The sequence below is a fragment of the Stutzerimonas stutzeri genome (assembly GCF_024448935.1).
GTDB lineage: Bacteria > Pseudomonadota > Gammaproteobacteria > Pseudomonadales > Pseudomonadaceae > Stutzerimonas > Stutzerimonas stutzeri_AO.
The window spans coordinates 1-56830 of record NZ_JAMOIE010000005.1 but is presented as its reverse complement, the minus strand read 5'-3'; the positions used below and the strand labels follow the sequence as shown (position 1 = coordinate 56830).

At 60.2% G+C, this 56830-nt stretch carries 52 protein-coding genes and 2 pseudogenes (1 of these 54 cut by a window edge); 35 read left to right on the top strand and 19 right to left on the bottom strand.

Annotated elements, in window-relative coordinates; translation table 11 throughout:
• Nucleotides 1-30 carry the final stretch of a SelT/SelW/SelH family protein gene (locus tag NA637_RS02580; RefSeq protein WP_256070904.1) on the top strand. 258 nt of this gene lie to the left of the window's left edge, so only the last 30 of its 288 coding nucleotides appear in the window; the start codon falls outside the window, past its left edge; its stop codon occupies nucleotides 28-30.
• On the opposite strand, the pseudogene NA637_RS02575 reads toward NA637_RS02580, so the two are convergent.
• A pseudogene (locus NA637_RS02575) lies at nucleotides 23-386 on the bottom strand (IS5/IS1182 family transposase); the annotation flags it as partial. The gene NA637_RS02580 and the pseudogene NA637_RS02575 overlap by 8 nt on opposite strands.
• 105 nt (nucleotides 387-491) lie before the next feature.
• Entirely contained in the window at nucleotides 492-1763 is a 1272-nt protein-coding gene (gene gltA, locus NA637_RS02570; protein ID WP_256070903.1) for a citrate synthase, read from the bottom strand.
• Nucleotides 1764-2111: 348 nt separating this feature from the next.
• Here gltA and sdhC point away from each other — a divergent pair, with 348 nt between their 5' ends.
• From sdhC to NA637_RS02485, 17 genes and pseudogenes are all read left to right on the top strand, one after another.
• Nucleotides 2112-2498, top strand: a complete 387-nt coding sequence (gene sdhC, locus NA637_RS02565; RefSeq protein ID WP_256070902.1) for a succinate dehydrogenase, cytochrome b556 subunit — start codon at nucleotides 2112-2114, stop codon at nucleotides 2496-2498.
• On the top strand, nucleotides 2492-2860 hold the full coding sequence (gene sdhD, locus NA637_RS02560) for a succinate dehydrogenase, hydrophobic membrane anchor protein (RefSeq protein WP_256070900.1): 369 nt from the start codon (nucleotides 2492-2494) through the stop codon (nucleotides 2858-2860). The genes sdhC and sdhD overlap by 7 nt, the downstream gene beginning before the upstream one ends.
• A gap of 3 nt (nucleotides 2861-2863) precedes the next feature.
• Nucleotides 2864-4636, top strand: a complete 1773-nt coding sequence (gene sdhA / locus NA637_RS02555; protein ID WP_256070899.1) for a succinate dehydrogenase flavoprotein subunit — start codon at nucleotides 2864-2866, stop codon at nucleotides 4634-4636.
• A gap of 10 nt (nucleotides 4637-4646) precedes the next feature.
• On the top strand, nucleotides 4647-5351 hold the full coding sequence (locus tag NA637_RS02550; RefSeq protein WP_127839542.1) for a succinate dehydrogenase iron-sulfur subunit: 705 nt from the start codon (nucleotides 4647-4649) through the stop codon (nucleotides 5349-5351).
• A 293-nt stretch (nucleotides 5352-5644) separates the two neighbouring features.
• Entirely contained in the window at nucleotides 5645-8476 is a 2832-nt protein-coding gene (locus tag NA637_RS02545; protein WP_256070898.1) for a 2-oxoglutarate dehydrogenase E1 component, read from the top strand.
• 68 nt (nucleotides 8477-8544) lie between these two features.
• On the top strand, nucleotides 8545-9789 hold the full coding sequence (odhB, locus tag NA637_RS02540; protein ID WP_256070896.1) for a 2-oxoglutarate dehydrogenase complex dihydrolipoyllysine-residue succinyltransferase: 1245 nt from the start codon (nucleotides 8545-8547) through the stop codon (nucleotides 9787-9789).
• A 105-nt stretch (nucleotides 9790-9894) separates the two neighbouring features.
• Entirely contained in the window at nucleotides 9895-11331 is a 1437-nt protein-coding gene (gene lpdA, locus NA637_RS02535) for a dihydrolipoyl dehydrogenase (protein WP_256070894.1), read from the top strand.
• 176 nt (nucleotides 11332-11507) lie between these two features.
• Complete coding sequence (sucC, locus tag NA637_RS02530; RefSeq protein ID WP_256070892.1) at nucleotides 11508-12674, top strand: ADP-forming succinate--CoA ligase subunit beta; 1167 nt, start codon at nucleotides 11508-11510, stop codon at nucleotides 12672-12674.
• Nucleotides 12674-13561: a succinate--CoA ligase subunit alpha gene (gene sucD, locus NA637_RS02525; RefSeq protein ID WP_256070890.1), complete on the top strand. Its 888-nt coding sequence runs from the start codon at nucleotides 12674-12676 to the stop codon at nucleotides 13559-13561. The genes sucC and sucD overlap by 1 nt, the downstream gene beginning before the upstream one ends.
• 272 nt (nucleotides 13562-13833) lie before the next feature.
• Nucleotides 13834-15144 (top strand): branched-chain amino acid transport system II carrier protein, encoded by a 1311-nt coding sequence (gene brnQ / locus NA637_RS02520; RefSeq protein ID WP_256070888.1) that lies wholly within the window; start codon nucleotides 13834-13836, stop codon nucleotides 15142-15144.
• A gap of 94 nt (nucleotides 15145-15238) precedes the next feature.
• The gene (locus NA637_RS02515) at nucleotides 15239-15964 is read left to right on the top strand and encodes a DUF599 domain-containing protein (RefSeq protein ID WP_256070886.1); all 726 of its coding nucleotides are present in this window, start codon (nucleotides 15239-15241) and stop codon (nucleotides 15962-15964) included.
• Nucleotides 15965-16018: 54 nt separating this feature from the next.
• Nucleotides 16019-16477 carry a PaaI family thioesterase gene (locus NA637_RS02510; RefSeq protein WP_256070884.1) on the top strand — a complete coding sequence of 153 codons (459 nt, stop codon included), beginning with the start codon at nucleotides 16019-16021 and terminating at the stop codon, nucleotides 16475-16477.
• Nucleotides 16474-16920, top strand: coding sequence for a PaaI family thioesterase (locus tag NA637_RS02505; RefSeq protein WP_256070882.1), 447 nt, complete (start codon nucleotides 16474-16476; stop codon nucleotides 16918-16920). Before NA637_RS02510 ends, NA637_RS02505 begins: the two co-directional genes overlap by 4 nt.
• 43 nt (nucleotides 16921-16963) lie before the next feature.
• Nucleotides 16964-18214, top strand: a complete 1251-nt coding sequence (locus NA637_RS02500; RefSeq protein WP_256070880.1) for an MFS transporter — start codon at nucleotides 16964-16966, stop codon at nucleotides 18212-18214.
• 144 nt (nucleotides 18215-18358) lie between these two features.
• Nucleotides 18359-20266 (top strand): molecular chaperone HtpG, encoded by a 1908-nt coding sequence (gene htpG, locus NA637_RS02495; RefSeq protein ID WP_256070878.1) that lies wholly within the window; start codon nucleotides 18359-18361, stop codon nucleotides 20264-20266.
• A gap of 183 nt (nucleotides 20267-20449) precedes the next feature.
• Nucleotides 20450-21472, top strand: a complete 1023-nt coding sequence (locus tag NA637_RS02490; protein WP_256070945.1) for an amidohydrolase family protein — start codon at nucleotides 20450-20452, stop codon at nucleotides 21470-21472.
• 25 nt (nucleotides 21473-21497) lie between these two features.
• Nucleotides 21498-21906, top strand: a pseudogene (locus NA637_RS02485) (serine/threonine transporter SstT); the annotation flags it as partial.
• Here NA637_RS02485 and fabB read toward each other — a convergent pair.
• Both fabB and fabA read right to left on the bottom strand, forming a co-directional pair.
• The gene (gene fabB, locus NA637_RS02480) at nucleotides 21888-23105 is read right to left on the bottom strand and encodes a beta-ketoacyl-ACP synthase I (protein ID WP_256070876.1); all 1218 of its coding nucleotides are present in this window, start codon (nucleotides 23103-23105) and stop codon (nucleotides 21888-21890) included. The pseudogene NA637_RS02485 and the gene fabB sit on opposite strands and share 19 nt — an antisense overlap.
• 11 nt (nucleotides 23106-23116) lie before the next feature.
• Complete coding sequence (gene fabA / locus NA637_RS02475) at nucleotides 23117-23632, bottom strand: 3-hydroxyacyl-[acyl-carrier-protein] dehydratase FabA (RefSeq protein WP_256070874.1); 516 nt, start codon at nucleotides 23630-23632, stop codon at nucleotides 23117-23119.
• Between the two features lie 423 nt (nucleotides 23633-24055).
• On the opposite strand from fabA, the gene NA637_RS02470 reads away from it, so the two are divergent.
• From NA637_RS02470 to NA637_RS02435, 8 genes are all read left to right on the top strand, one after another.
• Nucleotides 24056-25078, top strand: coding sequence for an NAD(P)H-dependent glycerol-3-phosphate dehydrogenase (locus tag NA637_RS02470; RefSeq protein ID WP_256070872.1), 1023 nt, complete (start codon nucleotides 24056-24058; stop codon nucleotides 25076-25078).
• Between the two features lie 19 nt (nucleotides 25079-25097).
• On the top strand, nucleotides 25098-25436 hold the full coding sequence (locus NA637_RS02465; protein ID WP_256070870.1) for a DUF4389 domain-containing protein: 339 nt from the start codon (nucleotides 25098-25100) through the stop codon (nucleotides 25434-25436).
• The gene (gene sixA, locus NA637_RS02460; protein WP_256070869.1) at nucleotides 25433-25891 is read left to right on the top strand and encodes a phosphohistidine phosphatase SixA; all 459 of its coding nucleotides are present in this window, start codon (nucleotides 25433-25435) and stop codon (nucleotides 25889-25891) included. Before NA637_RS02465 ends, sixA begins: the two co-directional genes overlap by 4 nt.
• 78 nt (nucleotides 25892-25969) lie before the next feature.
• Nucleotides 25970-26425: a hotdog fold thioesterase gene (locus tag NA637_RS02455; RefSeq protein ID WP_256070868.1), complete on the top strand. Its 456-nt coding sequence runs from the start codon at nucleotides 25970-25972 to the stop codon at nucleotides 26423-26425.
• A gap of 107 nt (nucleotides 26426-26532) precedes the next feature.
• Nucleotides 26533-27339 (top strand): alpha/beta fold hydrolase, encoded by an 807-nt coding sequence (locus NA637_RS02450; RefSeq protein WP_256070867.1) that lies wholly within the window; start codon nucleotides 26533-26535, stop codon nucleotides 27337-27339.
• Nucleotides 27336-28193: an alpha/beta hydrolase gene (locus NA637_RS02445; RefSeq protein ID WP_256070866.1), complete on the top strand. Its 858-nt coding sequence runs from the start codon at nucleotides 27336-27338 to the stop codon at nucleotides 28191-28193. The genes NA637_RS02450 and NA637_RS02445 overlap by 4 nt, the downstream gene beginning before the upstream one ends.
• A gap of 178 nt (nucleotides 28194-28371) precedes the next feature.
• Nucleotides 28372-29175, top strand: a complete 804-nt coding sequence (locus NA637_RS02440; RefSeq protein ID WP_256070865.1) for a DUF4892 domain-containing protein — start codon at nucleotides 28372-28374, stop codon at nucleotides 29173-29175.
• Between the two features lie 81 nt (nucleotides 29176-29256).
• Entirely contained in the window at nucleotides 29257-30351 is a 1095-nt protein-coding gene (locus tag NA637_RS02435; RefSeq protein ID WP_256070863.1) for an AI-2E family transporter, read from the top strand.
• A gap of 29 nt (nucleotides 30352-30380) precedes the next feature.
• Here the strand turns inward: NA637_RS02435 and NA637_RS02430 are convergent, their stop codons facing one another.
• Nucleotides 30381-31367 carry a patatin-like phospholipase family protein gene (locus tag NA637_RS02430; protein WP_256070862.1) on the bottom strand — a complete coding sequence of 329 codons (987 nt, stop codon included), beginning with the start codon at nucleotides 31365-31367 and terminating at the stop codon, nucleotides 30381-30383.
• Between the two features lie 194 nt (nucleotides 31368-31561).
• Here NA637_RS02430 and selD point away from each other — a divergent pair, with 194 nt between their 5' ends.
• From selD to NA637_RS02415, 3 genes are read left to right on the top strand one after another with little or no spacing between them, the layout of a single operon-like run.
• Entirely contained in the window at nucleotides 31562-32596 is a 1035-nt protein-coding gene (gene selD, locus NA637_RS02425) for a selenide, water dikinase SelD (protein ID WP_256070861.1), read from the top strand.
• Nucleotides 32596-33702, top strand: a complete 1107-nt coding sequence (mnmH, locus tag NA637_RS02420) for a tRNA 2-selenouridine(34) synthase MnmH (RefSeq protein WP_256070860.1) — start codon at nucleotides 32596-32598, stop codon at nucleotides 33700-33702. Before selD ends, mnmH begins: the two co-directional genes overlap by 1 nt.
• Before the next feature lie 27 nt (nucleotides 33703-33729).
• The gene (locus NA637_RS02415; protein WP_256070859.1) at nucleotides 33730-34008 is read left to right on the top strand and encodes a hypothetical protein; all 279 of its coding nucleotides are present in this window, start codon (nucleotides 33730-33732) and stop codon (nucleotides 34006-34008) included.
• A 148-nt stretch (nucleotides 34009-34156) separates the two neighbouring features.
• On the opposite strand, the gene NA637_RS02410 is transcribed toward NA637_RS02415, so the two are convergent.
• A complete protein-coding gene (locus NA637_RS02410) occupies nucleotides 34157-36847 on the bottom strand; it encodes a cation-transporting P-type ATPase (RefSeq protein WP_256070858.1) in 2691 nt (896 codons plus the stop codon).
• 167 nt (nucleotides 36848-37014) lie between these two features.
• Here NA637_RS02410 and NA637_RS02405 point away from each other — a divergent pair, with 167 nt between their 5' ends.
• The 4 genes from NA637_RS02405 to NA637_RS02390 all read left to right on the top strand — a co-directional run bounded on the left by NA637_RS02405 (nucleotide 37015) and on the right by NA637_RS02390 (nucleotide 41840).
• Entirely contained in the window at nucleotides 37015-37932 is a 918-nt protein-coding gene (locus NA637_RS02405; protein ID WP_256070857.1) for an AAA family ATPase, read from the top strand.
• Between the two features lie 31 nt (nucleotides 37933-37963).
• Nucleotides 37964-38926 carry a DUF58 domain-containing protein gene (locus tag NA637_RS02400; RefSeq protein ID WP_256070856.1) on the top strand — a complete coding sequence of 321 codons (963 nt, stop codon included), beginning with the start codon at nucleotides 37964-37966 and terminating at the stop codon, nucleotides 38924-38926.
• On the top strand, nucleotides 38923-40944 hold the full coding sequence (locus NA637_RS02395) for a transglutaminase TgpA family protein (RefSeq protein WP_272888892.1): 2022 nt from the start codon (nucleotides 38923-38925) through the stop codon (nucleotides 40942-40944). Before NA637_RS02400 ends, NA637_RS02395 begins: the two co-directional genes overlap by 4 nt.
• Before the next feature lie 98 nt (nucleotides 40945-41042).
• Nucleotides 41043-41840: an acyl-CoA thioesterase gene (locus NA637_RS02390; protein WP_256070855.1), complete on the top strand. Its 798-nt coding sequence runs from the start codon at nucleotides 41043-41045 to the stop codon at nucleotides 41838-41840.
• Between the two features lie 65 nt (nucleotides 41841-41905).
• Here the strand turns inward: NA637_RS02390 and NA637_RS02385 are convergent, their stop codons facing one another.
• Together NA637_RS02385 and NA637_RS02380 are read right to left on the bottom strand one after the other, a co-directional pair.
• Nucleotides 41906-43378, bottom strand: a complete 1473-nt coding sequence (locus NA637_RS02385) for a methyl-accepting chemotaxis protein (protein ID WP_256070853.1) — start codon at nucleotides 43376-43378, stop codon at nucleotides 41906-41908.
• Nucleotides 43379-43488: 110 nt separating this feature from the next.
• Nucleotides 43489-44301: a TatD family hydrolase gene (locus NA637_RS02380; RefSeq protein WP_256070852.1), complete on the bottom strand. Its 813-nt coding sequence runs from the start codon at nucleotides 44299-44301 to the stop codon at nucleotides 43489-43491.
• 174 nt (nucleotides 44302-44475) lie between these two features.
• On the opposite strand from NA637_RS02380, the gene NA637_RS02375 reads away from it, so the two are divergent.
• A complete protein-coding gene (locus NA637_RS02375; RefSeq protein WP_256070851.1) occupies nucleotides 44476-45888 on the top strand; it encodes a transglycosylase SLT domain-containing protein in 1413 nt (470 codons plus the stop codon).
• A 180-nt stretch (nucleotides 45889-46068) separates the two neighbouring features.
• Here the strand turns inward: NA637_RS02375 and NA637_RS02370 are convergent, their stop codons facing one another.
• From NA637_RS02370 to hemN, 3 genes are all read right to left on the bottom strand, one after another.
• Entirely contained in the window at nucleotides 46069-46617 is a 549-nt protein-coding gene (locus NA637_RS02370; RefSeq protein ID WP_256070850.1) for an adenine phosphoribosyltransferase, read from the bottom strand.
• Nucleotides 46618-46627: 10 nt separating this feature from the next.
• Complete coding sequence (gene fnr, locus NA637_RS02365; protein WP_256070849.1) at nucleotides 46628-47362, bottom strand: fumarate/nitrate reduction transcriptional regulator Fnr; 735 nt, start codon at nucleotides 47360-47362, stop codon at nucleotides 46628-46630.
• Nucleotides 47363-47468: 106 nt separating this feature from the next.
• Nucleotides 47469-48866: an oxygen-independent coproporphyrinogen III oxidase gene (hemN, locus tag NA637_RS02360; protein WP_256070848.1), complete on the bottom strand. Its 1398-nt coding sequence runs from the start codon at nucleotides 48864-48866 to the stop codon at nucleotides 47469-47471.
• A gap of 193 nt (nucleotides 48867-49059) precedes the next feature.
• Here hemN and nadE point away from each other — a divergent pair, with 193 nt between their 5' ends.
• Nucleotides 49060-49887 (top strand): ammonia-dependent NAD(+) synthetase, encoded by an 828-nt coding sequence (gene nadE, locus NA637_RS02355; protein WP_256070847.1) that lies wholly within the window; start codon nucleotides 49060-49062, stop codon nucleotides 49885-49887.
• Nucleotides 49888-49946: 59 nt separating this feature from the next.
• Here the strand turns inward: nadE and NA637_RS02350 are convergent, their stop codons facing one another.
• The 8 genes from NA637_RS02350 to NA637_RS02315 all read right to left on the bottom strand — a co-directional run.
• Entirely contained in the window at nucleotides 49947-50681 is a 735-nt protein-coding gene (locus NA637_RS02350) for a sulfite exporter TauE/SafE family protein (RefSeq protein ID WP_256070846.1), read from the bottom strand.
• A complete protein-coding gene (gene ccoS, locus NA637_RS02345; RefSeq protein WP_256070844.1) occupies nucleotides 50674-50883 on the bottom strand; it encodes a cbb3-type cytochrome oxidase assembly protein CcoS in 210 nt (69 codons plus the stop codon). The genes NA637_RS02350 and ccoS overlap by 8 nt, the downstream gene beginning before the upstream one ends.
• 88 nt (nucleotides 50884-50971) lie before the next feature.
• Complete coding sequence (locus NA637_RS02340; RefSeq protein ID WP_256070843.1) at nucleotides 50972-53401, bottom strand: heavy metal translocating P-type ATPase; 2430 nt, start codon at nucleotides 53399-53401, stop codon at nucleotides 50972-50974.
• A gap of 7 nt (nucleotides 53402-53408) precedes the next feature.
• On the bottom strand, nucleotides 53409-53912 hold the full coding sequence (locus NA637_RS02335) for a FixH family protein (RefSeq protein WP_256070841.1): 504 nt from the start codon (nucleotides 53910-53912) through the stop codon (nucleotides 53409-53411).
• Nucleotides 53913-53923: 11 nt separating this feature from the next.
• Nucleotides 53924-55336, bottom strand: coding sequence for a cytochrome c oxidase accessory protein CcoG (gene ccoG / locus NA637_RS02330; RefSeq protein WP_256070839.1), 1413 nt, complete (start codon nucleotides 55334-55336; stop codon nucleotides 53924-53926).
• 137 nt (nucleotides 55337-55473) lie between these two features.
• Nucleotides 55474-56391 carry a cytochrome-c oxidase, cbb3-type subunit III gene (ccoP, locus tag NA637_RS02325; RefSeq protein ID WP_256070837.1) on the bottom strand — a complete coding sequence of 306 codons (918 nt, stop codon included), beginning with the start codon at nucleotides 56389-56391 and terminating at the stop codon, nucleotides 55474-55476.
• Nucleotides 56392-56574, bottom strand: coding sequence for a cbb3-type cytochrome oxidase subunit 3 (locus NA637_RS02320; RefSeq protein WP_256070836.1), 183 nt, complete (start codon nucleotides 56572-56574; stop codon nucleotides 56392-56394). It abuts the gene before it with no gap.
• A 6-nt stretch (nucleotides 56575-56580) separates the two neighbouring features.
• A partial coding sequence (locus tag NA637_RS02315) for a cbb3-type cytochrome c oxidase subunit II (RefSeq protein WP_256070835.1) occupies nucleotides 56581-56830 on the bottom strand: 250 nt, incomplete at its 5' end.

The window sequence follows — 56830 nt, the reverse complement described above, 5'->3', positions numbered from 1 at the left end:
AAGCTGGGGCATAACGACCGGCCGGCATGATGCGCGAGTCTTCATCGGTCAGCTTGATCGGGTCTTTGGCCATCGGCCTCGCAACGGGTGGCTTGGGGGCTTTGCCACGGGGTTTCTTACTGGCGAAGCGCGCCCTGGCACAGGCTTTGATCTTGCTCTTCGCCTCGGCCATTGGCCGCCAGGCGGGGTTCACGACGGGCGATTTTCTCTGGCAGATCGATGCCATCCGGTACGCTTGATTGATCCGCCTGCTCAGGCAAAGCGAATAGCGCCTGCACCTCGTCGTGCTTGAGCTGATTCTCGAGTTGCTCGATATGCCCATGGGACAGTGCGCGATGGCGCGAGGCGCTGGCGTGGATCTTGGTGCCATCGAGGCTGATCGTGCCTCGCGTGTCCAGAAATAAAAAACGCCCGGTGCAGTGCACTGGGCGTCGAGGTGGCTACCCTGAAAAGTGGTAGGTCTATTTCAGGGTAGGGCGGTTCGCACTGCCTCAGCGATTCAGGTCCCGTTGCGGGTGGCCGGTGTACAGCTGGCGCGGACGACCGATCTTCTGACCCATCGCAATCATCTCTTTCCAGTGCGAGATCCAGCCGACAGTACGTGCAAGCGCGAAGATCACGGTGAACATGCTGGTTGGAATGCCGATTGCCTTGAGAATGATGCCGGAATAGAAGTCAACGTTCGGGTAAAGATTGCGTTCGGCGAAGTAGGGATCGTTCAGTGCGATCTCTTCAAGTTTCATCGCCAGTTCAAGCTGCGGGTCGTTGATGCCGAGTTCGCCGAGTACTTCGTCGCAGGTCTGCTTCATGACCTTGGCGCGTGGGTCGAAGTTTTTGTAGACGCGGTGGCCGAAGCCCATCAGTTTGAACGGGTCGTTCTTGTCCTTGGCCTTGGCGAGGAAATTTTCGATGTTCGAAACGTCGCCGATCTCGTCCAGCATCGTCAGCACGGCTTCGTTCGCGCCGCCGTGCGCCGGCCCCCAGAGTGCCGCGATGCCGGCAGCGATACAGGCGAACGGGTTGGCGCCGGTCGAGCCGGCCAGGCGAACGGTGGACGTCGAGGCGTTTTGTTCGTGGTCCGCATGCAGAATGAAGATGCGATCCATGGCCTTGGCCAGTACCGGGCTGATCGGCTTCACTTCACATGGTGTGTTGAACATCATGTGCAGGAAGTTTTCCGCGTAGTTCAGGTCGTTGCGCGGGTACATCATCGGCTGACCCATGGAGTACTTGTAGACCATCGCGGCCAGCGTCGGCATCTTGGCGACCAGGCGCACGGCGGAGATTTCGCGGTGATGCGGGTCGTTGATGTCCAGGGAATCGTGGTAGAACGCGGAAAGCGCGCCGACGACACCGCACATGATCGCCATCGGGTGTGCGTCCCGGCGGAAACCGTTGAGGAAGGATTTCAGCTGTTCATGAACCATCGTGTGGTTCTTGACGGTGCTGATGAACTGCGCCTTCTCCTCTGCGGTGGGCAGTTCGCCGTTCAGCAGCAGGTAGCAGGTCTCCAGGTAATCCGACTTTTCAGCCAGCTGCTCGATTGGGTAGCCGCGATGAAGCAAAATTCCTTTGTCACCGTCGATATAGGTGATCTGGGATTCGCAAGAGGCGGTGGACATGAAGCCGGGGTCGAAGGTAAAGCGACCCGTGGAGGTCAAGCCTCGTACGTCGATTACGTCAGGCCCTACGGTGCCGGATAGAACAGGCAGTTCGATGGCGTCTGCGCCTTCGATGATCAACTGCGCTTTTTTGTCAGCCATGTATGGCCTCCTGTTTTATGCTTGGAATCATCATGGCCCCCCACGCAGGGCCCGCATCACTATAGTGAGATAAATCACAAAGTCAATTTGGGCGAGCGGCCAGTTGTAGAGGGCTTGGGGGTGAATTCGCAACACAGAAAAAGCTATTTACGCGAATTGCAAGCCGAGGCGCCATCCGCCTTTAGTGGCACTTCACCACATTGTCATTAGCGACCTATCTGTTTATACTCGGCGACCGACCGGCAGGGGCCTTACAGGCAGTTTCCTGTAGGTTGTCACTCGTGGGTGGCGGGTACCGCTGCGTGCTCTTCCCAACAACTTTGCCCTGCGGTTTCGGGGCTCTCAAGTGTGAAAAAAGCCGTGAAAAGCCAACGACCTGTAAATCTAGATCTTAGGACAATAAAACTCCCAATCACTGCTTACACCTCAATCCTTCACCGCATTTCTGGCGTGATCTTGTTTGTTGGTGTGGCCGTCCTGCTGCTTGCGCTTGATGTCTCTTTGTCTTCTGTCGAAGGCTTTGAAGAGGTGAAGGCGTATCTCGGTAGTCCGCTGGCGAAGCTGGTGGTCTGGGCTTTGCTCTCTGCGCTGCTGTATCACCTGGTGGCCGGTGTGCGCCATCTGGTCATGGATACCGGACATGGCGAAACGCTGGAAGGCGGGAAGCTGGGCTCGAAAATCGTTTTGGCCGTATCGGCGGTGCTGATCGTTCTGGCGGGAGTTTGGATATGGTAACCAATGTCACCAACTTTTCCCGTTCGGGTCTGTATGACTGGATGGCCCAGCGCGTTTCAGCGGTGGTCCTGGCGGCTTATTTTCTCTTTCTGATCGGATACCTCATGGCGAATCCGGGGTTGGATTACGCTCAGTGGCATGCGTTGTTCTCCGCTCAGTGGATGCGCATCTTCAGTCTCCTTGCACTCGTTGCCCTCAGTGTTCATGCATGGGTTGGTATGTGGACGATTTCCACTGACTACCTGACCAGCATGGCAATCGGTAAGTGGGCTACCGGCGTGCGTTTTCTCTTCCAGGCGGTGTGTGGCATAGCTATGTTCACCTTCTTCGTCTGGGGCGTGCAGATTCTTTGGGGTATCTGATCCATGGCTAGCATTCGTACTCTTTCTTATGACGCCATCATTATTGGTGGCGGTGGCGCGGGCATGCGCGCCGCGCTGCAGTTGGCCCAGGGTGGCCATAAAACCGCGGTGGTAACCAAGGTTTTCCCGACTCGCTCGCATACCGTATCCGCGCAAGGCGGCATCACCTGCGCGATCGCTTCGGCCGACCCGAACGATGACTGGCGCTGGCACATGTACGATACCGTCAAGGGCTCCGATTACATCGGTGACCAGGATGCTATCGAATATATGTGTTCCGTTGGCCCGGAAGCGGTTTTCGAGCTGGAACACATGGGCCTGCCGTTCTCCCGAACCGAGCAGGGTCGCATCTACCAGCGTCCGTTCGGCGGCCAGTCCAAGGACTATGGCAAAGGCGGGCAGGCTGCTCGCACCTGCGCGGCCGCCGATCGTACCGGTCATGCGCTGCTGCACACCCTCTATCAGGCCAACCTGAAGGCGGGCACGTCCTTTCTCAATGAATGGTATGGCGTGGATCTGGTGAAGAATCAGGATGGCGCCATCGTTGGCATCATCGCGATCTGCATCGAAGATGGCGAAACGGTCTATATCCGGTCCAAGGCTGTGGTCTTGGCCACCGGAGGTGCCGGGCGTATCTACGCATCGACCACTAACGCGCTGATCAACACCGGCGACGGTATTGGCATGGCGTTGCGCGCAGGTGTGCCGGTTCAGGATATTGAGATGTGGCAATTCCATCCGACCGGTATCGCTGGTGCCGGCGTGCTGGTAACCGAAGGTTGCCGTGGTGAAGGTGGATACCTGATCAACAAGCACGGCGAGCGCTTTATGGAGCGTTACGCGCCGAACGCGAAAGACCTGGCGGGTCGTGACGTGGTTGCTCGCTCCATGGTTAAAGAAATTCTGGCTGGTAATGGCTGTGGTCCGGATGGCGACCATGTGATGCTGAAGCTCGATCACCTCGGTGAGGACGTACTGCACAGCCGTCTACCGGGCATCTGCGAGCTGTCGAAAACCTTTGCGCATGTCGATCCTGTCACTGCTCCGGTGCCTGTGGTTCCGACCTGTCACTACATGATGGGTGGCGTCGCCACTAACATCCACGGCCAGGCAATGACCCAGGATGCCAATGGAAATGACAAGATCATTGAAGGGCTGTTCGCGGTAGGCGAAGTGGCGTGCGTATCGGTTCATGGCGCCAACCGTCTGGGTGGCAACTCTCTGCTTGACCTCGTTGTATTCGGTCGCGCGGCCGGTCTTCATCTAGAGAAGGCTCTGAAGGACGGGGTCGAGCACCGCGGTGCGACTGAGGCCGATCTGGACGTTGCGCTGAATCGTCTCGCCAGCTTGAACGAGCGGACCGAGGGGGAAGACGTCGCTTCGCTGCGTAAAGAGTTGCAAAACTGCATGCAGAACTACTTCGGTGTATTCCGTACCGGCGAGTACATGCAGAAGGGCATTGCCCAGCTTGCTGATCTCCGCCAGCGCATCGCCAGTGTGAAGATCTCTGACAAGAGCCAGGCCTTCAATACCGCCCGTATCGAAGCGCTGGAGCTGCAGAATCTGCTGGAAGTGGCTGAAGCAACGGCCATCGCTGCAGAAAACCGCAAAGAATCGCGCGGTGCGCATGCCCGCGAGGATTTCGAAGAGCGCGATGACGAAAACTGGCTGTGCCACACCCTGTACTTCCCGGGTGAGAAGCGCGTAGCCAAGCGTGCCGTGAACTTCTCTCCGAAGACTGTTCCGACTTTCGAACCCATGGTTCGGACTTACTGAGGTCGCCGATATGTTGCAAGTGAGCGTTTATCGCTATAACCCGGATAAAGACGCCAAGCCCTACATGCAGGACTTTCAGGTCAACACCGATGGTAAAGACCTGATGGTGCTGGACGTGCTCGCCCTCATCAAGGAACAGGACGAAGGCTTTTCTTATCGTCGTTCATGCCGTGAAGGGGTTTGCGGCTCCGACGGCATGAACCTGAACGGCAAGAACGGGCTGGCCTGCATCACACCGCTCTCGTCGGTAGTCAAGGGCAACAAGCTTGTGGTTCGTCCGCTACCTGGTTTGCCAGTTATTCGTGACTTGGCGGTGGATATGGGCATCTTCTATAAGCAGTACGAGAAGGTTCGCCCTTATTTGATGAACGATACACCGGCTCCGGCTATCGAACGTCTGCAGAGCCCGGAGGATCGGGAGAAGCTTGACGGTCTGTACGAGTGCATCCTGTGCGCTTGCTGCTCGACCAGCTGCCCGTCCTTCTGGTGGAACCCGGACAAGTTCCTCGGTCCAGCTGCGCTGCTGCAGGCCTACCGCTTCCTGGCCGACAGCCGCGACACCGAGACGGAGAGCCGTCTGAGTGCGCTGGACGATCCGTTCAGCGTGTTTCGCTGCCGGGGTATCATGAACTGCGTGAGTGTCTGCCCGAAAGGGTTGAACCCGACCAAGGCCATTGGCCATGTGAGGAACATGCTGCTGCAGAGCGCAACCTGATGCCCCGAGGCGTCTGCGGTTGGTTATTGACAGCAGTTGCAGATCCTTAATGCTTCACCGCGACACCTACGGCGCCAGAGTTCAAACTCGGCGCCGTAGTCTTAGTAGGAATCCCACCTCACAAAGCCGGGGTTCACTCTGAAAATTTGATGACCAGCAGGAGCATCCGGGGTGGTTCTCGGAAACTATCTGCGCGGTCCGTAGTGGCTTTACCTGGGTCGCTGCTTCAGAACTTGGGAAGTCATGCTGCGGTCTCCACGCTGGTGGTGTCTCCTTATTGAAGGTGACCAGACATGCAAGAAAGCGTAATGCAGCGCATGTGGGACAGTGCCCACCTATCCGGTGGTAACGCTGCCTATGTGGAAGAACTCTACGAGCTCTACCTGCACGATCCCAGCGCTGTGCCCGAAGAGTGGCGCACCTATTTCCAGAAGCTGCCGGTCAGCGGTGGCGCTGCGGCCGATGTATCGCATTCGACAATCCGCGATCACTTCGTATTGTTGGCCAAGAACCAGCGGCGTGCTCAGCCGGTTTCCGCAGGCAGCGTCAGCAGTGATCATGAAAAGAAGCAGGTCGATGTTCTGCGTCTGATCCATGCCTACCGGTTGCGTGGCCATCAGGCTGCCCAGCTCGATCCGCTGGGCTTGCAACAGCGCCCGGCTCCAGCTGATCTGGCGATCAATAACTATGGCCTGACCGACGCAGATCTGGATACGGTGTTCCGTACCGGCGACCTTGCCATTGGCAAAGATCAGGCCACCTTGCGTGAAATTCATCAAGCGTTGCAGGAGACCTATTGCCGGACTATCGGGGCTGAATTTGCCCACATCGTCGATTCAGACCAGCGCACCTGGTTTATCCAGCGGCTCGAAAGCGTTCGTGGACGTCCGTCCTTCTCGCCGGAAATCAAGAGCCACCTGCTTGAGCGCCTTACAGCTGCTGAAGGTCTCGAAAAGTACTTGGGCACCAAGTATCCGGGTACCAAGCGTTTTGGTCTGGAAGGTGGTGAGAGCCTTATTCCGTTGCTCGACGAAATTATCCAGCGGTCAGGCTCCTACGGCACCAAGGAGATCGTCATTGGCATGGCCCACCGCGGCCGTCTCAACGTATTGGTCAATACCTTCGGTAAAAATCCACGCGACCTCTTCGACGAGTTCGAAGGCAAGAAGGTCGAAGGGCTCAGCTCCGGCGATGTCAAGTATCACCAGGGCTTCTCCTCGAATGTCATGACTCCGGGTGGCGAAATACACCTGGCGATGGCGTTTAACCCGTCGCACCTTGAAATTGTGTCGCCGGTGGTTGAGGGCTCAGTTCGCGCTCGTCAGGATCGTCGGTGTGATGTGGTGGGTGACAAGGTACTGCCAGTCACCCTCCACGGTGACGCCGCTATTGCGGGGCAGGGCGTGGTTATGGAAACCTTCCAGATGTCCCAGACTCGTGCATATCGCACCGGTGGCACCATCCGGATCGTGATTAATAACCAGGTTGGCTTTACCACCAACAAGCAGGAGGACGCGCGCTCCACCGAATACGCGACCGATGTCGCAAAGATGATTCAGGCGCCGATCTTCCACGTCAACGCGGATGATCCTGAAGCGGTTCTGTTTGTCACCCAGCTGGCGGTCGACTACCGGATGCAGTTCAAGCGCGACATCGTGGTCGATCTGATCTGCTACCGCCGTCGTGGTCACAACGAAGCGGACGAGCCCAGCGGCACTCAGCCGCTGATGTATCAGAAGATCGCCAAGCAGCGCACCACTCGTGAGCTGTACGCCGATTCGCTGACCCAGTCGAAGGTACTGGAGGATGCGCAGGTCCAGGCGCAGATCGATGAATATCGAACTGCTCTGGACAACGGTCTGCATGTGGTCAAAAGCCTGGTCAAGGAGCCCAACAAGGAGCTTTTCGTTGATTGGCGGCCATATTTGGGCCATACCTGGACTGCTCGTTACGACACGCGTTTCGAGCTAAAAGCGCTGCAGGAATTGTCCGGCAAGATGCTGGCGGTGCCGGAAGGCTTCGTCGTTCAACGTCAAGTGGCGAAAATTCTTGAAGACCGCCAGAAGATGGGTGCCGGTGCGCTGGCGATCAACTGGGGTTATGCCGAAACACTGGCTTACGCGACCCTGTTGTTCGACGGGCATCCAGTTCGCATCAGTGGCCAGGACGTTGGCCGCGGGACCTTCTCGCACCGCCACGCGGTGTTGCACAACCAGAAGGATGGCAGCACTTACATTCCGCTACAGCATCTCTACGAAGGGCAGCCGCGCTTCGACCTGTACGACTCCTTCCTCTCGGAAGAGGCGGTACTGGCGTTCGAGTATGGCTATGCCACTACCATGCCTAATGCACTGGTAGTGTGGGAGGCGCAGTTCGGTGACTTTGCCAACGGTGCTCAGGTCGTCATTGACCAATTCATCACCAGTGGCGAGCACAAGTGGGGCCGTCTGTGCGGATTGACGATGCTGCTGCCGCACGGTTACGAAGGCCAGGGGCCGGAGCATTCGTCTGCGCGGCTGGAGCGTTACCTGCAGCTGTGCGCCGAGCACAACATTCAGGTATGCGTGCCGACAACTCCCGCTCAGGTCTATCACATGTTGCGTCGCCAGGCGATCCGCCCGCTGCGCAAGCCTCTGGTAGCGCTGACGCCGAAATCATTGCTGCGCCACAAGCTGGCAACATCGACGCTGGAAGACTTGACCCAAGGTTCGTTCCTGACCGTGATTCCGGAAATCGATCAGATCGATCCGAGCAAGGTCGAACGCGTTGTCATGTGCAGCGGCAAGGTTTATTACGATCTGCTGGATAAGCGTCGCAACGAAGGCCGTGAAGACATCGCCATTGTTCGCCTGGAGCAGCTGTATCCGTTCCCGGAAGATGATCTGGCTGAGGTGCTGGCGCCTTACCAGAACGTCAAGAGCATCGTCTGGTGTCAGGAAGAGCCGATGAACCAGGGTGCCTGGTATTGCAGCCAGCATCATATGCGTCGCGTTGCCGTCGCGCATAAGCAGGAGCTGTTTCTGCAATACGCCGGTCGTGAAGCCTCTGCAGCACCTGCGGTCGGTTATGCCTCCATGCACGCCGAACAGCAGGAAAAGCTGCTGCAGGACGCCTTCACCGTTTAATCATTGTTGCAAGAGGCCGCGGTATCCGCGGCCTCGATGTAAACACCGAATCAAATAGGACCCAGCTTATGGCTATCGAGATCAAAACCCCTCAATTTCCGGAATCGGTTGCTGATGGCACCGTTGCGACCTGGCACAAGCAACCGGGCGATGCGGTAAAGCGTGACGAACTGATTGTCGACATCGAGACCGACAAGGTCGTTATGGAAGTGCTGGCCGAAGCGGATGGCGTGCTGACCGAAATTGTCAAAAACGAAGGCGATACCGTGCTTAGCGGTGAGCTGCTTGGCAAGCTGGACGCTGGCGCTACGGCTGCAGCTGCTCCAGCTCCAGCTCCAACTGCTGCTCCTGCAGAAGCCGCCGCTCCGGCGGCCGCGCCAGCACCGGCGCCGGCACCTGCAGCGGGCGGAGAAGACGCGATCCTCGCGCCTGCCGCGCGCAAGCTGGCCGAAGAAAACGGCATCGATCCGAACAGCGTAAAGGGCACCGGTAAGGACGGGCGGGTAACCAAAGAAGATCTGGTTGCTGCCATCGAGGCCAAGAAGTCGGCTCCGGCAGCCGCCAAGCCCGCCCCCAGTGCAGCATCGGCACCTGTTTCTGCTGCTGGTGAGCGCACCGAGAAGCGCGTGCCGATGACGCGCCTTCGCGCCAAGGTTGCCGAGCGCCTGGTCGAAGCACAGTCGAACATGGCGATGCTGACCACCTTCAACGAAGTCGATATGACCGAAGTCATGGCGCTGCGCTCGAAGTACAAGGATCTGTTCGAAAAGACCCACAACGGCGTGCGTCTGGGCTTCATGTCCTTCTTCGTCAAGGCTTCCGTCGAGGCTCTGAAGCGCTTTCCCGCGGTCAACGCGTCGATCGACGGTACCGACATCGTTTACCACGGCTATCAGGACATCGGCGTCGCTGTCTCCAGTGACCGTGGTCTGGTCGTTCCGGTGCTGCGCAATGCAGAGCTGATGAACCTGGCCGAAGTTGAAAGCGGCATCGCCACTTTTGGCAAGAAGGCGCGTGATGGCAAGCTGTCGATTGATGAGATGACTGGGGGTACCTTCACCATCACCAACGGCGGCACCTTCGGTTCGATGATGTCGACCCCGATTGTCAACCCGCCGCAAGCCGCTATCCTGGGCATGCACAACATTCTGCAGCGTCCGATGGCCGTTAACGGCCAGGTGGTCATCCGACCGATGATGTATCTGGCGTTGTCCTACGACCATCGCCTTATCGATGGCAAGGAAGCGGTCAGCTTCCTGGTGACCATCAAGAACCTGCTGGAAGATCCGGCCCGTCTGCTGCTGGACATCTAACAAAGCAGCCGCAAGCTGCACGTCGCAAGCTGCAGGTGACTGCAGCTCCATTCGGCTAGTAGCTTGCGGCTTGTAGCTTGTGGCTTTGCTTAAAGAGGATTCGTAATGAGCCAGAAATTCGACGTCGTCGTGATCGGTGCCGGCCCCGGCGGTTATGTTGCCGCCATTCGTGCAGCGCAACTGGGTCTGAATACCGCCTGTATCGAAAAATATCAGGGCAAGGAAGGCAAGACCGCGCTTGGCGGAACCTGTCTGAACGTCGGTTGCATTCCGTCCAAGGCGCTGCTGGACAGCTCCTACAAATTCCATGAAGCCCGGGAGAGTTTCAAGGTTCACGGCATCAGCACTGGCGAAGTGGCCATGGACGTTCCGACCATGGTGGCCCGTAAGGACCAGATCGTTAAAAACCTGACTGGCGGTGTTGCCGGTCTCATGAAGGCAAACGGTGTGACCGTGTTCGAAGGTCACGGCAAACTCCTCAGTGGCAAGCAGGTCGAGGTCACTGGCCTGGATGGCAGCACGCAGGTGCTCGGTGCCGAGAATGTGATCCTCGCTTCCGGTTCCAAGCCGGTGGACATTCCGCCTGCTCCGGTCGATCAGAACATTATCGTCGACTCAACCGGTGCGCTGGACTTCCAGACCGTCCCGGCCAGGCTGGGCGTTATCGGCGCTGGTGTGATCGGTTTGGAGCTGGGTTCGGTATGGGCGCGCCTGGGCGCTGAAGTTACCGTGCTGGAAGCGATGGACAAGTTCCTACCGGCCGCTGACGAGCAGATCTCCAAGGAAGCGTTCAAGCTTCTAAGCAAGCAGGGCCTGAAGATTCTGCTGGGCGCCCGTGTGACCGGTTCCGAAGTGAAGGGCGACCAGGTCACCGTCAATTTCACCGATGCTGAAGGCGAGCAGCAGCAGACCTTCGACAACCTGATCGTTGCAGTCGGCCGCCGTCCGGTGACCACTGACCTGCTGGCTGCCGACGCCGGCGTCGACATGGACGAGCGTGGCTTCATTTTCGTCGACGATTACTGCGCCACCAGCGTTCCGGGCGTTTATGCCATTGGCGACGTGGTCCGTGGTGCGATGCTCGCCCACAAGGCGTCGGAAGAAGGTGTGATGGTTGCCGAGCGGATCGCGGGCCACAAATCGCAAATGAACTATGACCTGGTTCCGTCGGTCATTTATACCCATCCGGAAATCGCGTGGGTCGGCAAGTCCGAGCAGGCGCTGAAAGGCGAAGGCGTTGAAATCAACGTGGGCACCTTCCCGTTCGCCGCCAGTGGCCGTGCCATGGCCGCCAACGATACGGCGGGCCTGGTCAAGGTCATCGCTGACGCCAGGACTGACCGGGTATTGGGTGTGCATGTCATGGGTCCGGCGGCAGCCGAGCTGGTTCAGCAGGGCGCCATCGGCATGGAGTTTGGCACCAGCGCCGAAGATCTGGGCATGATGGTGTTCTCGCACCCGACCATGTCCGAAGCATTGCACGAAGCTGCGCTGGCGGTGAATGGTCATGCGATTCACATCGCCAACCGCAAGAAGCGCTAAGAGCCCAGCAACAAGCGGCGGCTCGCGCCGGGCTTTACAGGCCTGGCGCGGCCGCCGACTGCCTTCAAGCAAGGTATGACAGGTCTCTGAAAGGTGTTTTCGATAGTTTTCAGCGACTTGAGGCGACGCGGCATACATGCAACGTCTGATGCACATCAAACCGAACGGTAGCTAAGATGAATCTTCACGAATATCAGGGTAAGCAACTGTTTGCCGAATACGGATTGCCAGTTTCCCAAGGTTTTGCGATCGATAGCCCCAAAGAAGCGGCTGAAGCCTGTGATCATATTGGCGGTACCGAGTGGGTGGTTAAGGCTCAGGTACATGCGGGCGGTCGTGGCAAGGCGGGTGGCGTCAAGCTGGTCCGTAGCAAGGACGAAGCCCGCGCGTTCGCCGAGCAGTGGCTGGACAAGCGCCTGGTGACCTACCAGACCGACGCCAACGGACAACCGGTCAGCAAGATTCTCGTTGAAGCCTGCACTGACATCGATAAAGAACTGTACCTGGGCGCCGTGGTTGACCGTGCTACGCGTCGGGTCGTGTTCATGGCCTCCACCGAAGGTGGCGTGGACATCGAGAAGGTCGCTCACGAGACGCCGGAAAAGATCCTCAAGGCAACCATCGATCCGCTCGTCGGCGCGCAACCGTTCCAGGGTCGCGAGCTGGCTTTCCAGCTCGGCCTGAAGGGCGACCAGGTCAAGCAGTTCGTGCACATATTCGTAGGGCTGGCCAAGCTGTTCGTCGACTACGATCTGGCGCTGCTGGAAGTCAACCCGCTGGTCGTCAAGAAAGACGGCAACCTGCATTGCCTGGATGCCAAGCTGAACATCGATAGCAACGCGATCTATCGCCAGCCCAAACTGCGCGGTATGCAGGACCCCTCCCAAGATGACCCACGCGAAGCTCACGCAGCGAAGTGGGAGCTCAACTACGTTGCACTGGAAGGCAACATCGGCTGCATGGTCAATGGCGCGGGTCTGGCCATGGGCACCATGGATATCGTCAATCTGCACGGCGGCAAGCCTGCCAACTTCCTCGACGTCGGCGGCGGCGCTACCGAAGAGCGCGTGACCGAGGCGTTCAAAATCATCCTTTCCGATGAAAACGTCGCGGCTGTCCTGGTCAATATTTTCGGCGGCATCGTCCGTTGCGACATGATTGCCGAAGGCATTATCGGTGCGGTCAAGCAAGTCGGCGTCAAGGTACCTGTGGTCGTCCGTCTCGAAGGCAACAATGCTGAACTCGGCGCCAAAATGCTGGGTGAAAGTGGTCTGAACATCATCGGTGCGACGAGCCTGACCGATGCGGCCATTCAAGTCGTCAAAGCCGCGGAGGGCAAGTAATGAGCGTCCTGATCAATAAAGACACCAAGGTTATCTGCCAGGGTTTCACCGGTTCGCAAGGTACCTTCCACTCCGAGCAGGCCATCGAATACGGCACTAAAATGGTCGGTGGCGTGACGCCCGGCAAGGGCGGCGCAACCCATCTGGGCCTGCCGGTATTCAACACGGTTAAAGAAGCGGTCGAAGCGACTGGTGCGGATGCGTCAGTGATCTATGTTCCGGCACCGTTTTGCAAGGACTCCATTCTTGAAGCCGTGTTCGGCGGTATCAAGCTGATCGTCTGCATCACCGAGGGCATCCCAACTCTCGACATGCTGGAAGTGAAGATCAAGTGTGACGAAATGGGTGTTCGCCTGATTGGCCCGAACTGCCCGGGTGTGATCACCCCCGGCGAGTGCAAGATCGGTATCCAGCCGGGTCACATCCACATGCCCGGCAAGGTGGGCATCGTGTCGCGTTCGGGCACGCTGACCTACGAAGCGGTCAAGCAGACCACCGACGCTGGTTTCGGTCAGTCCACCTGCGTGGGTATCGGCGGCGATCCTATTCCCGGATCGACCTTCATCGACATCCTCAAGCTGTTCCAGGAGGACCCGCAGACCGAAGCGATCGTCATGATCGGTGAGATCGGCGGTTCCGCCGAAGAAGAGGCAGCTGCCTATATCAAGGCCAATGTCACCAAGCCGGTGGTCTCCTACATTGCAGGTGTGACGGCTCCGGCGGGCAAGCGCATGGGGCATGCCGGTGCAATCATTTCCGGCGGCAAGGGCACCGCGGACGAGAAGTTCGCTGCGCTGCAAGACGCTGGCGTGAAAACTGTTCGTTCGCTCGCCGATATCGGCAAGGCGCTGGCGGAAGTCACTGGCTGGGACGCCAAGCAGGCCTGATCCCTCCTTGTCCACCCGATGCCGGTCAGCTCGTCTGACTGGCATCTTCTTTCTGCAGGACGATAAACGGCGTTCTGGCTTGGTCCGAGCGAATATGCCTAGCGGTGTCCGTCTTCTCGCACCATCTCGTCCTGGGGGAGTACGACTCCTCGCCCTCGCTAGTCATTTCGATTAAGGTGCGTGCTTTTTTTCTGCGGCGCAGCATGAGCCGTATCCGGGAGGTCACGCTTGGAGCGTGTCGTGCCAGAACCTTCTGTAGTGGTAATAGTTCAATGACTCGACTGAAAGGCCTTGATCTGCTGGCCCTTGGCTTCATGACGTTCGCGCTGTTTCTCGGCGCAGGCAATATTATCTTCCCACCCAGTGTCGGGATGGCTGCAGGGCACTCGCTCTGGTTTGCTGCATTGGGGTTTCTGTTGACCGGCGTCGGGTTGCCTTTGTTGACTGTGGTCGCGCTGGCACGGGTTGGCGGCGGCATGGATCGCTTGACCGCCCCGCTGGGACGTGGTGCCGGCACGCTGCTGGCGGTAGCGGTGTACCTGGCCATTGGCCCGCTGTTCGCTACGCCTCGGACGGCAGTGGTTTCGTTTGAAATGGGCGTTGCGCCCTTTACCGGCAACGCAGCTATCCCCCTTTTCGTTTATACGGTGCTGTTTTTTTCGGCGACATTGTTCCTGGTGATAAATCCAGGTCAGTTGGTGAACCGGGTCGGCAAGTTCATCACGCCTGTATTACTGGCTGCGTTGCTGGTGCTGGGCGGCGCTGCGGTGTTCGCGCCGGCTGGCGACATCGGGACCACAGCCGAGAGCTACCGTAACGGCCCCCTGCTGAAAGGATTTCTGGAAGGCTATCTGACCATGGATACCTTGGGCGCGCTGGTATTCGGCATCGTGATCGCGACCGCGATCCGTGATCGTGGTGTATCCGAACCGGCACTGGTGACCCGCTACACGATGATTGCTGGTGCCATAGCCGCGCTTGGTCTGTCGCTGGTGTACCTCGCGCTGTTCTACCTGGGCGCAACGAGTCAGGGCATTGCCGGCGAGGCGCAAAACGGCGTGCAGATCCTCACGACTTACGTGCAAAGCGCTTTTGGTACTCCAGGCAGTCTGCTACTTGCGGTGGTGATTACGCTGGCCTGCCTGACGACCGCTGTCGGATTAACGACCGCCTGTGGCGAATTTTTCAGCGGCTTGATGCCCGTCGGCTATCGCACTGTCGCAGTGGTGTTCACGCTTTTCAGTCTGTTGGTGGCCAATCAGGGCCTGACCCAGCTGATCAGTGTGTCAGTGCCCGTGCTGGTCGGGCTCTACCCGCTGGCGATCATGCTGGTCGCACTGAGCCTGCTGGATCGCTGCTGGGTTTCGTCCAGCCGGGTTTTCATCCCGGTAATGGCCGTGACCCTGGTGTTCGGTGTTGTCGATGGGTTGTCGGCGGCGGGCTTCACCAACCTGGTTCCCGTGCTGTTTACCCGGCTCCCCTTGGCCGTGCAGAGCATGGGCTGGCTGGTTCCAGTGCTGGTGACTCTGGCGGTCGCGTCCGCCGTGGATCGGCTGCTGGGTCAACCTCGACTCGCATCATGATGCCGGTTGACTGGGGCGCAGGATTGGTTGTCGAGACGCCTGGCAAGCGGATTCGCTGGCTATAATCAGGCGCCTGTATCCAGAGGGGGGTCACATGCTCATTCCCAATCATCTGCTGCCACATCTGATTGCTGTCGCGTGGTTCGTATTGTGCTGGGCCGGCTACACCCGCTACGCAAGCTGGCGGGGCAGGGACACGGCGTGCCTGGCCAGCGTCCTGCATCTCTATCGGCAGGACTGGATGCGGCGCATGCTGCTGCGCGATAACCGCATCGCCGATGCCAATGTGATCGGCAACCTGGAGCGCAACGCGGCATTTTTCGCATCCAGCACCTTGATCATCCTGGCTGGCATTCTGACTGCGCTGGGTGCGTCCGAACGTGCTGTATCGCTGTTGGCGGATCTGCCGTTCGCACAACCCGTAAGCCGGGGGCTTTCCGAAATCAAGCTGTTGGCGTTGGCGGTGGTGTTCGTTTACGCGTTTTTCACCTTCAGCTGGTGCATGCGGCAGTACAACTTCGCTGCGGTGCTGGTTGCCTCGGCGCCAATGGCGGGTGAGCGCAATGTGAGTGACCTTGAGCGCAGGTCATTCGCCGAACGGGCCGCAAGGGTCATCTCGATGGCGGCAAACCAGTTCAACTTCGGCCTGAGGGCTTATTACTTCGGAATGGCCACCTTGTCCTGGTTCATCCACCCCTGGTTCTTCATGACGGTAACGACCGGGGTGGTACTGGTCTTGTATATCCGCGAGTTTCATTCCGATGTGCTTGAAGTCATGGTGTTCACGCCAACCTTACCTATCGAGCCGCCCAAAGAATAAGGGCGAGCGAGTAGAGCTGGTAAACTGTGTGGTTTGGGCTTTCTGAGAGTTCGCATGAGCAATAGTTTGATGTTGGAGCGTACCCAGCGCTTCCTTTCCCTGGTACGCCACTGTCAGGTCCTGGGCATGCGGGTCGAGCATGCGAGCGCCAAGGGGCTCACGCTGTGCCTTCCCTATAGCGAAAAGATCGTCAGCAATCCTGAGAGCGGACGCGTCCACGGCGGGGCAATTACAACCTTGATGGACACCGCTTGCGGTATTTCCACGGCGTGCGCACTGCCTGAGATAGAGATCTGTCCCACGCTTGATCTACGCATCGACTACATGCATCCCGCCGAACCGAATCATGATGTGTTTGGCTTTGCTGAGTGCTACCGCGTAACACCGACTGTCATGTTCACCCGTGGAGTCGCTTATCAGCGTGATATCAACGAACCGATTGCCCACGTTGTGGGTGCTTTCATGCGTATGGGCAGGAACAGTCTAGTGAAAGCACCGGAGACACCGAAATGAGTGCTCTGGACCTGGACGCGCTGGTCCGTGAGGCTCACGCCAGCAATGATTACGATGTGCTTCTGAACATGGTGCCGTACGCCAGGCTCATCGGTATCGAGTGCTTGCGGCTGGGCGATGAGATGGTGTTCCGGCTGCCAAAGAATCAGGACAACATCGGCAATCCTACGCTTCCAGCTATCCACGGCGGCGTGATTGCTGGCTTCATGGAGCACGCGGCAATGCTCAATCTGCTGATGTTCATGGGCGCGCCATATTTGCCCAAAATCATCGACTTCTCGATAGATTATCTTCGAGTGGGCCACTATCGTGACACCTTCGCCGCCTGCCAGGTCTGGCGCCAGGGACGCCGTGTGGCCAATGTTGCCGTGACGGCCTGGCAAACCAATCAGGCCGAACCGATCGCTACTGCGCGTTGCCACTTCAAGGTCAACGAGCCCTGATAGGCCTGGCCGATGCCACTTGTAGTTGTCTCGAAGGTATTGAATGGATGCGTTGCTGATACTGGGCGGGCTACTGCTGATCGTAGCGGGCCTGATCTGGTTGATCGTTCTGGCGTTCGGTACGGGCTTGTTGTGGGGCGTAGGCTGTCTGCTACCTCCGGTGACTCTGCTCTATATCGTGCGCCACTGGAATAACGCCCGGAAGGCGGTGGGGCTGTCCGCTTTGGGCTTTATTCCTCTTGTAGTCGGGTTTACATTGCTCGCTGACCACGATCCGGAGCGAATCGCAGCCATCACCAGCCTTGAATGGCTCGAGCTGGATGAGCGGATGCAGGGCCAGCAGCTGAGTTTTCGCTTGCACGGGCAGCTCGATGGCCGGCCATTCGAGCCTCGGGTTGGCAGTTTCATGGATGGCGTGCTCACGCTGCGAGAAGGGGATCAGTTGTTTGCCCAGCAGGAAGTGAGCATTCGCCTTGGCGAAAAACCGTCTGGCGCGGTGCAGGTCGATGTGCTTCCCGAGGACACCGGTGCCGTCCCGGAGATCGAGATCAGCTGGATGCGTCCAGAACAGGAGCTACCTGAAGCGCGCCGAGTTCGAAGCGGCTATAGCTTATACCTGGATCTGCAGCCAGTGCCGCCGAACAAGCTGGCCGGTGACTTCCATCTGGTCTTGCCGACCCATTACCACACGAGCCTCAGTGGGCACGTCGAGTTGTTCACCGACAACCTGCGTTACCGTTCGGGCCAGGTGGATCTGACGCATGACTCAACTGACACACTCGCTTATGTGGCCAGGGATCATCTGCAGCGACGCTTCGAGACGCGGGCAGTGACCATCGGAACCCTGTCTGCAGTCACCTTCCCTGCGTCGAGCATGCTCCTCTCGGTGCGCGCCGAAGTTGAAGGTTCGCCGGGTCTTTTCGAGCTCAATATGCACAAGGGTGAGCAAGGCTGGGCGGTCGACGACGATACCTACCCGCCGCTTAAGGCTACCGTCGAAACCCAGCCAAAGGTTGCGACGACCCACGCAGCGCCACTGCCCGATAGCACCGCTTCGGCCGGAATCGATCGCCGCCAGCGGTTCTCTCTGGCGCGGTTGCTGCGCGATCCGGAGCGCTACGAACATCTGCAAATACGCGCCCATACCAAGCGCGGCGGTGTTGCGCAAGGGCGCTTCAAAGGGCTCGATCGGGACGGCAACCTGTCTATCAGGCAACGGCTGAAAGGGCCGGGGGAGGCCGCGTTCAATCTCAGCCCCGACGATATCGTTCGGCTCGAGCTACTCGAGCCTTAGTGGGCCTGGCGGGAGGTCGCCGTACGAAGGTCTGCAATCGCACCCAGGCATGCGGCGCACTTGAATTTTAGCGCCAAGCCCCCATCTGCTTGTCATCACCGCAGTCGCGGTCCGTGCCATTGACGATGTGGAGTTTGCAAGACGATGAGTGTGGAGACTCAAAACAAAGAAACCCTGGGCTTCCAGACCGAAGTGAAGCAGCTGCTTCACCTGATGATCCATTCCTTGTATTCAAATAAGGAGATCTTCCTTCGCGAGCTGATTTCCAACGCCTCGGATGCTGCCGACAAGCTTCGCTTCGAAGCGCTGGCCAAGCCTGAGCTGCTTGAGGGCGGAGCCGATCTGAAGATTCGTGTCAGCTTCGATAAAGATGCCAAGACCGTCACTCTCGAAGATAACGGCATCGGCATGAACCGCGAAGACGTCATCACCCATCTGGGCACTATCGCCAAGTCGGGTACGGCTGATTTCATGAAACACCTGACCGGTGACCAGAAGAAGGATTCACACCTGATCGGTCAGTTCGGCGTTGGCTTCTATTCCGCCTTCATCGTCGCGGAGCAGGTAGAGGTGTTCAGCCGCCGCGCCGGTACGTCTGCAGAAGAAGGCGTGTATTGGTCGTCGAAGGGCGAGGGCGATTTCGAGGTTGCGAACATCGAGAAGCCGGAACGTGGCACTCGCATCGTTCTGCATCTCAAGCCTGGCGAAGAAGAATTTGCCGACGGTTGGCGCCTTCGCAACATCATCAAGAAGTACTCCGACCACATCGCGCTGCCGATCGAACTGCCGAAAGAGTTTCATGGTGAGGAGAAAGACAAGCCGGCCGAGACCGAGTGGGAAACGGTCAACCGAGCCAGCGCGCTGTGGACCCGTCCGCGTACCGAGATCAAGGACGAGGAATACCAGGAGTTCTACAAGCACGTCGGGCACGACTTCGAGAATCCGTTGGCCTGGAGTCATAACAAAGTTGAGGGCAAGCTCGAATACACGTCGTTGTTGTTCGTTCCTGGCCGAGCGCCGTTCGACCTGTATCAGCGAGAAGCGCCCAAAGGACTGAAACTCTACGTCCAGCGGGTCTTCATCATGGATCAGGCCGATGAGTTCCTGCCGTTGTACCTGCGCTTCATCAAAGGTGTAGTCGATTCCAACGACCTATCGTTGAACGTGTCCCGCGAGATCCTGCAGAAGGATCCGGTAATCGATTCGATGAAGTCGGCGCTGACCAAGCGCGTGCTCGACATGCTGGACAAGTTGGCCAAGGACCAGCCAGAGGACTACAAGAACTTCTGGAAGCAGTTCGGTCAGGTGTTGAAAGAAGGTCCGGCGGAGGATTTCGCCAACAAGGAGAAGATAGCCGGACTGCTGCGCTTCGCCTCTACTCAGGATGCCTCGGGCGAGCAGAGCGTTTCGCTGGCCGATTACCTCGGACGGGTCAAGGAAGGCCAGGACAAGATTTACTATCTGACGGGCGAATCCTACGCACAGGTCAAGAACAGCCCGCACCTGGAAGTCTTCCGCAAGAAGGGTATCGAGGTGTTGCTGCTGACCGACCGTATCGACGAGTGGTTGATGAGCTACCTGACCGAATTCGACGGCAAGCAGTTCGTGGATGTCGCTCGCGGTGATCTGGACCTCGGCAAGCTGGACTCCGAAGAGGACAAGAAGGCTCAGGAAGAGATCGCCAAAGCGAAGGAAGGCCTGGTAGAGCGGCTCAAGACAGCGCTCGGTGATGAGGTTGCAGAGGTGCGTGTATCGCATCGTCTGACTGATTCACCGGCAATCCTCGCGATTGGTGAGCAGGACCTCGGACTGCAGATGCGCCAGATCCTCGAGGCCAGCGGGCAGAAGGTGCCGGAATCGAAGCCGATCTTCGAGATCAACCCGGCACACCCGCTGATTGAAAAACTCGACGCCGAGCCGGATGAAGACCGCTTCGCCGATCTTTCTCACATCCTCTTCGATCAGGCGGCCTTGGCGGCAGGGGACAGTTTGAAGGACCCCGCAGCTTATGTGCAGCGCCTCAACAAGCTGCTGGTTGAGTTGTCCGCTTAAGCTGATCTGTCGCAAAAAAGGCCCGTCACTGACGGGCCTTTTTCGATGGTGCGTTTGCTGAAAGAATCAGGATTAATCAGGCATCGAGCACGGCGCGCTTGTAACAGCGTCACCGCGTTATGAACCGCCAAGCGACTGGACGGTCTATCGGCGTGCTCACCAGGAGGACATCGGTTGCTCAACATACGAGGCTGTCTCGCCGCGTTTTGCCTGGTTGTCTCGGCCGCACCGGTACAGGCACGGGACTACCACTACAGCGACGCCCATCTGCACTTCGTCGACTTTTTTCAGGAAAGCGATGGCATGGACCAGCTGCTTAAGGCCATGGACAAGGGCGATATCGATCACCTGATGATCAGCGGTATACCGGTCGCCAAGAAATGGCACGAGAATGAGCCCAAACGCCCTCGCTACTACGCGGGCGATGACGCGGCCGTCTACTGGTACAGTGCGACCGACGTGGTGGTCGCTGCGGCGCTCAAGGAGTTAGACGAAGAGCAGCGCAAGCGCTTCCATCCGTTCCTCTCGGGCTTCAATCCCAACGACAAGAATGCCGATGCGCATATCCGTCGAATGCTCGATATGGATCCGGGTCTGTGGCAGGGACTGGGTGAGATCTTCACTCGGCATGATGATGTGACGGCTCTGACTCAGGGCGATACGCCCCGTGCCAACAACGAAGCGTTGACGCGGGTCTACCACCTGGCAGCCGAGTTCGATCTGCCGGTCATGCTGCACTCGAACATTACCTCCAAGCGCGAGCGCAATCCGCTCTATCTCGCTGAACTGGAAGAGCCGCTGCGTAACCACCCGCATACACGCTTTATCTGGGCGCATGCTGGTACCAGCAAGGAGCTGCATCGTCACCAGAAGAAGCTCGACTTCCTGTTATCTACCGTCAAACGCCTGCTCGATGACTACCCAAATCTATACGTTGATTTGTCATGGACCATGCTTCGGCCTTATCTGCTGGACAGTACAGGCGCACCCGATCCCGACTGGGTGGCCTTGGTCGAGCGGCATCCTACCCGCTTCATGATTGGTTCCGATGTGGTGGGTCGCTTCGAAGGTTTGGGAGAGGCGATGCACACATTTGATCCTTTCCTCGATGCGTTGCCGGAGGCCGTGGCACGCAAGGTAGCGCGTGACAATTTTCTCGCTGTACTTCCGCGTAAGCGGCAGGCGGAGGTGCGCTATACGAAGTAGCGTCAGATGGCTGTTGGATGGCCCCATAGCCGCTCGTCCGCCGTCTATTCGAGCGTATAACCGTATCGGTCTTGTCACGCCTGTGGTCGGCCTTGTTGCCGGCTGTCGTCTGGCCTGGCTGTGGCCGAGGCTGCAGCGTCAGTCAGCTTGCCAGGAAGTCTGTTCGTCGCAGGGTTGAAGGCGGTTGCGCCGGTACGGCTGCTCGTTCTGGTCACTGCGTCGCTGGCCAATCACAAGCGCGGACGACGCACATTCGTCCGATTCTGGTGCTCTATGCGTTGGGCACGATCCGTGCGACAGCCGTTATCGCCAGCTTCCTGTTTCCGACCAGCCTGACATTGGTCAGCGACAAACGTCCACAAACGACAACGGCGCCTGGAGGCGCCGTTGTCATTTACCTGCTGAGCTGTGCTGATCAGCCTTTCCAGCGATTGAGAACCAGCGTTGCGTTGGTGCCGCCGAAGCCAAAGCTGTTGCTCATGACGGTATCGATCTTGGCGTCTTCACGGGTTTTGCGAACGATCGGCATGTCAGCGACTTCTGCATCGAGCTCTTCGATGTTGGCGGAGCCGGCAATGAAGTTGCCCTGCATCATCAGCATGCAGTAGATCGCTTCGTGGACGCCTGCGGCACCCAGCGAGTGGCCGGACAGGCTCTTGGTTGAGCTGATGGTCGGGATCTTGTCGCCGAACATGTTGCGCACGGCCTTGATCTCGGCCACATCGCCCACCGGCGTCGAGGTGCCGTGAGTGTTGAGGTAGTCGATGGTGGTGTCTACGGTGGACATCGCCTGCTGCATGCAGCGCAGCGCGCCTTCACCGCTGGGTGCGACCATGTCATAGCCATCGGAGGTAGCGCCGTAGCCGACGATTTCCGCGTAGATCTTGGCGCCGCGCTTGAGCGCATGCTCCAGCTCTTCGACCACGACCATGCCGCCACCGCCGGCAATGACGAAACCATCACGCTTGGCATCGTAGGCGCGGGAGGCTTTTTCCGGGGTCTCGTTGTACTGGCTGGAGAGGGCGCCCATGGCGTCGAACAGGCAGCTCTGGCTCCAGTGCTCTTCCTCTCCGCCGCCGGCAAAGACGACGTCCTGCTTGCCCATCTGGATCTGTTCCATGGCATGGCCGATGCAGTGCGCGCTGGTGGCGCAGGCCGAGGCGATGGAGTAGTTGATGCCCTTGATGCGGAAAGGCGTCGCCAGGCAAGCGGAAACCGTGCTGCTCATGGTGCGCGGTACGCGGTATGGTCCGATGCGCTTGACGCCCTTTTCGCGAAGGATGTCGATAGCTTCCATCTGATTGATGGTAGAGGCGCCACCGGATCCCGCAATGAGGCCGATGCGCGGGTTGGAAATATCCTCAGCGCTGAGGCCGGAGTCTTGCAGGGCCTGTTGCATCGCCAGATAGGCGTAAGCCGCCGCATCGCCCATGAAGCGCAGAACCTTGCGGTCGATCAGTTCTTCCAGGTTCAGATCAACCGAGCCTGAGACCTGGCTACGCAGGCCCATATCGGCATAGGCCTGATTGAAGCGAATACCGGGGCGACTGGCCCGCAGGTTGGCGGAAACGGTGTCTTTGTCATTGCCGAGGCAGGAAACGATACCCAGGCCGGTGATTACGACGCGACGCATGCGAAAGTCCTTCAGAAGCTATCAGTAGATGTAAACAGGCCGACACGCAAACCTTCGGCACTGTAAATCTCGCGACCGTCCACGCTGACGGTGCCATCGGCGATACCGAGGATCAGAGAGCGGCTGATGGTGCGTTTGATATGGATGTTATAGGTCACCTTCTTGGCGGTCGGCAGGACCTGACCGTAGAATTTGACCTCGCCAGAACCCAGCGCACGGCCACGGCCCGGGTTGCCCAGCCAGCCCAGATAGAAACCGACCAGTTGCCACATGGCATCGAGGCCCAGGCAGCCAGGCATGACCGGGTCACCTTCGAAGTGGCAGGCAAAGAACCAGAGATCAGGGTTGATATCCAGCTCTGCAACCAGCTCGCCCTTGCCGTACTTGCCGCCGACTTCGCTGATATGAACGATGCGGTCGACCATAAGCATGTTCGGCGCGGGCAGCTGCGCATTACCGGGGCCGAACAGCTCGCCGCGGCTGCAACGGAGCAGATCTTCCCGAGTAAAGGCCTGTTGTTTGGTCATGCGTATTCCTCAATGGTCCCTTTATGGAGGGCTTGCTGCGTTCATCCGACTCGAAATAGCGAGTCCGGTCATAAGACTAGTCATAGACTGCCGCCTTGCGCTAAAAGTCACAGCACAGGGGGCATGAGTACCGCTCGTTTCGACCCACCACGAGACGGCCATGGCAGAAACGGGCCGATACTTTAACACTCCTGACCCGCGACAACGACCATGTGACGTTCTGCCTCTTATAGACCATTGGGGAATGCCTCCCCTGGGGGCTGACAACACACGCCTGGATACGGGGTCGTTCGCCATCGCTCGGCGCGACCGGAAATTGTAATCGAATGATTCCTCAGACATCAGGACTGGGTTTGCACTGGTTGCGTGCGGAGCGCCACGTATTATGCTGACCCTTGCACTCGGTGCCTAAACGGATCCCCCATGACTGAACAGCAACCCATAGCGGTGCTTGGCGGCGGCAGCTTCGGAACCGCTATCGCAAACCTGCTTGCCGAAAACGGCCACCGCGTCCGATGGTGGATGCGCGATGCCGAGCAGGCCGAGAGCATTCGCACGTACCGCCAGAATCCGCGCTACCTGAAAGGTGTGACGCTGCTGCCAGGCGTCAGCCCTGTCACCGATCTTGGGCAGACGCTGGCTGATTGTCAGCTGGTCTTCGTAGCATTGCCTTCCAGCGCCTTGCGCCAGGCACTGTCACCTTTCGCTGATCAGCTATCGGGGAAGCTGTTGGTCAGCACCACGAAAGGCATCGAGGCCCAAGGCTTCATGCTGATGAGCCAGATCCTGGAAGAAATCGCGCCACAGGCCCGAATCGGCGTGATTTCAGGACCCAACCTGGCGCGAGAAGTAGCCGAGCACGCGCTGACCGCGACGGTTGTCGCCAGCGACGATGAGGCGCTTTGCCGTTGCGTGCAGCAGGCGCTGCATGGGCGGACCTTTCGTGTCTACGCCAGTTCCGACCGGTTTGGCGTCGAGCTTGGCGGAGCATTGAAAAACGTTTACGCGATCATGGCTGGTATGGCCGCGGCCCTCGGCATGGGCGAAAACACCCGCAGTATGCTGATCACGCGCGCCCTGGCTGAAATGACTCGCTTTGCTGCTAGGCTCGGCGCAAATCCGATGACGTTCCTCGGGCTGGCCGGAGTGGGAGACCTGATCGTCACATGCACCTCGACGAAGAGTCGCAACTTTCAGGTGGGCCATGCTCTTGGTGAGGGGTTGAGTCTCGATGAGGCGGTGTCGCGGCTGGGTGAAGTGGCCGAAGGCGTCAATACCATCAAGGTATTGAAGACCAAGGCAGAGGAGCTGCAGGTCTACATGCCACTGGTCGCGGGTCTGCATGCCATTGTGTTTGAGGGGCGTACGCTGGATCAGGTGATTGCGCTGCTGATGCGCGGTGAACCGAAGACCGACGTGGATTTCATCTCCATCGACGGTTTCTGACACGACAACGGAGCTACCAATGAACACATCACAACGCAGCGTGGAGCGCGAGTCGCTGATCCTGCGCGCACTCTGGATGCTGATTTTCTTTTTTGTCTGGCAGCTGGCCGAGCTGGCGCTGCTGGTTGTAGTGGTAGCGCAGTTGGTGCTGCAGGCGGTAAATGGCAAGGCCAATGACAGCTTGCTGGAACTGGGTGACAGCCTCAGCCAGTACGTGGCGCAGATAGGCCGTTTCGGCACGTTCAATACCGATCGCAAGCCTTGGCCGATGTCCGATTGGCCAAAACCGCGTCCGGCCGATAGGGAAACGCTGCCTTCAGTCCAGGCGGCCCCGCCAAAACAGGAGCCGCAGCCATGATGTTGTGGCTGTTGCGCCACGGCGAAGCCGAGCCCCGCAATCGGACCGATGCCGAGCGTAATCTCACCGCTGCGGGCCGCATCGAAGTGGAGGGCGCCGCCGCGCATCTACAAGGACAACCGCTGCAGGCCATTCTGGCGAGTCCCTATCAGCGAGCCCAACAGACCGCTGAGATCGTGCGGCAGGCCGTCGGTTTTAGCGGGCCGGTGGAAACCGTACCCTGGTTGACGCCGGAATCTGATCCGGCCGATGCGCAGCTCTACCTCGATCGTCGTAGCGAACGGCATTTATTGCTGGTCAGCCATCAGCCTTTTGTCGGTGTGTTCGGCGGTTGGCTGGTCAGTGGTCAGCGTGACGCGCCCATTCCGATGGCAACCGCCAGCCTGGCCGAGTTGGAAGGGGAGCATGTTGCGGCGGGGTTGATGCGCCTGGTTGCGCTGCGGCATCCCGTCTGACTGCAATTGGCTACTCGCTATGCTGCGCTAGCAACTGCAAGTGACTTGCAGCAGATAAAACAAGAACAGGAGCGATACGTGAGCATTTGGCAGCGACCAGCGAGCCTCGAACAACTCAACGCCAACCGTCAGAACACCATTGTCGAGCTGCTCGATATTCGTTTCGAAGCAGTCGAAGAGGACTGCCTCACGGCCAGCATGGTCGTGGATTCCCGTACTCATCAGCCTTATGGGTTGCTGCACGGCGGTGCTTCGGTGGTGCTCGCCGAGACCGTTGGGTCCACGGCCAGCTACCAATGTATCGACCCGAGCCGATTTTATTGTGTCGGCCTCGAAGTGAACGCCAACCATGTCCGCGCGGTACGCAGCGGTCGTGTCACCGCGGTTTGTCGTCCGGTTCATCTGGGACGTTCCAGCCACGTCTGGGACATACGGCTGCACGGGGATGACGGCAAACTGACCTGCATCTCGCGTTTGACTGTTGCGGTCGTGCCGATTGGCGAAAACAGTCCGCAGCCTGTGCAAGCGTCTTAGGCGCTCTGTTTGGCAGGACTGCCTTTGCTTCTGCCGCTTCGGCCGATTGCCGTTAAGGGAAGGGGCGCCCGACAATGGCCGTCGTCTCCATCCAGCGCCTATAACTCATGACGCAACGCATTTTTTTCGCTCACGCCAACGGTTTTCCATCTGCCACCTATCGCAAGCTGTTTGAAGACCTGATGCCCGAGTACACAGTCACCCACCTCGATCAGCACGGTCATGACCCGCGCTTCCCGGTCGATGACAACTGGCAGAACCTGGTGCAGGAGCTGATTGAACAGCTAGCGGCGTTGCAGGAGCCGGTCTGGGGAGTCGGGCATTCGCTTGGTGGAATGCTGCACTATCACGCCGCCTTGCAACGCCCGGAGCTTTATCGCGGGGTGGTCATGCTCGATTCGCCTATGCCGACCTGGCTGGATCAGACCTTGATCTGGGCGGGTAAACGCTTTGGCTTCATTGATCGCCTGACGCCCGCGGGGCGTACCCGCGGTCGTCGCGAGCAGTTCAGTTGCGTCGACGAAGCGCGGCGTTACTTCGCCAGCAAAGCACTGTTTCGCGCTTTCGATCCTGCCTGCCTGGATGCGTACGTCGAGCATGGGCTCGAGCCGACTGCTCAGGGGGTGCGTTTGCGCTTCGACCCGGAGACTGAAATTCGTATCTATCGCAGCGTGCCGCATGTGACGCCCGGCTGGCCCCATGCGCTGAAAATGCCGCTGGCTGTGGTGCGGGGACGTGAAAGCCGAGTAGTGCTGCCCCATCATCTTTATCTGCTCCGGCTGGTTGCCCGCGGCGAGGCCCATACCTTGCCCGGCGGGCATATGTTTCCGCTCGAGCGACCGCATGAAACCGCGGTCCTGCTCAGGCAGCTGTTCGGTCGCTGGGCCGAACTGGACAGGCGGGGTGCCGCATGAGGGTCACGTTCGAAGAGATCCGCCTGAGCCTGCCACATATCGAGGTTGCGGCTCACCTGTACGGTCCGGAAGACGGTCAGCCGGTCATTGCCTTGCACGGCTGGCTGGACAATGCGGCCACCTTTTCGCGTCTGGCGCCGTTGCTTGAGGGCGTCCGGATCGTTGCGCTAGACCTGCCGGGGCACGGTCATTCCGATCATCGACCGCTCGGGGCGGCGTACAACATCTGGGACTACGCGCACGACGTCTTGCAGACGGCCGAACAGTTTGGCTGGAAGCGGTTCTCCTTGCTGGGGCACTCGATGGGCGCCATCGTGTCGGTGTTGCTGGCCGGTGCCATGCCTGATCGGGTCGAGCGACTGGCCCTGATCGACGGGGTGATCCCCTATACCGGCGAAGCCGAAACGGCGCCGCAGAAGCTTGGGGAATCGCTGCAAAAGTTGCTTGTCGTCGACAACAAGCGAAAGCCGGTCTACGCCAGCTTCGAGCAGGCTGTCGCGGCGCGCATGAAAGGCGTGGGGGCGGTCAGCCACGAGGCGGCCGAGCGGCTCGCGCAGCGAGGATTGATGCCGGTTCCCGGTGGCTATACCTGGCGCACTGATGCGCGTTTGATGCTGCCGTCGTCGATGCGCCTGACTCGTGCCCACGCGTTGGCATTCGTGCATGGCGTGGCCTGCCCGGCGAGCCTGGTGCTGGCGGAGCAAGGTTTGCTGACCCAGCCGGCCAGGCTCGAACTGATCCAGGCCTTGCCATTCGTGCTGCATCGATTGCCCGGCGGCCATCACCTGCACCTGGATGATCAAGTCGGGGCCGAAGCGGTGGCGGCAGTTTTCAACCCGTTCTTCGCAGGGTGAATCGAGCCAGGACGGGATTACGCAAGAATCTGTCGCAAAGCCCCGCTTGACTTGCATTTGCCAACTGGTGAGGCTGGGCTATCGCCTCAGCAGGGAACACCGCAATGATCAACCTCCATACCACAGCCACCTCCAAGGGTCAGACCCTGCCGTCGGTGGTGACCCATTGAGGAGTCGTATGCGAGTTAGATGGATAACGGCGCTGATCTTGGCTATCAGTACCACTGCTGCGGCGGATCTTCCGGGCAGCAGAGATTTCGACGTGCTTCCGCGCTACCCGCAATCTGAAATCGTGGGCTTCAAAGAGCGGGACGTGCTGGACCGAACCTATCCGCTGGATTCGATACGGCGTATCAGCGGGCGGCTGCGAATGAGCGACCAGATCACCGCCAGCGGCCACCTGACGGCGGTTACCTATCTGCTGCCCGATGTCCATACCGGCATCGAAGCATTCGAGCGGGGACGACATCGTCTGTTGAACGAGGGCGCTGAACTGCTCTTCTGGTGTGAGGGGCGTGAGTGCGGATCGAGCAGTCTATGGGCTAACGAGGTGTTTCATCGCTCGACGCTGTATGGCCCAGAGGCGAGGCAGGCCTATCTGCTGGCGCGCCTGCCAGGCGATTCGGATCGGCTGATGGCGCTATACGGTGTCACCCGTGGCAACGGTCGTCCTTATCTGCATGTGGAGCAGTTCGAGCCTGATCAGTCGCTCGGTATCATCCTGCCGAATCCGGGCACCCTGTTGCGTCAGTTGAAAAGCACTGGCGAACTCTGGCTGCCTCGATTGCCGCAAGAGCCCACGGCGGAGTGGGGCGCGCTGCTGGCCAATGTCCTGCGGCTCGACAGCACGATACGGGTCTCGCTGAAAGGCAAAGGCGCCGCGGCTTGGTACGAGGCGCTTACCCAGGAGCGGATCAATGCGCGGCGCATGGAAGCGGAGACCTCCGACGAGGATGGGCTGCGTATGACGCTGTTGCGTTGAGCGTATGTTGCAGACTGCGAAGGCCACTGCTTCCGGTGCACTTTGCTCCAAAGTGCACCGCCTTCTTCCATAGGTAACACCATGCTTAACAACGATCGTCTGCTGGTGCAGATTCTGCTCCTGGTGCTGCTCGGTGCCTGTGTGTGGGTGCTGGCCCCGTTTGCCTCGGCGCTGTTCTGGGCGGCGGTGCTCGCATTCGCCAGCTGGCCGATCATGCGCCTGCTGACCCGTTGGATGAGGGGCAATTCCACGCTTGCCGCGACCCTCTTGACCGGCGGTTGGATGGTACTGGTGGCGGTGCCGCTGGTCTGGCTGGGATTCAACATCGCCGACCAGATTCGCGAGTTCAACGTGCTGGTGCACAACCTGCAAGTGCAGGGGCTGCCAGCACCGCCGGCGTGGCTCGCTGAGCTGCCACTGATCGGCGACAACCTGTTGAATGTGTGGAACACACTGGACGAGCAAGGCACGGCCTTCTTCGCGACGATCCGGCCCTATGTCGGTCAGGTCGGCAACTGGTTGCTGGTGCGCAGCGCGCGCGTAGGCGGGGGGATGCTGGAACTCGCGCTCAGCCTGGTACTGGTGTTCTTTTTCTATCGCGACGGGCCGAAACTGGCCGCGTTCGTCCATAGCCTGCTGCACCGATTGATCGGCGATCGCGCTGATCATTACCTGGAGCTGGTGGCTGGGACAGTTCAGCGTGTCGTCAACGGTGTGATCGGCACTGCTGCTGCCCAGGCTATTCTGGCGTACGTCGGCCTCAGCATTGCAGGCGTACCCGGGGCACTGTTCCTCGGTCTGCTGACGTTCGCTTTCAGTTTCCTGATGGTCCCACCCTTGGTCTGGGGGCCTGCCACGCTCTGGCTCGCCTGGCAGGGGCAGTACGGCATGGCGATATTTTTGGGCATCTGGGGAATGTTCATCATCAGTGGGGTGGACAACGTGCTGAAACCCTACCTGATCAGCCGCGGAGGCAACCTGCCATTGGTGGTGGTGCTGCTTGGCGTGTTTGGTGGCGTGCTGGCGTTCGGTTTCATGGGGCTGTTCCTCGGCCCGACGCTGCTGGCAGTTGCCTACAGCCTGCTGAAAGACTGGCTGGTCAAGGAAGTGCCAGGGGTCGTCACGCCAGCAAAACTACCGGGCAAACAATCCAACGATGCAGCAGTCCGCGACTAGCCGGCTGTTGCGGATTGCAGGCTCCCTGTTCAGAGCTGCTCGCGCTCGTACTTGTCAAGCGCGTCGCTGGCAATTATCTGCCCCAGCTTGATCAGTTCGGGTGCTTTGTAAAACTCGTAGAAACGGCAGGCGCGCTTGGGAATATTGACCAGCACGTTGGGTGGGTAACCGGCGATCTTGTATTGCGTCAGTGAGGATTGCATCACTTCGAAGCTCTGGTTGATGAGTTCCAGCAAGGATGCCGGGCCGCCCACGTCGATCACCATCGAACCCTCGGCCGACTTCGGCGCGCTTTGCCCAGACGGGGCGGCCGGTGGCTGATTCGCGCCAGGCCCATCGGCAGCAGTGAGTTCGGCCATATGCTCTTCAAGCCCCTTGCTGCGCCAGAACGGAACGTACGAGCTGATCGAGCTGACCATGGCATCGAAGCGTCCTGGTCGGGCCACTTCCGGAAGCGGGTATTGCCGATGGTTATTGGCGTTGAGATTGACGGCGATGATGATGTCGCTGTGGCTCGAGACCACCGGCACGATTGGTAGTGGGTTGAGTATCCCGCCGTCGACCAGCATTCGGTTGCCTTGCATGACCGGCGTGAACAGGCTTGGGATGGCTGCTGATGCACGCATGGCCAGTTCCAGGTTGCCCTCCTGGAACCAGATCTCCTGCTGGTTCGTCAGATCGGTCGCAACGGCGGTGAAAGGAATCGGCAGATCCTCGATGTTGACCGATCCGAGCATCTCTCGGATCCGCCCGAAGATCTTCTCGCCGCGTATCGCCCCGAGGCTGAAGCTCGGGTCGACCAATCGCAGCATGTCGAAGTAGTCCAGGCTTTCGATCCATTCGCGGTACTCTTCCAACTTGCCGGCTGCGTAAATACCGCCTACGACTGCGCCCATCGAACAACCTGCGACGCAGGTGATCTCGTAGCCCCGGGTTTCGAGTTCTTCGATCACGCCGATGTGCGCATAACCACGCGCGCCTCCCGAACCCAATACCAGTGCGACCTTGTTGCCCATATGATTCTCCCTTTGGCATGGGGCTCTAGCTTCGAGCAGCAAGCTGCAAGCTGCAAGCTAAAGCGAGGAGCTTCAAGCTAAAGCCGAGGAGCCGGCCGTTTCATTGCAACCCTATCGGCCATGGCGCAGCGATGCGGTAACCAGCCTTGCTACAATCGTCGCCCGTTTTTGCCAGCATCACGAGACCTTTCCCGATGAGCGAACCCATCCGCCTCACCCAATACAGCCATGGTGCCGGCTGCGGCTGCAAGATTTCACCCAAGGTGCTGGACGTGATCCTCGCCGGTAGCGGGGCACAGAATCTCGATCCGCGTTTGTGGGTCGGGAATGCCTCGCGTGATGATGCTGCGGTGTATGGCATCGACGAAGAGCGCGGGGTTGTATCGACTACTGATTTCTTCATGCCGATCGTCGATGATCCTTTCGATTTCGGCCGCATCGCCGCGACCAATGCCATCAGTGATATCTACGCCATGGGCGGGGACCCGCTGATGGCGATCGCCATCCTTGGCTGGCCCGTGAATGTGCTGCCGCCGGAACTGGCCCGCGAAGTCATCGCGGGCGGTCGCGCCGTGTGTGAAGCCGCAGGCATTCCGCTGGCGGGCGGGCATTCAATCGACGCGCCCGAGCCGATCTTCGGCCTAGCGGTCACCGGCCTGGTCAACAAGCGCCAGATGAAGCGCAACGACACCGCGACCGTCGGCTGCAAGCTGTACCTGACCAAGCCGCTGGGCATCGGCATCCTCACCACCGCCGAGAAGAAGGCCTGCCTGCGCGCCGAGGACGTGGGGCTGGCCCGCGACTGGATGTGCACGCTCAACACGCCCGGTAGTCGTTTCGGCAAGCTGGAAGGCGTGCACGCAATGACCGATGTCACCGGTTTCGGCCTGCTCGGCCATTTGGTGGAAATGGCCGATGGCAGCGCTGTGACCGCGCGCATTGATTACGCCTGCGTGCCGCGTCTGGACGGCGTCGGGTACTACCTCGAACAAGGCTGCGTGCCCGGTGGCACCGGCCGTAACTTCGACAGTTATGGCGACCGCATCGCGGCCATTGACGAGGCGCAGAAACAGCTGCTTTGCGACCCGCAAACCAGTGGCGGATTGCTGGTTGCGGTCGCGCCGGAAGGCGAGGCGGAGTTCCTCGCGGTCGCCGCCGAACTCGGCCTGACACTCGAGCCAATCGGCGAAGTGATCGAAGCCGGCGCCTATGCCGTTGAGGTGCGTTGATGCGCGGTGATACCGATAATTTAGCTGAGCTGTTCCTTAACGATGTGCCGATGATGGATGCGCGAGCGCCCGTGGAATTCGCCAAAGGCGCATTCCCCGGCGTGGTCAACCTGCCGCTGATGAACGATCTCGAGCGGCAGAAGGTCGGCACCTGTTACAAGCAGCATGGGCAACAAGCGGCGATCGAACTGGGCCACCGGCTGATGAGTGGTCAAGTCAAGACCGACCGAATTCAGGCTTGGGCCGACTTCGCGCGCAACCACCCTCAGGGCTACATCTACTGTTTCCGCGGCGGGTTGCGTTCACAGCTGGTGCAGCAGTGGCTCAAAACCGAGGCGGGGATCGACTATCCGCGCGTGACCGGTGGCTATAAGGCGATGCGGCACTTTTTGCTTGAAACCATTGAGCATGCCGCCGCGCATGACAATTTCGTGCTGGTCGGCGGTATGACCGGGACGGGTAAAACCGAGGTGCTGGCACGCCTTGACGACGGAGTCGATCTGGAAGGCATTGCCAATCATCGTGGTTCAAGCTTCGGCAAGCGCGCCACTCCGCAGCCGGTGCAAATCGATTTCGAGAACACCCTGGCGATTCGTTTGTTGAAGATGCAGAAGGCTGGTGCACGGCAGTTCGTTTTGGAGGATGAAGCGCGGCTGGTCGGTCGTTGTTCGATTCCGCTGCCCTTGTTTCAGGGGATGCAGCACTATCCGCTGGTCTGGCTCGAAGACAGTTTCGATGGACGGGTGGACCGCATCCTCAAGGATTATGTGATCGACCTCTGTGCAGAGTTCACCGTCGAGTACGGCGCGGAAGGATTCACTGCATTTGCCGAGCGCTTGCAGCAAAGTCTGGTCAATATCAGCAAACGGCTTGGCGGCGAACGCTATACACGGTTGGCGGCAATCATGAATCAGGCACTTGCCGAACAGGCGAGTACCGGCTCGGTTGATCTCCACCGCGAGTGGATCGAGACGTTGTTAAGGCAGTACTACGATCCGATGTACGGCTATCAGCGTGAAAGCAAGGCCGCCCGGATCGAATTCGCAGGTGAACAGGACGCGGTCGTGGAATTCTTGCGCGAGCGCGCCGCGGGTCAACAAGACTGAGCAGGTCTCGAAAAAAAGGATGTATCGATGAAGAACATTATCTGTCTATCGCTGTTGGCACTTGCCCTTACCGGTTGCGCCGCCAAGACGGCCTATCGAGACAGCTGCGCATCTCAGCTGAACGCCGCCTGGGAAGAGCAGAGCCTGGCCGAGGCGGAAGGGTTCGCCGGCACCGTGAGCTATTCCAAGGCGATGGCACTGCTGGCCGGTGCCAAGACCCAGCAACAATTCGAGGCTTACCAGGGTTGCATGGAGAAGGCCAAGAAAGCGCGTTTCTACCTTCGCGAGTCGCGGGCCGGGCGCTGAAGTCGCGGCTGTTCCGGGTGGTGCTGCTTAGCCCTTGGCCTGCGATCGCCACGAGGGCGTGCCTCCCGCGGGGTTCGGTGTGCATCCGCTGCTTTTACGGGAGGCCCGACCTCGGGGCCGAGCTTTTCAAGCTTGAAGCTTCGGGCTCTCACAGCGACCAGCCGGCCAGCCGGCGCACCCACTTCTCCAGTTCGACCACCACCAGCAACATGGCGCCGGCCAGCAGGCAGAGGCCCCAGGCTGCCAGGTCCAGCGTTTCGGTCGCGAATAGCCGCTGCAGCGGCTCCCATTGAGTGAAGGCCAACTGCAGCGCCGTCAGCAATGCCACCATGCCCCAGACCATCGGGTTGTCTCGCAGGCCGAAGCGCGCCGGTGCGTTGATCTGCCGGCTGCTGAACAGATAGGCGATTTCGCAGGCCACCAGCGCGTTCACCGCCAGTGTGCGGCTGGCGTCCAGGCTCCAGCCCAGCTGTTGCGCGTAGATGAAGACGCCCATGCAGGCCGCGGTCATCAGGATGGCCACCAGCACCACCCGCCACAGCAATTGCATGCTCAACAGCGGGGCTCTCGGGTCACGCGGCGGTCGCTGCATCAGGCCCGCCTCGCCCGGCTCGAAGGCAAGGGCTAGCGCCAGGGTGACCGCGGTGATCATGTTCACCCAGAGGATCTGCAGCGGGGTGATCGGCAGGGTCAGGCCGAACGCGATGGCCACCAGCAGGACCAGGGCTTCGCCGCCGTTGGTGGGCAGGATGAAGAGGATCGACTTCTTCAGGTTGTCGTAGACCGTGCGGCCTTCCTCCACCGCGTGGGCGATGGTGGCGAAGTTGTCGTCGGCCAGCACCATCTGCGCCGCTTCCTTGGCCACCTCGGTACCCTTGATGCCCATCGCCACGCCGATGTCGGCGCGCTTGAGCGCAGGCGCGTCGTTGACGCCATCGCCGGTCATGGCCACGCGTGCGCCGCAGGCCTGCAGGCGCTCCACCAGGCGCAGCTTGTGCGCCGGGCTGGTACGGGCGAACACCGTGGTATCGGCCAGGCGCGCATCGAGCTGTGCGTCGCCGAGATGATCCAGTTCGGCCCCGGTGAGCGGCGCCTGGCTTCCCAGGCCGAGCCGGACCGCGATGGCCGCGGCGGTGGCGGCATGGTCGCCGGTGATCATCTTCACCGCGATGCCGGCCTGATGGCACTCGGCGATCGCTTCGATGGCTTCCTCGCGTGGCGGGTCGAGCATGCCGACCAGGCCCAGCAGCACGAAATCGCCCTCGAGGTCTTCGTAGTTCAGTTCGTGCCGTGGCACGCCGAGGGGACGCAGCGCCAGCCCGAGCATGCGCAACCCCTGGCTGGCGCCATCGGCCAGGACCTTGTGCCAATAGCCCGGGATCAGCGGCTCGGCACAGCCGGCGACCAACTGCCGGTTGCACACTGCCAGCAACCGTTCCGGGGCGCCGACCAGATAGATGAGCCCATGGCCGGCGTGGTCGTGGTGCAGGCTGGCCATGCAGCGGCGTTCGGAACTGAACGGGATGCCATCGACGCGTGGAGCATGCGCATGCTCATGCTCGGCCTGCAGGCCGAGCTTGCCGGCAAGGGTGAGCAGGGCGGCTTCGGTCGGGTCGCCGGTGATGCTCCAGCCGTCGCCGTCGCTCAGCAGGCTGGCGCTGTTGCAGAGCAGGCCGGCGCGGGCCAGCGCCTGGAGGTCGGTCGCCTCGTCGAGCATGCACAGTTGGCCGTCATCGCAGCGGATACTGCCCTGCGGGGCATAGCCGACGCCGTCGACCTGGTAGCGGTGGGCGGCGGTGAACACCTGCTGGACCGTCATTTCGTTGCGGGTCAGGGTGCCGGTCTTGTCGGAACAGATCACCGTGACCGCGCCGAGGCTCTCCACCGCCGGCAGGTGGCGGATGATCGCCCGGCGTCGCGCCATCCGCTGCACGCCCAGGGCGAGGGTAATGGTCAGCACCGCGGGCAATCCTTCGGGAATGGCCGCGACGGCCAGGCCGACCGCCGCCAGCAGCATGTCGTCGGACGAGTAGTCGCGCAGGGTGACGCCGAAGACATAGGTGCCCAGAGCCAGCGCGAGGATGACGAAGGTCAGCACTTTGGCGAAGCGCGTCATATCGGCGAGCAGCGGCGTCTGCAGGCTGACGACTTCGCCGAGCATATGGCTGATCCGGCCCAGCTCGGTCTGGCCGGCCGTGGCCACGACCACGCCGCAGCCGCTGCCGGCGCTGACCAGGGTGCCGGAGTAGGCCATGCTGTGTCGGTCGCCGAGGCTGGCATCGCTCGGTACCGGTTCGACCTGCTTGTCGCTGGGCAGCGATTCACCGGTCAGCGTCGCCTCTTCGATGCGCAGGTCGCGGCATTCCAGCAGGCGTAGGTCGGCGGGCACCCGGTCGCCGGCTTCCAGCAACACCATGTCGCCCGGCACCAGTCGTTCGGCCGCCACCGTGGTGGTCCGCCCGGCGCGGCGCACCTTGCTGTCGAGCGTCAGCATCTTCTGGATGGCGCGCATGGCTTGCTCCGCCTTGCCTTCCTGGACGAACCCGACGATCGCGTTGATCACCACGACGGCGAAGATCACGGCGCTGTCGAGCCATTCGCCGAGGGCAAGGGTGACCACGGCCGACAGAATCAATACGTAGATCAGCAGGTTATGAAACTGCAGCACGAAGCGCTTGAGCGGGCCGTTGCCGCGGCGTTGCGGCAGGCGATTGGGGCCGAAGACTTGCAGGCGCCGCTGCGCTTCCTCCGTATCCAGGCCGCTGGGCGAGACGTCCAGGTGCTGCAGGGTCTGGTCGGCGGGTTGCGCATGCCAGGTGTGTGGCGCGGGCGTGGACATTGGAGCCTCCTGGCAACTCTGGAGAGGTCAAGCCTAAGCCGTCGAGCGGAGCAGGACATAGCGCTGGATCAAGGTCCGGATCACAAACTCGTTACCCGGCGTTTCCTGTGCTTTGCCTGGCTGCGGATGGCCAGTAGCATTGGAGCGGACAAACAGAGGAGAGTTGCATGCGCACCCGATTGGATGTCTGTCTGCGGGCGGTCAATGAAGTGCTGCTCGGCAAGCAATCGCAGGTGCGATTGGCCATGGCTTGCCTGCTGGCGAAGGGGCACCTGCTGGTGGAAGACCTGCCCGGCATGGGCAAGACGACGTTGAGCCATGCGCTTGCAAAGGTCATGGGGCTGGACTTCCAGCGCATCCAGTTCACTTCAGACCTGCTGCCCGGCGATATCCTCGGTACCTCTGTTTTCGACAAGGATAGCGGTCAGTTCGTATTCCACCCTGGACCGATCTTCGCTGAGTTGGTGCTGGCTGACGAGATCAACCGGGCCACACCGAAAAGCCAGAGCGCGCTGCTTGAAGCGATGGAGGAAGGCCAGGTCACCATCGAGGGCGCGACGCGGCCGTTACCGGAGCCCTTCTTCGTGGTTGCCACGCAGAACCCGGTCAGCTCTGGCGGCACCTTCGCGTTGCCCGAATCCCAGTTGGATCGCTTCCTCATGCGCCTTTCGCTGGGCTACCCCGCCAAAGCGGCGGAGAAAGCGTTGCTGCTCGGCGATTCGCGTCGTGATTTGCTCACACGGTTGCAACCCCAGCTGGATCGCGCCGAGCTGGCTGCTATCCAGCAGGCGGCGAGCGCCGTTCGCGTCAGTGATGCTCTGGTCGATTACGTCCTGCGCCTGGTCGAGGCCACGCGCACCCAGCCGCAATTCGCCTGGGGCCTGTCACCTCGCGCCAGCCTGGCGCTGCTGGCGGCAGCCCGTGCCTGGGCCTTTCTCGACGGCCGAGATTACGTCATCCCCGAAGACGTCCAGGCGGTGCTGCCCTCGGTGGTCGGCCATCGCTTGCGCGAACGTGCCGATGCCACCGGGCATGGCGGCGGCGCGCTGGTGCAATGGCTGTTGCGCGAAGTGCCGGCGTTGTAATGCCGCCTCTGCCGGACTGACGGGGGCGGCTATGCGAGTGCTACCACGGATACGAGACCGCTGGCTGCTGAAACGCATCCCTCCGGGTCCTGGCGTACGCCTCAACCAGCGGCGTATCTTCATCATGCCCACAGCGGTCGGGATGAGCTTCCTGGCCGCGCTGCTGTTGATGCTGCTTGCCGCGATCAACTACGAGAACAGTCTGGCTTATGCCCTGACGTTTTTGCTGGGCTCGGTATTTGTCGTGGCGATTCTGCATACCTGGCGCAACCTGGCGGGTCTCGAATTGCAGGCCGGGGGGGCGGAGGCGGTTTTTCTTGGCGAGCAGGCGTGTTTGCGGGTACGCCTGGAGAGTCGCGGACGCCTGTATCAAGCCGTCTCGGTCGGATGGCCCAAAAGCGGCCTGCAGTTGGTTGACGTGCCAGCCGCAGGCACCTGCGAACTGCAGCTGAGCCTGCCCACCGAGCGTCGTGGCAGGCTACGACCAGGACGGTTGCGCGTTGAGAGTAGATTCCCCTTGGGCATTCTCGTGGCGTGGAGCTGGGTGGATTTGCAGCTTGCCGCGCTGGTGTACCCACGCCCACTCGCGGGCGATCTGCCTCGGGCCGTCGGGCTGGACGAAGAGAGCGGTGAAGGTTCACGGGCGCAGGGCAGCGGCATCGACGATTACCAGGGCTTGCGTCCCTGGCAACCAGGCGACTCGAGAAAGCGCTTGAACTGGAAAGCCTACTCGCGCGGTCAAGGCTTGCTGGTGAAGGATTTCACTGCGCTGTCCGGTGAGGACCCGCTCCTGGATTTCGATGAACTCGTCGGCGATATCGAATCCCGGTTGTCGTTGCTCTGTCATTGGGTCGTGGAACTGTCGTCGCGCCAGCAGCCCTTCGCCCTCCGAGTGGGGGAAACCACCATCGAGGCCGCTGTGGGCGTTGAGCACCGTAACCGTTGCCTGCGAGTACTGGCGCTGTTCGGCCAGCAGTCGGTGACGCCGCAATGAGCAGCTTGCAGCCTATCCCACGCAACGGCCTGGTCTGGCTGTTGGTCGCGCAGGTGCTGGTCATCCTGCCGCATCTGGCTCATCTGCCACTGTGGATCATCGGCCTCTGGCTGGGTTGCGCGATCTGGCGGGTGCAGATCTTCCGCATGCGCGCTCCATACCCGCGGGGCTGGGTAAAGGCACTGATGATGCTGGGCGCTGCATTTGGCGTTTATTTCTCACGCGGAGGGCTGATCGGGCTCGATGCAGGCGTGGTGCTGCTGATCGCGGCGTTTATTCTCAAACTGGTGGAAATGCGCAGTCGTCGCGATGCGTTGGTACTGGTCTTTCTCGGCTTCTTTGCCGTGGTCACCAGCTATCTGTTCAATGACGACCTGCTCGCCGGGGTTTACAGCCTGGCGCCGATCACCGCGCTGCTGGCGGCGATGATCGGCCTACAGCAGAGCCCTGCGGGCACTCATCCCTGGCCGACGCTGCGACTGGCCGGCTCGTTGCTGCTGCAGGCGATCCCACTGATGCTGGTGCTGTTCGTCCTGTTTCCGCGTCTAGGGCCGCTTTGGTCATTGCCTCAGCCGAAGGATCGCGGCGTGACCGGCCTGGCTGACAGCATGTCGCCAGGCGATATGGCCGAACTGAGTCGCTCGAATGCCCTGGCATTTCGCGCCAGCTTCGAGGGCCCGATCCCTGACAGGGATCAGCTGTACTGGCGAGCAGTGACCTTTGAACGCTTTGATGGACGGCGATGGTCGCAGTCTTTCACATCGAAGCTTCCGCAGACCCCGGAATGGTCACCGCGGGGCGCACCGGTTGCATACAGCATCGTCATGCAGCCCAGTGGGCGGCCGTGGTTGTATGGATTGGACGTAGCGCAGGTCGACGCGGGCGATGTGCGACTGATGAGTGATTTCCACCTGGCGCGCCCTCGGCCAGTCGACAAACCGCTGCTGTACCAGGCGACTTCCTGGCCGGAGGCACTGCGCGAGCCAAATGCCGGACCTGCTGTTCTGGGAAGGGCTTTGCAACTGCCGTCCACAGGCAACTTACGCAGTAGGGCCTGGGCGGCGGAGCTGCGACGCGCGCATAAGGCGCCCAAGGCAACGGTGCAAGCGCTGCTCAGCCATTTCAACCGGCAGCCGTACAGCTATACCTTGCGCCCTTCGCCGGTGGGCGAGGACATCGTCGACGGTTTTCTCTTCGATACGCTGAACGGATTTTGCATTCATTACGCAGGCGCGATGACCTTCGTGCTGCGCGCGGCCGGTATCCCCGCGCGGGTGGTCGCTGGCTATCAGGGTGGGGAGGTCAACCCTTCGGGCAACTACCTGTCGGTGCGTCAACTTGATGCCCATGCCTGGGTTGAATATTGGCAGGCGGGCAGCGGTTGGGTCAGTGTGGATCCGACATTCCAGGTCGCGCCGGAACGGATCGAGCGCGGGCTGGAGGAGGCGCTTGGCGCTGAGCAGGAGTTGATCGAAGGCGCCATGATGGACCTCCGGCGCTACCGCGACATTGGCTGGCTGAACGACCTGCGTTTCGGCTGGGACAGCCTCAATTACGGCTGGCAGCGCTGGGTCCTTGATTACCAGGGCGAACGGCAGCTGGAGGTACTGCAAGGATTGTTCGGCAAAGTCGACGCCCGCACACTCGGTTTAATGACGGTGGCCATGGGGGCCTTGCTGGTTGTCCTGCTGGCGCTTGGGCTCCTGAAACCTTGGCGCCGGGAACAGGATGCGCAACTGCGCCAGTTCCAGCGCTTCGAACAATTGCTGGCGCGGCATGGCGTGGCACGGCGCGCAGGCGAGGGCGCGCGTGACTTCGCCCAACGTGCAGCAGAGCGGCTGCCGGGTGCTGCCGACCCGATTCAAGCGTTCGCTGGACTGTACGAACAGGCCCGCTATGCGGGGCAGCCAACCGACCTGGCAGAGATGAAGGCTGCACTCGGCAGCTTGCGACGCCAGCTGCCTTGGCGTGCCACTGTGAGCAAGCCGCGGGGTGGCATCGACGGCGACAACCCATAGCTGCTCGAGATGGCATGACATCACCAGGTGTTCGGCGATGCCTGCGCGGGTCTGCGCAGCGATAAGATGAACCGCAATAACAACGAGCCGAGGTAGGAATGACCCTGTCCGAACTGCTACACGCCGTGCATGAAACCCCTCAAGGTGTCGTCGTGCCTGCCAGCTGGGGGCAAGGCCGGGCCGGTTTTGGAGGGCTGGCCGCGGCGCTGGTATTTGAGGCCATGCAGGCGAAAGTGCCGAGTGATCGTCCGGTGCGGTCGCTGTCGATCAGCTTTGTTGGGCCGCTTGCGGTTGATGTGCCTGTCAGCTTCGAGGCTGAAGTGCTGCGTGAAGGCAAGGCGGTCAGTCAGGTACTTGGCCGTGCCATCCAGAACGGCCAGGTGGTGACTCTGGTGCAAGGCAGCTTCGGCGCAGCGCGTGTTTCCGCCGTCAGGGTGGAGGCTGAGCCGGCGCCTGAACTGCCGCCGGTGGAGGCCTGCCAGGAGCTGCCCTACATCAGCGGCGCAACACCTGAGTTTGCCCGCCATCTCGCCATGCGCTGGGGCATTGGCGGTCTGCCTTTCTCAGGTAATACCTCGCGAGAAATGGGCGGATGGGTTCGTCAGCGTGGCGAGGTCGACCGGGAGCCGGTAACCGTCTCGCATCTGCTTGCGCTGGTCGACGCATGGCCACCGGCCGTGCTGCCACACCTGAACAGTTTCGCGCCGGGCAGCTCGCTGACCTGGACCATCGAGTTTGTCCAGCCACTGCCAATACTCGATACCCACGAATGGTGCCGGTACCGCGCGGTGATCGAGCATGCTCAGGATGGCTACGGTCATTGCGCGGCCGCGTTATGGACCGGCAACGGTGAATTGGTTGCATTGAGTCGGCAGACGGTAACCGTCTTCGGATAAGCCGAGCGCCGCCCGCTGGCTCTTGCGCCAGCGGGCCAATAGGCTATCGGTACACGCAGATGCGCTCAAAGCTTGAGCTGGTGAATCGCTTTGCTGAGTTCGCCGGAGAGCGCCGCGAGCTCTGCGCTGGTGTTTGCCGATTCGACGGTTTGCTGGACCGTTTGCTCGGTGACGTCGCGAATGCCGGTGACCGAGCGGTTCAGCTCCTCGGCAACTTCGCTCTGTTGTTCAGCGGCCACGGCAATTTGCGTGTTGCTTTCGCGCATCTGTGCGACTGCCGCAGTAATGGCTTCGAGCGCGAGTCCTGCGTCGCGTGCTTCGCGCATGCAGTCGTCTGCCTTGAGTGAGCTTTCCTGCATGAATTCGACGGCGTCGCGGGTCATGGCTTGCAGGCCGGTGATCATCTGGGTGATCTCGTCAGTCGACACCTGAACGCGTTTGGCCAGGTTGCGCACTTCATCTGCAACCACAGCGAAGCCGCGGCCCATTTCACCGGCACGTGCGGCTTCAATCGCCGCGTTCAGTGCCAGCAGATTGGTTTGTTCGGCGATGCTGTGGATGACGCTGACCACGCCGTTGATTTTCTGGCTGTCGGCGGCAAGCTGGCCGATTGTTTCGGCCGTTTGCTGGACGCCCTGCGACAGGCTGGATATAGAGCGCTCGACCCGTCCCACGACATTCTGCCCGTTGCCTGCGAGGCGGTCGGCACTCTGCGACTGGTTGCGCGTCTCCCTGGCGTGTTCGGCGATGTGGTGGACAGTGGCGGTCATCTCGTTGATCGCAGTCGCTGCCTGGTCGGTTTCGCTCTGCTGGCCGAGCATGCCCTGGCGGACCTCGCTCATGCTTGATGCCAGTCGAGCGGCTCCGTCATCGAGGCGGGTCGCGGCCTGGGCAACGGTGCTGACAATGCGTTGGTAACCGGCTTGCATCGCGTTGAATGCCGCAGCCATCTCGCCGACTTCATCAGCGCTGGCCAAAGGTACTCGCATCGACAGGTCGCCGCTGCGCTCGACATGCACCATCACGTTCTTGAGCGTGTTGAGATGGCTCAGAAGGAAGTGGATCAACAACTGTGATGCGGCCAGCAGCACCAGCATCAGCACAGCAACAGCAACGGCGTAGCTAAAGAAATGTTCACCCAGCAGTTGCATGGTGCTGGGCACACGAGCCAGCACGGCCAGGGTGTCCCCGCCCGGTCGGACCACCAGTTGGGCGCCCACGATCGGTGTCTTGCCGAACAGCCGGTCATGTTCGATTGCAACCCACCCTTGGCGGGCGGCTACCGGTTGCCCCTCGATAGCAACTGCCTGACCAGCCGGAAATACTTGAATGTCGGCATCCCTAGGGGGTGCGGAGCCTTCTGGCCAGGCCTGTAGCAGAGCCGCCAACTGCTGCGCATTGTTCTGTGCATCGTGGCTTCGCGACTGCTGTTCGAGTTGCAGGGCAAAGAGCACCAGTAGCAGCGTGGTAGCGAACGACACCAGGTTCAGCGCCCAGAACTTGTACTTCAGTGAGAGATCGCGAATCCATACAGCCATTGCATGCCCTTCTTATGTCGATGACAGGAACGGTTCGTCGCGCAGTGGCATCGCCGCCTTTTTGCGAACCCGTTCTGTTAACGGCCGAAAGTGGTTGGGCTTGAGCCGGTTCAGGGTTGATTCAGCGGCTCGATGCGGAAGAATTTCTGAGCACAGCGCGTCGTGCTCTGCGCCAGCTGTTCCTCGCTGACGCCTCGATGCTGCGCCACTTCACGGAGTACTTCAGGAAGAAATGCCGGCTCGTTCTGGCCACCTTTAGGTTTCGGCCGCAGCGTGCGTGGCAGCAGGTAGGGTGCATCGCTTTGGAGCATCAAGCGAGCCTCAGGGATGTCGCGCACCAATGGATGCAGGTGAGTGCCGCGGCGCTCATCACATATCCAGCCAGTGATGCCGATGTGGAGGTCGAGATCGAGGTAGGCATAGAGCGCGCGTTTCTCGCCGGTAAAGCAGTGCACGACCGCAGCGCTGAGCTTGTCACGGAACGGTCGAAGTATTTGTGCCAGACGCTGATCGGCGTCGCGCTCGTGAAGAAACACCGGCAGGCCGGTTTCTACCGCCAACTGCAGGTGTTCCTCCAGGACCCGCTCCTGCTGTGCGCGAGGGGACAGATCCCGGTTGAAATCCAGTCCGCACTCGCCGACCGCGCGCGTCTCGGGTTCGGCGAGCAGGGCTTCGAGCTGTGCGCGGGTACCGGACGTCCATTGGCTCGAGTCATGAGGGTGGATACCTGCGGTACAGAACAACCGTTGCCGGCCTTCATCCAGCTCCCGGCAGAGGGCCAGTGCCGCTTCGCTTTCAGCAAGGCTAGTGCCGGTCAAGACCAATTGTGTGACGCCCGCCGTGTAGGCGCGCTGTACCACTGCACGGGGGTCACGGGCAAACGTTGGGTGGGTGAGGTCGACGCCGATGTCGACAAGTTGCATGACGCGTCTCGCTTATGATATCAAAATATATAGATAAAAATCAGTCAGTTGCAACTGCTAATTAAAGTCTGTTAGAAGGTACCGCTGGCGGCCGGGCGCAGGCTATGAGAGTCTTCGCCCCCTTGCGGCAGGGTGCCGCTGTGCATTTTGTCTCATTCGAGCCGATACCCGGAAATGACCCGATTATGTTCCCTGCTGCTGTGTCTGCTGATGCTTGCACCCTGGCCGGCGGTCGCACGGGTGATGGGGCCGCCAGCCTGGCAGTCGGCGGATACCGTACGCGATCTCGCCGATATTCGCCGCAGTGGCGTTCTCCGGGTCCTGGTCAATCAAAGCCGCAACAGTTCCGGCGAGGTCAAAGGCGAGCCCATCGGTGTGGAATACGTGCGCCTGCGCGCCTTCGAGCAGTATCTCAATCGTCGATCGAAGGGCACGCCGATCAGCTTGAAGATCATCCCCAAGGCCAAGGACCAGTTGCTCGGTGCGCTGCAACGCGGTGAGGGTGATCTGGTTGCCCCTGGAGAGATCTTGCCGCAAGGTGCGGCGCGCCGGATAAGCCGTAGCCGTGCTGTGATCGCTCAGGTGCCAATGGTGTTGGTGAGTCGACAGGGTGGCCCTCGTTATGAGAGCTTCGAGCAACTATCAGGTCGTAGCCTGGCGTTGTCGGCCGGCAGCGCCGCGGGTTCTGCGCTGGAGAAGCTCAATCGGAGCTTGATGCAAGCCGGACGGGCACCGATTGCCGTCGAGTGGGTTGACCCCACGTTGGCGGTGGAGGACGTGCTGGAGATGGTACAGGCTGGCGTCTATCCGGCTACCGTAGTGGAGCAGCCCATTGCAGAGCGCTGGGCAAAAGTATTGCCTAAGCTGCGCATCGAATCGCAGCTGACGCTGGGCGACCCCGCCGATATGCACTGGTTTGTGCAAAAGGATGCGGGAATGCTACGTGCGAGCATCGACCGTTTCCTCCAAACCTACAGCGCGCCTGAGAATCAGGATGCAGCATTCGTTCGCGTCTACCGCCGGCTCTATCGGGTGCAGTATCCGCTGGATCGTGTCGGCAGACAGCGCCTGGAAAAAATCCGTCCGACCTTGCAGCGGCATGCCCGGCGGCAAGAGATCGATTGGCTCAACCTGGCTGCGCTGGCCTTCAAAGAGTCGACGCTCGATCCGTCGGCACGCGGTGCAGGCGGAGCCGTCGGGCTGATGCAGGTGACGCCGGCGACTGCTCACAGCATGGGTGTGAAAGATATCGGCCGACTGGATAACAACGTGCTTGCCAGTGCGAAGTATCTGGCGAATATCCGCCAAACCTTCTTTGCCAGCCCCAGGCTGAATGAGCGCGAGCGCATGGCGTTTGTGCTGGCGGCCTACAATCTCGGGCCGCAGCGGGTCCAGAGCCTGCGTGCCGAGGCCCGCCGTCGAGGCCTTAACCCGGACCAGTGGTTTTTCCAGGTTGAGCGCGTCGCCATGTCGAGCATGGGCATGGGTGTGGTCAGCTATGTCAATGCCGTGAACAAGTACTACCTGGCCTACACCCGGGAGCGGTATCTACTCGAAGCAGAGCCGCAGAGCGCTTCCAACAATTGACTCCGTTGCCGCGCTTCGCGGCGAGTAGCTGCTCGGCAGCTTGCAGCCATCGGCGCTCGTTCTCATCGAATAGCCTCTTGCAGCATGGCTCCGCGGTCGACCGCACGCGAAGATGAGCAGAACGCCAGCAAGCCGAGCAGCGCTGCGCAGCGTATCGCCGAGGTCCTTCTGCGCTCGAGACTAGCGCTCGTTGAGCTCGAATGCAGTCAGGGTGAACGTGGGAATGCCCATGTCCTGCAATTGGCGAGAACCCCCGAGCTCCGGCAGGTCGATGATCGCTGCGGCTTCGTGAATCTGAGCGCCCATGCGGCGAACCAGCTGAGCAGCGGCGACCAGTGACCCGCCCGTGGCGATCAGGTCATCCAACAGCAAAACCGAATCCCCTTCGCAGAGGCTGTCGGCGTGCACTTCAAGGTAGGCGTCGCCATACTCGGTGCGGTAGGACGCCGCCAGTACGTCGGCGGGGAGCTTGCCCTTTTTGCGGAACAGAATCAGTGGCCGGTTCAGCTCGTAGGCAATGATCGAGCCGATGATAAAGCCGCGGGCATCCAGCGCACCGACATGGCTAAAATCATTTTCGACGTAGCGCTGGATCAGGCTGTCCGCCACCATGCGTAGAGCTTTCGGCGACTGCAACAGCGGCGTGATGTCACGGAACACTACGCCAGGCTTGGGGAAGTCCGGAACCGGTCTGATCAGGGTTTTGATGGCGAATTCATCAAAGATCATGCGGGCTCCGTTAGGCGTCCATGTTTCCACCCGCCAGGGCACACAACCGGATGGAGTCACGAATTCGGACTTCCTTGCCTTCCGCTTCCAACAGGCCACTCGCCTGGCAGCGGGTAAACACGCGTGAAACCGTCTCTACCGCGAGACCGAGGTAGTTGCCTATTTCATTGCGTGACATGGGCAGGCGGAACTGATTGGCGGAAAAGCCGCGTGCACTGAACCGGGCCGACAGATTGATCAGAAAGGTCGCGATGCGTTCGTCAGCGCTCTTCTTCGACAGCAGCATCATCATCTGCTGATCATCGCGAATCTCGCGGCTCATGATGCGCATTAGCTGGCGGCGCAGCTGCGGCAACAGCACGCTAAGCTCATCGAGGCGTTCGAAGGGGATTTCGCACACCGAAGTGGTCTCAAGGGCTTGTGCGGATACCGGGTAAGTTTCGGTGTCCATGCCGGACAGTCCAACCATCTCGCTCGGCAGGTGGAAACCGGTGATCTGCTCCTCGCCGGCATCCGTGACACTGAAGGTGCGTAGGGCACCGGAGCGGATGGCAAACACGGAACTGAACGGGTCACCCTGACGAAACAGTGTTTCGCCTTTCTTCAGGGGGCGTCCGCGCTTGACGATTTCGTCCAGCGATTCCATGTCCTGCCTATTCAACGAAAGCGGCAGGCAGAGGCCTGAGAGGCTGCAATCATTGCAATTAGCCTGCGGCTGCTTGTGGACCTTGATGGGCTCGGACATTGCGGGATCCTGATAAACCTTACGGTGCCGCAAGACTAACTCACGCAGGCACATTAGGCCAATCGGTACAAGGGTCGCAGTGCGGTCGTCGACTCGTGGTATTTACTCACATAGCCTGGGAAAACCGCGAGGCAGGCTGGGGCGGCAAGCGGTGGTCGAACTGCATGCAGACTGCATGCGCAACCAGCCGTCCGGCCGGCAGAATGGTCATCGCGTCTGCATTCAGTTGGATCAGCCCGTCGGCAGCCATCTGCTCCAAAGCCGGCCAGGTTTGCTCGAAATAGCTCTTGAAGCTGACCCCGAAGATGCTTTCAATCTCATCGAAACGCAGCTCGAAATTACAGAATAATGCCTGGATTGTGTAGCGCCGGATCCGGTCGTCCTCATTGCATCGCAGGCCGCGGATCGTGGCGAGCTGACCTTGTTCCAGCGACTGCTGGTAGAGAGTAATGTCGCCGTTGTTCTGGCAGTACAGATCGCCGATCTGGCTGATCGCTGAAACGCCCAGGCCGACCAGATCGCAATGCCCATGAGTCGTATAGCCATGGAAACCGTGCTGAAGTGCGCCATCCTCCTGGGCCATTGCGAGCTCATCGTCAGGCAGGGCGAAAAGATCCATACCGATATAGCGATAGCCGGCGCGAGTCAGCTGCTCCACGCTGTGTTGCAGCATTGTCAGCATTGTCAGCATTGTCAGCGTGTCCGGTCGGGTGGGTAGCTCTGCGGGGTTGATCTTTCTCTGCGCCATGTACCGTTCCGGTAGATGCGCATAGCTGGAAACTGATACGCGCTCCGGCTGCAGGGCAATCACGTCGGCCATCGTGTGAGCAAACCGCTCGGGTGTTTGCAGTGGTGAACCGTAGGTTAGATCGATCCGTATTGAACGGAACTGCAGGGTTCGGGCAGCCTCGATAACCGTCTGTGTCTGTTTCATCGTCTGCGTGCGGTTGGCTCGCTGCACATCGGGGTCAAGATCCTGCAGGCCGATATTGATGCGATTGAACCCAAGCTCCCGCAATAGCCCCATCATTGGCCAGTCCGCTTCGCGTGGATCGATATCGATGCTGAAATCGCCATGATCGTCATTCTGCAGATTGAAGTGCTTACGCAAATGACTCATTAATCTACGCAGCTCGGCATGGCCGAGTAAGGTCGGCGTGCCACCGCCGAACTGCAGTTGCTGCACAACCTGTTCCGGGCTGAGGTGGCAGCCGATCAGCTCGATTTCTTTTTCCAGTCGGGTAAGGTATGGCAATGCCCGCCCACGATCCTTGGCGATGATCTTGTCGCATTGGCAGTGAGAGCAGATGTCCGCACAAAGCGGCAGGTGGACGTACAGTGACAGCGGCCTGGCCGCTTGGCGGCTGCTGCGCAGTGCATGCAACAGGTCGAATGAGCCCAGCTTGCAGTTGAACTGAAGGGGCGTTGGATAAGCGCTACAGCGCGACCCGTCCTGATCGTAATGATGAACCAGGTCGGCATCCCAGCGAATGGCGTCGAGCATCATACGGTCTCGGGTTGACTGCGGTAACCGGATTCTAGGGCGGCTTTCGCTGTTTAGACTTGACCTGTATCAAGCGAGTCCAGAGCCTGTTGCGGCGCCCGAGACCGGCGGTACGCAGAAGGAGATTTATTCGCTGAATTATGGTCGGATTAGCTACCGTCGTTCCCGTCTTATCAACTGCAAGGAGAAACCCATGCATCCTCGTCAGCAAGAAATCGCTGCTGCGCTTAACGTTTGCGCCCCTTTCGATGGGGCAGCCGCGATACAGGCCGAGATTGATCGGCGAGTCGCCTTCATCCAGCAATGTCTGCGTGAGTCCGGTCTCAAGACGCTGGTGCTGGGAATCAGCGGGGGTGTCGATTCGACCACCGCTGGCTTGCTCGCGCAGCGTGCAGTCGAAGGCATGCGCGAAGCGGGCGAGGGCGATGACTACCGATTCATTGCTGTCCGGCTACCCTATCAGGTTCAGCATGACGAAGACGAAGCGCAGCTTGCGGTCGATTCGATCAAGCCGGACGAGTGCCATACGGTCAACATCGGTGCCGCCGTGCAAGGCTTGACGCGAGCGACCGAGGCGCTTGATGACTTGACGCCGGAAATGCGCGATTTCGTGGTCGGTAACACCAAGGCGCGGATGCGCATGGTGGCGCAGTACACCATTGCCAATGCTAGGCAGGGGCTGGTTATCGGCACCGATCATGCCGCCGAAGCGGTGATGGGGTTCTTTACCAAATTTGGCGATGGGGCTTGCGACCTGACGCCGCTGGCCGGTTTGGTCAAGCATCAGGTCCGTGAGCTGGCCGCTGCATTGGGTGCGCCTGAACAGCTGGTAAGGAAAGTCCCCACTGCCGATCTCGAAGAGCTTTCACCCGGCAAGCCGGACGAAGATGCTCATGGGGTGAGCTATCAAAATATCGATGCCTTTCTGCAAGGCCGAACGGTACCTGACGAGGCGGCTCGCATCATCATCGACACCTACGATAAGTCGGCGCACAAGCGCCAGCTGCCGAAAGAGCCCTGAGCGAAATGCAGGCGTGAACGGAAGCCGGCGTTTCGGTGGCTCTCTCGGTCAGCGGCATTTCACTGATGAACGTGCGGGGGCGCTTGCTGCAGGGACGCACCGCCGACATGGCCAGGGCCCATCAGCCATTGCTGATGAGGGCCTGGAAGCGTCCAAAGGCCAAAAAGGATCACGGTGACACCGCCGAGCATTCGCACGCCGCGTTTACGCAGCACTGCGGTAAGTCGTTCGGCAGCCAGGCCGGTTGCCAGAAGCACGGGCCAGGTGCCGATGCCGAATGCCAGCATCAACAGGGCGCTGTCCAGCGCATCGCCCTGGCTCGCCGCCCATAGCAAGGTGCTGTAGACAAGGCCGCACGGCAGCCAACCCCAGAGAGCGCCGAGCAACAAGGCTCGTGGAACATTCTTAACCGGCATCAGCCGACTGGCAAATGGTTGGATATGGCGCCAAAGGCCTCGTCCAATCGTTTCGACACGGGTCAGGCCTGCCCACCAGCCGGCTAGATACAAGCCCATACTGATCAGCAGCAGTGCGGCTAGAATCCGCAATGCCATCGCGGCAGGGCTGTTGGCAACGGCCCAACCGGCCAGTCCGATCAGCAGACCGGCAAAGGTGTAGCTCAGTACTCTTCCCAGGTTATAAGCCACGAGCAGGCGCAGGCGTTTGCCGCGTTGCGCAGCAGGAATAGCCATGGTCAGGGCACCCATCAAACCACCGCACATACCTAAACAGTGGCCTCCACCAAGCAGGCCGAGCACCAGAGCCGATATCAGCAGTGGCAACAATTCATTCACGATCGGGATTCCCTTCGTCGCGACGCTTGTCTGCCTGCTCAATGCCTGCCCGGTGCTTGGGATCTTCTTCGTCGAAAAGGATGCTATGGGCGGGGCCGTCCAGGTCATCGTACTGGCCGCTGTCGACGGCCCAGAAAAAGACCCAAATGGCCAACGCAACCAGAACCACGGCGACGGGGATCAAAATGTAAAGTGCAGCCAAAGATGCCTCCTGTAACGATGGGTCAAGGCGAGCCCGACAACGATGGGTCAAGGCGAGCCCGACTAGGCGCGCTCCTATCGTACGCCAGTCAGGACAGACTGTCGGGTCGCCGCTGACTCGGCAGTCGGCTCAGCCGCAACGCGTTCAGCACCACCAGCAGCGAACTGGCAGACATGCCCAGTGCCGCCCACAGCGGTGTTACCCAGCCGATAGCCGCGAATGGCAAGATCAAGCCGTTGTACAGACTCGCCCAGGTCAGATTTTCGATGATGATATGGCGGCTGCGGCGCGCCACGCTGAATGCCTGCACCAGGCTGTCGAGACGGTTGCTGAGCAGGACGGCGTCAGCGCTTGTCTTGGCAAGATCGGTGGCCGAACCCATGGCCACGCTGATGTCGGCAGCCGCGAGGACTGGAGCATCGTTGACGCCATCACCAAGCATCAGCACGCGCCGACCTTTGGCTTGCAGGTGCTGCAGGTGAGTTAGTTTGTCGGTTGGGGTCATGCCGCCGTGCGCATCTTCGATGCCGAGCCGCCGGGCGATTTCGCCTACCATCGGCGAACTGTCGCCGGACAACAGAACCGTTTTCCAGCCACGGGATTTGCACGCTTGCAGCAGAGCCGGCGCGTCATCACGCAAGCGGTCGTTGAGCACCAGCCACGCCAGAGGCCCCTGAGTATCGCCCAACAGCAACCATTGGCCCTCTTTGCCGGGAATCTCGGGCGCTGCGCCGGCATAGCCATTCGCTACGAAATCGGGCTGACCGATACGTAGCGTACGTTCCCCGACCGAACCTTGTAGACCCAGGCCGGGAATGCTGTTTACGGCTTCGGCTGCCCGGGGCGCTCGGCCGAACGCCCGGGCAATCGGATGCTCGGAGCGGTTTTCCAGGGCTGCGGCCAACTCCAGACAGGCATTGGCATCCAGCTCAGCCAGTGGCCGCACCTCACTCAGGGTCAGGCGACCTTCGGTCAGGGTTCCGGTCTTGTCGAAAATCACCGTGTCGATGTGAGTGAGGCCTTCCAGCACATGGCCCCGAGTGAGCAACAAGCCAAGCTTGTGCAGCGTGCCAGTGGCGGTGGTCAAGGCGGTCGGTGTAGCCAGCGACAAAGCACAGGGGCAGGTGGCCACCAGCAAGGCAAGAACGATCCAGAACGCGCGTTGCGGGTCGATCTGCCACCATACAATGCCAACCACAGCGGCAGTCAGCAGTACGATCACCAGGAACCACTGCGCGACCCGGTCGGCCAGCTCGGCCAGGCGCGGTTTGTCCGACTGGGCGCGTTCCAGCAGGCCGACAATCGCGGAAAGCCGAGTATTGTCGCCGAGCGCCTGCACCTCTACGGTCAGGGCGCCTTCGACGTTTAGGGTTCCCGCAGTGACGGCATCGCCAACGATTCGAGCCTGCGGCAGGTACTCGCCGGTGAGGACCGATTCATCGACGCTCGATTGTCCACTGAGGATACGACCATCGGCCGGGATTAGCGCGCCGGGTTGAACCAGCACTCGATCGCCGAGTTGCAACTCTCGAAGCAGAATCCGTGCAGTCTGGCCATTGTCGGCCAATTTCAGGCAAGAAGCCGGCAGCAGATTCACCAGCTGTGCGGTCGCCGCAGCGGTGCGTTCCCGCGCGCGGCGCTCGAGAAAGCGTCCGGCCAGAAGAAACAGGGCGAACATGCCCACCGCATCGAAATACAGCTCGCCCTGACCGGTGACCGTCGACCAGATACCCGCGACATAGGCGCCACCAATCGCCAGCGAAACAGAAACGTCCATGGTCAGATGGCGGGTGCGTAGATCACGCAGTGCACCTTTGAAGAAATCGGTGCAGCAATAGAAGACGATCGGCGTGGTCAGCAGCAGAGCGGTCCAGCGAAGAATGCTGTCCATGCCTGGCGAGAGGTCGATGTTGAATTCGGGCCAGGTGGCCATGGTCGCCATCATTACCTGCATCCACAGCAAGCCGGCTACGCCGAGTTGGCGCATGCTGCGTCGGTTCTCCTGAGCAAGCCGCTCCGCCGCCTGGTCAGCTTGATAGGGATGAGCGGCATAGCCGATACGACGAAGCTCGGCGAGCAATTCGCTGAGCGGCAAGGCGGCGTCATCCCAGCGCACCCGCAGGCGATGGTTGGAAAGGTTCAGGCTGGCTTCCGAAATCCCGTCGAGCCGGCGCAAATGTTTTTCGATCAACCAACCGCAAGCGGCACAGCTGATGCCTTCAATCATCAGTGAGGCATCGGCCAGCTCACCTTCATGGCGAACGAATGGCGCTTGCACGTCCTTGCGATCGTACAGCTCCAACTCTTCGGTGAGTGCCTGTGGCAGGGTATCTGGGTTGATAGATGCATCGCTGCGATGCGAATAGTAGCTTTCCAGACCGCCTTGGACGATCGCTTCTGCGACCGCCTGGCAGCCGGGACAGCATAGCGCCCGCTGCTCGTTCAGCACGCGGGCGTGATATGCACTGCCAGCAGGTACTGGCAGCCCGCAGTGGTAGCAGGGAATGGGGCTTGCCATCGTTCGATCAGTAGCTCAGATCGATCGTCTGACCGCTTGCGATTTCCTTTTCCTCGAACAGTCGCCAATCCTGGTCGCCCTCTCGGCCGAGCAGCTCAACGAAACGTCTGCCGGTGACTGGCTCCTGCATCTGTCCCTGATAGAACCCATCACCCTGGGGCTGTAGAACGATACGACGGTCGCGTTCTGGCTGCGTAGGGGAGAGCAGGTTGAGTATTACCTGTTGCGGGCGGCTCGCTCCGCTCAGTTGGAGTTCGGCGAGTCCACGTTCGTCGTTGAGGTTGAGTTGCGCCTGCATTTGCAGGCGCTCAGCGAGCTTCTCGCGTTCCAGTGACTGGTTTATACCCTTGCCCGCATCGTAATAATTGTCGGAGACCAATGAATCGGCATTGCGGATCGCAATGGTCAACATCGAGGTACCGAGGATGACCGACATCAGCAGAATGCCAATGACGAACCAGGCCCAGAACTGCTTATACCAACGGGTGTTTTCGTGCTCGGAATGGCTCATGTACTACCTGTTCAGCGAATGCTCGGGCCGATGAAGCGGCTCTCTGATTCGTCTTCAATTGCGGGGTCGTCGGCCGATCTGATGTGGAAGACGATGTCATTGGTGCTCGAGGGCAGCTGTTCCGGTGCGACCGAGAGCTCCACCGGAACGGTGACCAGCTCGCCTGCCTCAGCACGAATCTCGTTGCGCCCCTCGTATTGCAAGCCTTCCAGGCCAACGGCTTCGATGATGAAGGTTTGCTCATTTTGGGCCTTGTTCATTACCTTGAGCGTATAAACGTTCTCGATCCGTCCTTGCTCATTCTCTCGGTAGAGAACACGGTCCTTCAGAACATCGAGCTTGACCAGCGCGCGATCCGAGACGGCATAGGCGAACACGCCCATCATCGCTGCCAGCGCAACGGCATAACCGATCAGCCGCGGCCGCATCAGATGGGTTTTCTGTCCGGACAGATTGTGCTCGGTGGTATAGCTGATCAGGCCACGCGGGTAATTCATCTTGTCCATGATGGTGTCGCAGGCATCGATACAGGCGGCGCAGCCAATGCATTCAATCTGCAGGCCGTCGCGGATATCGATGCCGGTGGGGCAGACCTGCACGCACATGGTGCAGTCGATGCAATCACCGAGGCCCATCGCTTTGTAGTCGGCATCCTTTTTCCGCGGGCCACGACGCTCGCCGCGACGCGGGTCGTAGGAGACGATCAGCGTGTCCTTGTCGAACATCACACTCTGGAAACGAGCGTACGGGCACATGTAGATACAGACCTGCTCGCGCAGATAGCCGGCATTACCGTAGGTGGCGAGGGTAAAGAAGCCCACCCAGAACAACGCCCAGCCGCCCACCTGTAGCGTCACGAGATCAGGCACCAGTTCCCTGATCGGGGTGAAATAGCCGACAAAGGTAATGCCGATCGCCAGGGAAACCGCCAACCAGATGGAATGCTTGGCCGCTTTACGCAAAAACTTGTCTGCGCTCATAGGTGCCTTGTCGAGCTTCATGCGCTGGTTTCGGTCGCCCTCGGTGACCTTCTCCGCCCACATGAAGACCCAGGTAAACACGCTTTGGGGACAGGTATAGCCACACCAGACGCGCCCGGCGAAGACGGTGATGAAGAACAGCCCGAATGCGCAAATGATCAGCAGTGCCGACAGCAGGATGAAGTCCTGTGGCCAGAAGGTCGCGCCGAAGATGTAGAACTTGCGCTCTGGCAAGTCCCACCAAACCGCTTGCCGACCGTTCCAGGTCAGCCACACGGTTCCGAAATAGAGAACGAACAGCAGCGCGCCGCCGACGAGTCGCAGATTGCGAAACAGGCCGGTGAAGGCGCGGGTATAGATTTTTTCGCGAGCAGCGTAAAGGTCGGAAGACGAGGCGACCTTGGCAGGAGGGGTTACATCATGAACGGGGATTTGCTCGGACATCGAATACGTACCACTGCGGAGGGTGAGTGTCCCGGTCGATACGTGCCGGCCGGGATCTTTTGCTTACCTGCTGCGAATGGTACGCCTCGTCAGTCGAAGCACGCTGCGACCTCGGGTCGCAGCCTGGACCGATTGGATCAGTCCTCCGACTTCTGCGAGAGGCTATACACATAAGCGGCCAGCAGGTGCACCTTGTCGTTGCCAAGGATCTGCTCCTGGGCTGGCATCCGGCCATTCCGACCGTAGCGCAGGGTCTGCTGAATCTGTCCGAAACTCGAGCCGTAAAGCCAGACGTTGTCGGTCAAATTAGGCGCGCCCATGGCCTGAGTGCCTTTGCCTTCTGGACCATGGCACGCTACACAGTTGGCTGCGAAGATCTTTTGACCCTGCTCAATGTCGACGTTGATACCCTCGGGGGTATCACGTCCGGACAGGCTGCGAACGTAGCCGGCGACATTGCGGATGCCGTCTTCGCCGATCACGTCACGCCACGCAGGCATGGCTGCCTGACGACCGCCCATGATGGTGGTCTTGATGGTCTCGGGGGCGCCGCCCCACAGCCAGTCGTTGTCCGTCAGGTTGGGGAAGCCGTAGGCGCCCTTGGCGTCCGAGCCATGGCAGACGGAGCAGTTGGATGCGAACAGGCGACCGCCCATCTTCAGGGCTTGCGGATCCTGAGCGGCTTCTTCGACCGGCATCGCCGCGAACTTGGCATAAAGTGGACCGTACTGTTCGTCCGCCTTGTCCATTTCGCGCTGCCATTCCTTCACTTGGGTCCAGCCGCCTTCGTAGCCGGGCAGCATGCCCTTCCAGTTACCCAGTCCCGGATAGAGGACCAGATAGCCGAGGGCGAATATCACGGTGCCGACGAACAGCATGAACCACCAGCGCGGCAGCGGATTGTCGTATTCCTCGATGCCATCATAGGAATGGCCGACGGTTTCTTCGGTGCTTTCGTGGCGTTGTCCCTTGCGAGTCGCCAACAGCAGCCAGACCAGGGCTGCGATGGTCCCCAGACTCAGCAGGGTGATGTACCAACTCCAAAACGAGGTCATTTATTTCTTACTCCTGGAAGCTTCTTCATCACGCTTGTTGACGTCGGGCTCGTCCGCGAAGGGCAGGTTGGCCGCTTCGTCGAAGCTTTTCTTGCGCTTGCTGCTATAAGCCCAAAGGATGATGGCTATCATTGCGACGAAAACAAGAATGGTGCCCAGGCCGCGAAGAGTCCCGATATCCATGGTGCGTTACCGTTTGTTGGTGAGTGCAGTGCCGAGCACTTGCAGGTAGGTGACCAGGGCATCCATTTCGGATTTGCCTTTGACCGCTTCTTTAGCGCCGGCGATGTCTTCTTCGGTGTAAGGCACGCCAACGCTGCGCAGTGCAACCATCTTGTCGGCGGTGTCCTTGCCGTCGAGGCTGTGCTCGACCAGCCAGGGGTAGGAAGGCATCTTCGATTCCGGCACGACATTGCGCGGGTTGTAGAGGTGCGCACGA

What these genes read in the sequence shown, in the direction of transcription:
- gltA (WP_256070903.1), bottom strand. Translation starts at nt 1,763, where the DNA reads ATGGCTGACAAAAAAGCGCAGTTGATCATCGAAGGCGCAGACGCCATC.
- sdhD (WP_256070900.1), top strand. Translation starts at nt 2,492, where the DNA reads ATGGTAACCAATGTCACCAACTTTTCCCGTTCGGGTCTGTATGACTGG.
- sdhA (WP_256070899.1), top strand. Translation starts at nt 2,864, where the DNA reads ATGGCTAGCATTCGTACTCTTTCTTATGACGCCATCATTATTGGTGGC.
- NA637_RS02550 (WP_127839542.1), top strand. Translation starts at nt 4,647, where the DNA reads ATGTTGCAAGTGAGCGTTTATCGCTATAACCCGGATAAAGACGCCAAG.
- NA637_RS02545 (WP_256070898.1), top strand. Translation starts at nt 5,645, where the DNA reads ATGCAAGAAAGCGTAATGCAGCGCATGTGGGACAGTGCCCACCTATCC.
- odhB (WP_256070896.1), top strand. Translation starts at nt 8,545, where the DNA reads ATGGCTATCGAGATCAAAACCCCTCAATTTCCGGAATCGGTTGCTGAT.
- lpdA (WP_256070894.1), top strand. Translation starts at nt 9,895, where the DNA reads ATGAGCCAGAAATTCGACGTCGTCGTGATCGGTGCCGGCCCCGGCGGT.
- sucC (WP_256070892.1), top strand. Translation starts at nt 11,508, where the DNA reads ATGAATCTTCACGAATATCAGGGTAAGCAACTGTTTGCCGAATACGGA.
- sucD (WP_256070890.1), top strand. Translation starts at nt 12,674, where the DNA reads ATGAGCGTCCTGATCAATAAAGACACCAAGGTTATCTGCCAGGGTTTC.
- brnQ (WP_256070888.1), top strand. Translation starts at nt 13,834, where the DNA reads ATGACTCGACTGAAAGGCCTTGATCTGCTGGCCCTTGGCTTCATGACG.
- NA637_RS02515 (WP_256070886.1), top strand. Translation starts at nt 15,239, where the DNA reads ATGCTCATTCCCAATCATCTGCTGCCACATCTGATTGCTGTCGCGTGG.
- NA637_RS02510 (WP_256070884.1), top strand. Translation starts at nt 16,019, where the DNA reads ATGAGCAATAGTTTGATGTTGGAGCGTACCCAGCGCTTCCTTTCCCTG.
- NA637_RS02505 (WP_256070882.1), top strand. Translation starts at nt 16,474, where the DNA reads ATGAGTGCTCTGGACCTGGACGCGCTGGTCCGTGAGGCTCACGCCAGC.
- NA637_RS02500 (WP_256070880.1), top strand. Translation starts at nt 16,964, where the DNA reads ATGGATGCGTTGCTGATACTGGGCGGGCTACTGCTGATCGTAGCGGGC.
- htpG (WP_256070878.1), top strand. Translation starts at nt 18,359, where the DNA reads ATGAGTGTGGAGACTCAAAACAAAGAAACCCTGGGCTTCCAGACCGAA.
- fabB (WP_256070876.1), bottom strand. Translation starts at nt 23,105, where the DNA reads ATGCGTCGCGTCGTAATCACCGGCCTGGGTATCGTTTCCTGCCTCGGC.
- fabA (WP_256070874.1), bottom strand. Translation starts at nt 23,632, where the DNA reads ATGACCAAACAACAGGCCTTTACTCGGGAAGATCTGCTCCGTTGCAGC.
- NA637_RS02470 (WP_256070872.1), top strand. Translation starts at nt 24,056, where the DNA reads ATGACTGAACAGCAACCCATAGCGGTGCTTGGCGGCGGCAGCTTCGGA.
- NA637_RS02465 (WP_256070870.1), top strand. Translation starts at nt 25,098, where the DNA reads ATGAACACATCACAACGCAGCGTGGAGCGCGAGTCGCTGATCCTGCGC.
- sixA (WP_256070869.1), top strand. Translation starts at nt 25,433, where the DNA reads ATGATGTTGTGGCTGTTGCGCCACGGCGAAGCCGAGCCCCGCAATCGG.
- NA637_RS02450 (WP_256070867.1), top strand. Translation starts at nt 26,533, where the DNA reads ATGACGCAACGCATTTTTTTCGCTCACGCCAACGGTTTTCCATCTGCC.
- NA637_RS02445 (WP_256070866.1), top strand. Translation starts at nt 27,336, where the DNA reads ATGAGGGTCACGTTCGAAGAGATCCGCCTGAGCCTGCCACATATCGAG.
- NA637_RS02440 (WP_256070865.1), top strand. Translation starts at nt 28,372, where the DNA reads ATGCGAGTTAGATGGATAACGGCGCTGATCTTGGCTATCAGTACCACT.
- NA637_RS02435 (WP_256070863.1), top strand. Translation starts at nt 29,257, where the DNA reads ATGCTTAACAACGATCGTCTGCTGGTGCAGATTCTGCTCCTGGTGCTG.
- NA637_RS02430 (WP_256070862.1), bottom strand. Translation starts at nt 31,367, where the DNA reads ATGGGCAACAAGGTCGCACTGGTATTGGGTTCGGGAGGCGCGCGTGGT.
- selD (WP_256070861.1), top strand. Translation starts at nt 31,562, where the DNA reads ATGAGCGAACCCATCCGCCTCACCCAATACAGCCATGGTGCCGGCTGC.
- mnmH (WP_256070860.1), top strand. Translation starts at nt 32,596, where the DNA reads ATGCGCGGTGATACCGATAATTTAGCTGAGCTGTTCCTTAACGATGTG.
- NA637_RS02415 (WP_256070859.1), top strand. Translation starts at nt 33,730, where the DNA reads ATGAAGAACATTATCTGTCTATCGCTGTTGGCACTTGCCCTTACCGGT.
- NA637_RS02410 (WP_256070858.1), bottom strand. Translation starts at nt 36,847, where the DNA reads ATGTCCACGCCCGCGCCACACACCTGGCATGCGCAACCCGCCGACCAG.
- NA637_RS02405 (WP_256070857.1), top strand. Translation starts at nt 37,015, where the DNA reads ATGCGCACCCGATTGGATGTCTGTCTGCGGGCGGTCAATGAAGTGCTG.
- NA637_RS02400 (WP_256070856.1), top strand. Translation starts at nt 37,964, where the DNA reads ATGCGAGTGCTACCACGGATACGAGACCGCTGGCTGCTGAAACGCATC.
- NA637_RS02395 (WP_272888892.1), top strand. Translation starts at nt 38,923, where the DNA reads ATGAGCAGCTTGCAGCCTATCCCACGCAACGGCCTGGTCTGGCTGTTG.
- NA637_RS02390 (WP_256070855.1), top strand. Translation starts at nt 41,043, where the DNA reads ATGACCCTGTCCGAACTGCTACACGCCGTGCATGAAACCCCTCAAGGT.
- NA637_RS02385 (WP_256070853.1), bottom strand. Translation starts at nt 43,378, where the DNA reads ATGGCTGTATGGATTCGCGATCTCTCACTGAAGTACAAGTTCTGGGCG.
- NA637_RS02380 (WP_256070852.1), bottom strand. Translation starts at nt 44,301, where the DNA reads ATGCAACTTGTCGACATCGGCGTCGACCTCACCCACCCAACGTTTGCC.
- NA637_RS02375 (WP_256070851.1), top strand. Translation starts at nt 44,476, where the DNA reads ATGACCCGATTATGTTCCCTGCTGCTGTGTCTGCTGATGCTTGCACCC.
- NA637_RS02370 (WP_256070850.1), bottom strand. Translation starts at nt 46,617, where the DNA reads ATGATCTTTGATGAATTCGCCATCAAAACCCTGATCAGACCGGTTCCG.
- fnr (WP_256070849.1), bottom strand. Translation starts at nt 47,362, where the DNA reads ATGTCCGAGCCCATCAAGGTCCACAAGCAGCCGCAGGCTAATTGCAAT.
- hemN (WP_256070848.1), bottom strand. Translation starts at nt 48,866, where the DNA reads ATGCTCGACGCCATTCGCTGGGATGCCGACCTGGTTCATCATTACGAT.
- nadE (WP_256070847.1), top strand. Translation starts at nt 49,060, where the DNA reads ATGCATCCTCGTCAGCAAGAAATCGCTGCTGCGCTTAACGTTTGCGCC.
- NA637_RS02340 (WP_256070843.1), bottom strand. Translation starts at nt 53,401, where the DNA reads ATGGCAAGCCCCATTCCCTGCTACCACTGCGGGCTGCCAGTACCTGCT.
- NA637_RS02335 (WP_256070841.1), bottom strand. Translation starts at nt 53,912, where the DNA reads ATGAGCCATTCCGAGCACGAAAACACCCGTTGGTATAAGCAGTTCTGG.
- ccoG (WP_256070839.1), bottom strand. Translation starts at nt 55,336, where the DNA reads ATGTCCGAGCAAATCCCCGTTCATGATGTAACCCCTCCTGCCAAGGTC.
- ccoP (WP_256070837.1), bottom strand. Translation starts at nt 56,391, where the DNA reads ATGACCTCGTTTTGGAGTTGGTACATCACCCTGCTGAGTCTGGGGACC.
- NA637_RS02320 (WP_256070836.1), bottom strand. Translation starts at nt 56,574, where the DNA reads ATGGATATCGGGACTCTTCGCGGCCTGGGCACCATTCTTGTTTTCGTC.